Annotated in this window: 57 protein-coding genes (2 of these 57 running past the window's edge); 20 read left to right on the plus strand and 37 right to left on the minus strand. The window is 48.2% G+C overall.

Translation table 11 applies throughout. The features are described 5' to 3' along the window. A protein-coding gene (locus AC0J20_RS05290) for a type II secretion system protein N (protein WP_473020904.1) crosses the window boundary here: on the plus strand, positions 1–293 show its end. Its footprint begins 457 nt before the window's first position; 293 of the gene's 750 nt are visible here — the last part of the coding sequence; its start codon lies beyond the left edge, outside the window; its stop codon occupies positions 291–293. 1 nt (position 294) lies between these two features. Here the strand turns inward: AC0J20_RS05290 and yrfG are convergent, their stop codons facing one another. Further along, complete coding sequence (yrfG, locus tag AC0J20_RS05295) at positions 295–975, minus strand: GMP/IMP nucleotidase (RefSeq protein WP_473020905.1); 681 nt, start codon at positions 973–975, stop codon at positions 295–297. Between the two features lie 54 nt (positions 976–1,029). Here yrfG and nudE point away from each other — a divergent pair, with 54 nt between their 5' ends. The 4 genes from nudE to AC0J20_RS05315 are packed head-to-tail and all read left to right on the plus strand — an operon-like array spanning position 1,030 to position 3,400. Beyond that, positions 1,030–1,596 carry an ADP compounds hydrolase NudE gene (nudE, locus tag AC0J20_RS05300; protein ID WP_473020906.1) on the plus strand — a complete coding sequence of 189 codons (567 nt, stop codon included), beginning with the start codon at positions 1,030–1,032 and terminating at the stop codon, positions 1,594–1,596. Then, positions 1,593–2,429 (plus strand): 3'(2'),5'-bisphosphate nucleotidase CysQ, encoded by an 837-nt coding sequence (cysQ, locus tag AC0J20_RS05305; RefSeq protein WP_473020907.1) that lies wholly within the window; start codon positions 1,593–1,595, stop codon positions 2,427–2,429. The genes nudE and cysQ overlap by 4 nt, the downstream gene beginning before the upstream one ends. Next, the gene (locus AC0J20_RS05310) at positions 2,419–2,979 is read left to right on the plus strand and encodes a YceI family protein (RefSeq protein WP_229529732.1); all 561 of its coding nucleotides are present in this window, start codon (positions 2,419–2,421) and stop codon (positions 2,977–2,979) included. The genes cysQ and AC0J20_RS05310 overlap by 11 nt, the downstream gene beginning before the upstream one ends. 40 nt (positions 2,980–3,019) lie before the next feature. After that, positions 3,020–3,400: a VOC family protein gene (locus AC0J20_RS05315; protein ID WP_473020908.1), complete on the plus strand. Its 381-nt coding sequence runs from the start codon at positions 3,020–3,022 to the stop codon at positions 3,398–3,400. Here AC0J20_RS05315 and AC0J20_RS05320 read toward each other — a convergent pair. From AC0J20_RS05320 to AC0J20_RS05335, 4 genes are read right to left on the minus strand one after another with little or no spacing between them, the layout of a single operon-like run. Next, complete coding sequence (locus AC0J20_RS05320) at positions 3,397–3,648, minus strand: YheU family protein (RefSeq protein WP_229529730.1); 252 nt, start codon at positions 3,646–3,648, stop codon at positions 3,397–3,399. The two genes, AC0J20_RS05315 and AC0J20_RS05320, sit on opposite strands and share 4 nt — an antisense overlap. 58 nt (positions 3,649–3,706) lie before the next feature. After that, positions 3,707–4,687, minus strand: a complete 981-nt coding sequence (locus tag AC0J20_RS05325; RefSeq protein WP_473020909.1) for a hydrolase — start codon at positions 4,685–4,687, stop codon at positions 3,707–3,709. A 24-nt stretch (positions 4,688–4,711) separates the two neighbouring features. After that, positions 4,712–5,170, minus strand: a complete 459-nt coding sequence (locus tag AC0J20_RS05330) for a TIGR02444 family protein (RefSeq protein ID WP_473020910.1) — start codon at positions 5,168–5,170, stop codon at positions 4,712–4,714. Beyond that, positions 5,148–7,052: an ATP-binding cassette domain-containing protein gene (locus AC0J20_RS05335; protein WP_473020911.1), complete on the minus strand. Its 1,905-nt coding sequence runs from the start codon at positions 7,050–7,052 to the stop codon at positions 5,148–5,150. The genes AC0J20_RS05330 and AC0J20_RS05335 overlap by 23 nt, the downstream gene beginning before the upstream one ends. Before the next feature lie 75 nt (positions 7,053–7,127). On the opposite strand from AC0J20_RS05335, the gene AC0J20_RS05340 reads away from it, so the two are divergent. Beyond that, on the plus strand, positions 7,128–7,337 hold the full coding sequence (locus tag AC0J20_RS05340; RefSeq protein WP_229529726.1) for a YheV family putative zinc ribbon protein: 210 nt from the start codon (positions 7,128–7,130) through the stop codon (positions 7,335–7,337). Between the two features lie 19 nt (positions 7,338–7,356). Here the strand turns inward: AC0J20_RS05340 and AC0J20_RS05345 are convergent, their stop codons facing one another. Both AC0J20_RS05345 and AC0J20_RS05350 read right to left on the minus strand, forming a co-directional pair. Then, positions 7,357–7,557 carry a SlyX family protein gene (locus tag AC0J20_RS05345; RefSeq protein ID WP_229529725.1) on the minus strand — a complete coding sequence of 67 codons (201 nt, stop codon included), beginning with the start codon at positions 7,555–7,557 and terminating at the stop codon, positions 7,357–7,359. Positions 7,558–7,588: 31 nt separating this feature from the next. Next, positions 7,589–8,590, minus strand: coding sequence for a WD40 repeat domain-containing protein (locus AC0J20_RS05350; protein WP_377307066.1), 1,002 nt, complete (start codon positions 8,588–8,590; stop codon positions 7,589–7,591). 131 nt (positions 8,591–8,721) lie between these two features. Between AC0J20_RS05350 and AC0J20_RS05355 the strand changes: the two genes are divergently transcribed. From AC0J20_RS05355 to AC0J20_RS05365, 3 genes are all read left to right on the plus strand, one after another. Beyond that, the gene (locus AC0J20_RS05355; protein WP_229529724.1) at positions 8,722–9,489 is read left to right on the plus strand and encodes an FKBP-type peptidyl-prolyl cis-trans isomerase; all 768 of its coding nucleotides are present in this window, start codon (positions 8,722–8,724) and stop codon (positions 9,487–9,489) included. Between the two features lie 349 nt (positions 9,490–9,838). Then, a complete protein-coding gene (gene greB, locus AC0J20_RS05360) occupies positions 9,839–10,330 on the plus strand; it encodes a transcription elongation factor GreB (RefSeq protein WP_473020912.1) in 492 nt (163 codons plus the stop codon). 110 nt (positions 10,331–10,440) lie between these two features. Continuing rightward, a complete protein-coding gene (locus AC0J20_RS05365; RefSeq protein ID WP_473020953.1) occupies positions 10,441–12,762 on the plus strand; it encodes a Tex family protein in 2,322 nt (773 codons plus the stop codon). Positions 12,763–12,823: 61 nt separating this feature from the next. Here the strand turns inward: AC0J20_RS05365 and AC0J20_RS05370 are convergent, their stop codons facing one another. From AC0J20_RS05370 to bioH, 3 genes are all read right to left on the minus strand, one after another. Next, the gene (locus AC0J20_RS05370) at positions 12,824–13,831 is read right to left on the minus strand and encodes a putative metalloprotease CJM1_0395 family protein (protein ID WP_229529721.1); all 1,008 of its coding nucleotides are present in this window, start codon (positions 13,829–13,831) and stop codon (positions 12,824–12,826) included. A 21-nt stretch (positions 13,832–13,852) separates the two neighbouring features. After that, the gene (locus AC0J20_RS05375; RefSeq protein WP_229529720.1) at positions 13,853–14,173 is read right to left on the minus strand and encodes a hypothetical protein; all 321 of its coding nucleotides are present in this window, start codon (positions 14,171–14,173) and stop codon (positions 13,853–13,855) included. Positions 14,174–14,282: 109 nt separating this feature from the next. Then, the gene (gene bioH / locus AC0J20_RS05380; RefSeq protein ID WP_473020913.1) at positions 14,283–15,053 is read right to left on the minus strand and encodes a pimeloyl-ACP methyl ester esterase BioH; all 771 of its coding nucleotides are present in this window, start codon (positions 15,051–15,053) and stop codon (positions 14,283–14,285) included. Positions 15,054–15,112: 59 nt separating this feature from the next. Between bioH and AC0J20_RS05385 the strand changes: the two genes are divergently transcribed. Further along, positions 15,113–15,817 carry a ComF family protein gene (locus AC0J20_RS05385; protein ID WP_473020914.1) on the plus strand — a complete coding sequence of 235 codons (705 nt, stop codon included), beginning with the start codon at positions 15,113–15,115 and terminating at the stop codon, positions 15,815–15,817. Here AC0J20_RS05385 and AC0J20_RS05390 read toward each other — a convergent pair. Beyond that, positions 15,798–18,383 (minus strand): M14 family zinc carboxypeptidase, encoded by a 2,586-nt coding sequence (locus AC0J20_RS05390; RefSeq protein ID WP_473020915.1) that lies wholly within the window; start codon positions 18,381–18,383, stop codon positions 15,798–15,800. The two genes, AC0J20_RS05385 and AC0J20_RS05390, sit on opposite strands and share 20 nt — an antisense overlap. A 146-nt stretch (positions 18,384–18,529) precedes the next feature. Here AC0J20_RS05390 and nfuA point away from each other — a divergent pair, with 146 nt between their 5' ends. Next, complete coding sequence (gene nfuA / locus AC0J20_RS05395; RefSeq protein ID WP_229529716.1) at positions 18,530–19,105, plus strand: Fe-S biogenesis protein NfuA; 576 nt, start codon at positions 18,530–18,532, stop codon at positions 19,103–19,105. A gap of 12 nt (positions 19,106–19,117) precedes the next feature. Continuing rightward, on the plus strand, positions 19,118–19,375 hold the full coding sequence (locus AC0J20_RS05400) for a hypothetical protein (protein WP_473020916.1): 258 nt from the start codon (positions 19,118–19,120) through the stop codon (positions 19,373–19,375). A gap of 15 nt (positions 19,376–19,390) precedes the next feature. On the opposite strand, the gene AC0J20_RS05405 is transcribed toward AC0J20_RS05400, so the two are convergent. The 4 genes from AC0J20_RS05405 to AC0J20_RS05420 form a co-directional block, all read right to left on the minus strand. Next, positions 19,391–21,262, minus strand: a complete 1,872-nt coding sequence (locus AC0J20_RS05405) for a response regulator (protein ID WP_229529714.1) — start codon at positions 21,260–21,262, stop codon at positions 19,391–19,393. A 5-nt stretch (positions 21,263–21,267) separates the two neighbouring features. Then, positions 21,268–22,176: a diguanylate cyclase gene (locus AC0J20_RS05410; protein WP_229529713.1), complete on the minus strand. Its 909-nt coding sequence runs from the start codon at positions 22,174–22,176 to the stop codon at positions 21,268–21,270. A 23-nt stretch (positions 22,177–22,199) separates the two neighbouring features. After that, positions 22,200–28,772: a response regulator gene (locus tag AC0J20_RS05415; RefSeq protein ID WP_473020917.1), complete on the minus strand. Its 6,573-nt coding sequence runs from the start codon at positions 28,770–28,772 to the stop codon at positions 22,200–22,202. A gap of 125 nt (positions 28,773–28,897) precedes the next feature. Further along, positions 28,898–30,196: an MATE family efflux transporter gene (locus AC0J20_RS05420; protein ID WP_473020918.1), complete on the minus strand. Its 1,299-nt coding sequence runs from the start codon at positions 30,194–30,196 to the stop codon at positions 28,898–28,900. 56 nt (positions 30,197–30,252) lie between these two features. Here AC0J20_RS05420 and AC0J20_RS05425 point away from each other — a divergent pair, with 56 nt between their 5' ends. After that, entirely contained in the window at positions 30,253–31,287 is a 1,035-nt protein-coding gene (locus tag AC0J20_RS05425; RefSeq protein WP_473020919.1) for a polysaccharide deacetylase family protein, read from the plus strand. Here the strand turns inward: AC0J20_RS05425 and AC0J20_RS05430 are convergent. The 5 genes from AC0J20_RS05430 to AC0J20_RS05450 are packed head-to-tail and all read right to left on the minus strand — an operon-like array spanning position 31,284 to position 35,098. Next, positions 31,284–31,937 carry an SCO family protein gene (locus AC0J20_RS05430; RefSeq protein WP_229529709.1) on the minus strand — a complete coding sequence of 218 codons (654 nt, stop codon included), beginning with the start codon at positions 31,935–31,937 and terminating at the stop codon, positions 31,284–31,286. The genes AC0J20_RS05425 and AC0J20_RS05430 overlap by 4 nt on opposite strands. After that, positions 31,934–32,848, minus strand: a complete 915-nt coding sequence (cyoE, locus tag AC0J20_RS05435; protein WP_473020920.1) for a heme o synthase — start codon at positions 32,846–32,848, stop codon at positions 31,934–31,936. The genes AC0J20_RS05430 and cyoE overlap by 4 nt, the downstream gene beginning before the upstream one ends. Before the next feature lie 4 nt (positions 32,849–32,852). Continuing rightward, positions 32,853–33,830: a COX15/CtaA family protein gene (locus AC0J20_RS05440; protein WP_473020921.1), complete on the minus strand. Its 978-nt coding sequence runs from the start codon at positions 33,828–33,830 to the stop codon at positions 32,853–32,855. A gap of 10 nt (positions 33,831–33,840) precedes the next feature. Next, positions 33,841–34,407 carry a hypothetical protein gene (locus AC0J20_RS05445; RefSeq protein ID WP_473020922.1) on the minus strand — a complete coding sequence of 189 codons (567 nt, stop codon included), beginning with the start codon at positions 34,405–34,407 and terminating at the stop codon, positions 33,841–33,843. Next, a complete protein-coding gene (locus AC0J20_RS05450; protein WP_473020923.1) occupies positions 34,382–35,098 on the minus strand; it encodes an SURF1 family protein in 717 nt (238 codons plus the stop codon). Before AC0J20_RS05450 ends, AC0J20_RS05445 begins: the two co-directional genes overlap by 26 nt. 28 nt (positions 35,099–35,126) lie before the next feature. On the opposite strand from AC0J20_RS05450, the gene AC0J20_RS05455 reads away from it, so the two are divergent. Next, positions 35,127–35,336, plus strand: a complete 210-nt coding sequence (locus AC0J20_RS05455) for a DUF2909 domain-containing protein (RefSeq protein ID WP_229529704.1) — start codon at positions 35,127–35,129, stop codon at positions 35,334–35,336. Between the two features lie 56 nt (positions 35,337–35,392). Here the strand turns inward: AC0J20_RS05455 and AC0J20_RS05460 are convergent, their stop codons facing one another. The 5 genes from AC0J20_RS05460 to lexA form a co-directional block, all read right to left on the minus strand. After that, positions 35,393–36,274: a cytochrome c oxidase subunit 3 gene (locus tag AC0J20_RS05460; RefSeq protein ID WP_229529703.1), complete on the minus strand. Its 882-nt coding sequence runs from the start codon at positions 36,272–36,274 to the stop codon at positions 35,393–35,395. An 11-nt stretch (positions 36,275–36,285) separates the two neighbouring features. Next, positions 36,286–36,846 carry a cytochrome c oxidase assembly protein gene (locus AC0J20_RS05465; protein WP_229529702.1) on the minus strand — a complete coding sequence of 187 codons (561 nt, stop codon included), beginning with the start codon at positions 36,844–36,846 and terminating at the stop codon, positions 36,286–36,288. Between the two features lie 9 nt (positions 36,847–36,855). Then, on the minus strand, positions 36,856–38,454 hold the full coding sequence (gene ctaD / locus AC0J20_RS05470) for a cytochrome c oxidase subunit I (protein ID WP_229529701.1): 1,599 nt from the start codon (positions 38,452–38,454) through the stop codon (positions 36,856–36,858). A gap of 12 nt (positions 38,455–38,466) precedes the next feature. Continuing rightward, complete coding sequence (gene coxB / locus AC0J20_RS05475; protein ID WP_473020954.1) at positions 38,467–39,588, minus strand: cytochrome c oxidase subunit II; 1,122 nt, start codon at positions 39,586–39,588, stop codon at positions 38,467–38,469. A gap of 395 nt (positions 39,589–39,983) precedes the next feature. Beyond that, a complete protein-coding gene (gene lexA / locus AC0J20_RS05480) occupies positions 39,984–40,607 on the minus strand; it encodes a transcriptional repressor LexA (RefSeq protein ID WP_229529700.1) in 624 nt (207 codons plus the stop codon). Positions 40,608–40,781: 174 nt separating this feature from the next. Between lexA and plsB the strand changes: the two genes are divergently transcribed. Beyond that, entirely contained in the window at positions 40,782–43,220 is a 2,439-nt protein-coding gene (plsB, locus tag AC0J20_RS05485; protein ID WP_473020924.1) for a glycerol-3-phosphate 1-O-acyltransferase PlsB, read from the plus strand. A 2-nt stretch (positions 43,221–43,222) separates the two neighbouring features. Here the strand turns inward: plsB and ubiA are convergent, their stop codons facing one another. Both ubiA and AC0J20_RS05495 read right to left on the minus strand, forming a co-directional pair. After that, on the minus strand, positions 43,223–44,056 hold the full coding sequence (ubiA, locus tag AC0J20_RS05490; protein WP_473020955.1) for a 4-hydroxybenzoate octaprenyltransferase: 834 nt from the start codon (positions 44,054–44,056) through the stop codon (positions 43,223–43,225). 66 nt (positions 44,057–44,122) lie between these two features. Further along, entirely contained in the window at positions 44,123–44,695 is a 573-nt protein-coding gene (locus tag AC0J20_RS05495; RefSeq protein ID WP_473020925.1) for a chorismate--pyruvate lyase family protein, read from the minus strand. Between the two features lie 137 nt (positions 44,696–44,832). Here AC0J20_RS05495 and AC0J20_RS05500 point away from each other — a divergent pair, with 137 nt between their 5' ends. Next, positions 44,833–45,231 (plus strand): flagellar basal body-associated protein FliL, encoded by a 399-nt coding sequence (locus AC0J20_RS05500; RefSeq protein ID WP_229529697.1) that lies wholly within the window; start codon positions 44,833–44,835, stop codon positions 45,229–45,231. Between the two features lie 61 nt (positions 45,232–45,292). On the opposite strand, the gene AC0J20_RS05505 is transcribed toward AC0J20_RS05500, so the two are convergent. The 7 genes from AC0J20_RS05505 to AC0J20_RS05535 all read right to left on the minus strand — a co-directional run bounded on the left by AC0J20_RS05505 (position 45,293) and on the right by AC0J20_RS05535 (position 51,586). Then, positions 45,293–45,775, minus strand: coding sequence for a hypothetical protein (locus AC0J20_RS05505; RefSeq protein ID WP_473020926.1), 483 nt, complete (start codon positions 45,773–45,775; stop codon positions 45,293–45,295). A gap of 121 nt (positions 45,776–45,896) precedes the next feature. Further along, positions 45,897–46,739, minus strand: a complete 843-nt coding sequence (glpG, locus tag AC0J20_RS05510; protein WP_473020927.1) for a rhomboid family intramembrane serine protease GlpG — start codon at positions 46,737–46,739, stop codon at positions 45,897–45,899. Then, positions 46,736–47,050 carry a thiosulfate sulfurtransferase GlpE gene (gene glpE, locus AC0J20_RS05515; RefSeq protein WP_229529694.1) on the minus strand — a complete coding sequence of 105 codons (315 nt, stop codon included), beginning with the start codon at positions 47,048–47,050 and terminating at the stop codon, positions 46,736–46,738. Before glpE ends, glpG begins: the two co-directional genes overlap by 4 nt. A 1-nt stretch (position 47,051) precedes the next feature. Next, positions 47,052–48,080: an L-threonine 3-dehydrogenase gene (gene tdh / locus AC0J20_RS05520; protein WP_473020928.1), complete on the minus strand. Its 1,029-nt coding sequence runs from the start codon at positions 48,078–48,080 to the stop codon at positions 47,052–47,054. Next, positions 48,080–49,267: a glycine C-acetyltransferase gene (kbl, locus tag AC0J20_RS05525; RefSeq protein WP_473020929.1), complete on the minus strand. Its 1,188-nt coding sequence runs from the start codon at positions 49,265–49,267 to the stop codon at positions 48,080–48,082. Before kbl ends, tdh begins: the two co-directional genes overlap by 1 nt. A 157-nt stretch (positions 49,268–49,424) precedes the next feature. Next, positions 49,425–50,525 carry a glycosyltransferase gene (locus AC0J20_RS05530; RefSeq protein WP_473020930.1) on the minus strand — a complete coding sequence of 367 codons (1,101 nt, stop codon included), beginning with the start codon at positions 50,523–50,525 and terminating at the stop codon, positions 49,425–49,427. Next, positions 50,522–51,586 (minus strand): glycosyltransferase family 9 protein, encoded by a 1,065-nt coding sequence (locus tag AC0J20_RS05535; RefSeq protein ID WP_473020931.1) that lies wholly within the window; start codon positions 51,584–51,586, stop codon positions 50,522–50,524. Before AC0J20_RS05535 ends, AC0J20_RS05530 begins: the two co-directional genes overlap by 4 nt. 157 nt (positions 51,587–51,743) lie before the next feature. On the opposite strand from AC0J20_RS05535, the gene waaA reads away from it, so the two are divergent. Next, entirely contained in the window at positions 51,744–53,048 is a 1,305-nt protein-coding gene (waaA, locus tag AC0J20_RS05540; protein WP_473020932.1) for a lipid IV(A) 3-deoxy-D-manno-octulosonic acid transferase, read from the plus strand. Here waaA and AC0J20_RS05545 read toward each other — a convergent pair. Next, positions 53,032–54,225: a helix-turn-helix domain-containing protein gene (locus AC0J20_RS05545; protein WP_473020933.1), complete on the minus strand. Its 1,194-nt coding sequence runs from the start codon at positions 54,223–54,225 to the stop codon at positions 53,032–53,034. The two genes, waaA and AC0J20_RS05545, sit on opposite strands and share 17 nt — an antisense overlap. Positions 54,226–54,367: 142 nt before the next feature. Here AC0J20_RS05545 and AC0J20_RS05550 point away from each other — a divergent pair, with 142 nt between their 5' ends. Then, on the plus strand, positions 54,368–55,042 hold the full coding sequence (locus tag AC0J20_RS05550; protein ID WP_229529687.1) for a DUF2306 domain-containing protein: 675 nt from the start codon (positions 54,368–54,370) through the stop codon (positions 55,040–55,042). Here the strand turns inward: AC0J20_RS05550 and AC0J20_RS05555 are convergent. After that, the gene (locus AC0J20_RS05555; protein ID WP_473020934.1) at positions 55,039–56,124 is read right to left on the minus strand and encodes a glycosyltransferase family 9 protein; all 1,086 of its coding nucleotides are present in this window, start codon (positions 56,122–56,124) and stop codon (positions 55,039–55,041) included. The genes AC0J20_RS05550 and AC0J20_RS05555 overlap by 4 nt on opposite strands. 54 nt (positions 56,125–56,178) lie before the next feature. On the opposite strand from AC0J20_RS05555, the gene AC0J20_RS05560 reads away from it, so the two are divergent. Continuing rightward, a complete protein-coding gene (locus AC0J20_RS05560) occupies positions 56,179–56,943 on the plus strand; it encodes a 3-deoxy-D-manno-octulosonic acid kinase (protein ID WP_473020935.1) in 765 nt (254 codons plus the stop codon). Positions 56,944–57,053: 110 nt separating this feature from the next. Further along, positions 57,054–57,506, plus strand: coding sequence for a hypothetical protein (locus AC0J20_RS05565; protein ID WP_229529684.1), 453 nt, complete (start codon positions 57,054–57,056; stop codon positions 57,504–57,506). Here the strand turns inward: AC0J20_RS05565 and nhaA are convergent. Beyond that, positions 57,484–57,671 carry the 3' portion of a Na+/H+ antiporter NhaA gene (gene nhaA, locus AC0J20_RS05570; RefSeq protein WP_473020936.1) on the minus strand. The gene runs 1,000 nt beyond the window's last position, so 188 of the gene's 1,188 nt are visible here — the last part of the coding sequence; the start codon falls outside the window, past its right edge; its stop codon occupies positions 57,484–57,486. The two genes, AC0J20_RS05565 and nhaA, sit on opposite strands and share 23 nt — an antisense overlap.

The raw sequence follows: 57,671 nt of genomic DNA on the forward strand, positions 1-57,671 counted from the left end.
AGTCTCTCAAAGGCACAGGCAGTTGGTTAAACGCGGGGGTTGCTGGTTTTAATGGTCAGGTTAATCTGGGGAACTTTGAGGCAACCCTGGAATGTGATCAGGGGCCGATTAAAATCACCACCAGACCCGATAATTCGCTGAATCTTGCAGCCGCAACACTGATTCATCACAATGGTAAGTTCAGTGTCGAAGGACAATTTAAGGTATCCGATGCCCTTCCCAGAGAAGTGCACGATGCCGCTAAATTTTTCGGAGCACCGGACGAACAAGGGTTTTATCAGATAAAATTGTAACCTAATTCAAAGTGGCGGCCTGAATATCCGCAATGATGTCCCGGTAGTCGCTGATGGATTCAAAATCCGTGACTTTCACAGCTGGCTTTTGACTATCCGGGTTTGCAACGGCAAGTAAGTGCTTAATACCAAACCTTTTGGCCGTTGCCAGAATCCCCAGGCTGTCATCCACAAATAAGGTTCTGTCGCTGTCGAATCCAATTTCCGACTGTAGTTTTTGCCACAAGCTCAGAGATTCTTTTGTGACACCAAATTGATGGGTGGAATACAAAACATCAATGTGTTTATCCAGCTGAGTTTTTTCAATTTTCAGGGACAGAGAATCCGGATGTGCGTTGGTCACCAAAAAGACTTTTCGTCCGGTATTTTTCAGGGCATCCAGAAAAGGAATTGCATCGGGACGCATTGAGATCAGATGCTCAATTTCCCGTTTTGCCTCCACAATATTCATATCCAGTTTTCTTGCCCACACATCCAGGCAATACCAGTCCAGCGTACCGAATACTTTTTGATATTCATCGCTCAGAAACTGCTGTGCCTGCTCATAGGAAATGCCGCGTTTTTGTGACAATCGCAGGGGCAAATGATGCAACCAAAACTGATTGTCATAGTGCAAATCCAGTAATGTACCGTCCATGTCTAATAAAACGGTGTCGATTTCCTTCCAATGTAACGTAGGCATTTGAATTTATAAGCGTTATAGTATGGTTTTGACATATTGTAACGCGGCACCAGAGTGAGTAAACCAGATTCTGAGAAACAACTACCTGTCATCCATGATCGGGAAATCGTAGCTCGGAGTCGGCTATTCCGGCTCGAACAAGTTCACCTGGAATTCTCCAACGGCGAAAAACGCGTATTTGAACGCATGGCAGGCTCAGGCAGAGGAGCTGTCATGATTGTGCCCATGATAGATGACAAACGCTTCCTGTTGGTCAAAGAATACGCTGCCGGACTCCACGAATATCAACTGGGCTTTCCGAAAGGACTGATCGACCCCGGAGAAACGCCTGTACAGGCCGCAAACAGAGAGCTAAAAGAAGAAGTCGGCTATGGTGCTGATCGGCTCGAATCACTCTCTACGGTTACCATGGCCCCGACCTTTTTCAGTGCCCACATGCATATCATGCTGGGCAGTGGTCTTTATCCTGAAAAACTACCTGGTGATGAACCAGAACCCTTAGAAGTTGTAGAGTGGTCATTTGATGACATGGACGCCTTACTGGCCCGCTCTGATTTTACCGAAGCCCGATGTATCGCAGCCCTGATGCTGGCTCACAGGAGGTTATTGCAAAACAGATGAATCCCTATCAAGAATTACTCAATATCGCTAAAGCCGCGGCACTCGAGGCCGGCGCTGAAATTATGCAAATTTACGACAGCGGTGACTTCACCAGCTACAGTAAATCCGACGACTCGCCGGTGACCACCGCAGACTATAAAGCCAATGAGATCATTACCCGCTACCTGGATCAGCATGCACCGGATATTCCCATTATGTCGGAAGAGAGTAAGCATGAATCGCTGGAAGTACGCAAGCGCTGGCAACGGTACTGGCTCATCGACCCTATCGATGGTACCCAGGAATTTATCGCCCGAAGCGGTGACTTTGCCATTAACATTGCGCTGATCGAAAACAACGAGCCTGCCATTGGCGTAATTTACTGGCCCGTAGGTGAAACCCTGTATTTTGCCAGCAAGGGCCATGGCGCGTTTAAAGAAAGTCCGAAAGAAGACAAGCAGATTTGGGTCCGTCAGTTAGACGATCCTCAAAATGGTGAAGTACTGGTGGCCATCAGCCGCAGACAACCCCGTGACAGGGTTATGTCCCGTATGACCAAAGACAGAATCTACAGCACCATCCCCCTGGGTAGCTGCTCACTGAAGTCCTGTTTTATTGCCGAAGGCAAAGCGGATGTGTTTTTGCGCATCGGCATTACCGGTGAATGGGATACCGGTGCCCCACAATGTATTGTTACCGAAGCAGGCGGCAAAGTATTAGCTGCAGATTTTGAACCATTAACCTACAATCAACGAACAAGTCTTATCAACCCGGATTTTGTGGTACTAGGCGACCAACGGGTAGATTGGGAACAAATAGTCTTGTATCAACTGGTGAGTAAAAATGATGAATAAACTACTGATTACCCTCTTATTTTTTAGCAGCACAAGTTTCGCTGGCTGGCAATTAGACCGCGACAATTCCAACATCAATTTCGTATCCACGAAACAAACTCACATCCAGGAAATTCACCAGATAACCGAATTTGAAGTTGAACTGAAAAGTAACTCAAAACTGGTACTCAACATGGATTTGAGTTCGGTAGAAACCGCCATTCCAATTCGTAATGAGCGAATGAAAGCCATGTTGTTTGATGTCGCCAATTTTCGATATGCTACCTTAACTGTGGCATTACCGCAGGGAATTGATGACTTCACCAGCACTACAGTAGTAAACGCAGAAGGCACCTTAAGCCTGCATGGCAAATCCCAACCTGTGCAGTTGTCGCTGTTGTTAACCCCTACTGACACCAGTATTACAGGCACATTGCTGCAACCGCTGATTATTAATGCTGCGGACTATGACTTAGTGCCCGGCATTGAAGCATTGCGTGAAGTGGCGGGGTTAAAGTCTATTGCCAATGCCATTCCTGTGTCCGGCAATATCGTATTGCACAAGAAATAGAACAGGATAAGCAAGCAGGCCTTCAGGAACCCTGTCAGCAATGGAGCTGAATCAGATAACCTTGCCGGTAAATGACATGGCAAAAGCGGTGGACTTTTACCGGTTATTGGGTTGTCAGCTTATCGTAGATACGCCCCACTACGCACGTTTCGCGGCTCCTGATGGCGACAGCAGCTTTTCCCTGTCCCTGGAAGAAGAAACATTCTCAAATGGCGCAATAATGTATTTTGAGCATGAGCAACTGGACACACTCTATGCTGAACTTTGCCAACGTGGTCTTACCTTTGACCAACCTCCGACAGAGCAGCGTTATTTGTGGAAAGAAGCGGTACTCCATGACCCTTCGGGCAACAAGATCAAGTTGTATTGGGCAGGTAAAAATCGTCTGAATCCGCCCTGGCGGGTAAGTGCTCAGGGTTAGCAGTCTTGCCGGTATTGCGCTTCCATCAGAGACAAACTATCACGACTCACAATATCGAAACTCTCTTCCAGTTCAGAATAAACAATCACAGCTTCCCCGGATTTTAAGCGAGCCAGTACCTGCTCAACTTTAGCCTGCAGTGAAACCTCCTGCTCTCCGTAATCCGTACCTTCCCTTAATACAAAACCTGAAACCAGGTTACGCAGACTTTCTTCCGGTATTTCATTAAGCGGCACTACGACAGACATTACTAACTCCAACTATTTTTTAAAACATATAGGTGCAAGCACTAACTTACTTAAATTCTTAACCTTTTGACAGGCTGCTGAGCAAGACTGCAATGCGCTCATTAACCCAGAATCTGGGCCGCCAAACCGGACCGTGTAAAAAGCCAACGTGCCCTCCTTTTTCGCTCAATTCTATGGTAACCGCTGGCGAGATTTGCTCGGCAGTGGGGACAATATCTGGCGACATAAAGGGATCGTCTTTAGCGTGTAGCACCAGAGTCGGAACGCGAATATTGTGCATATAACGGTAAGCACTACAGCGGGTATAATAGTCCTGTGCATCACTGAAGCCATGCAAGGGTCCGGTGATGCGGTCATCAAACTCATAGAAACTGCGCAATCCCTGTAACTCATCAAGCGGCAAACCCAACAGTTTTGCATAATCGTAACGTACATATTTTTGCCGGAACTTACGACGCATACTGTTGAGTAAATGTTTTTGGTAGATCCGGGAAAACCCCAGTGCAATCGATGCTGAACAACGGGCCAGATCAAAAGGTGGTGAGACAACTACGGCTTGCTGCAACAAAGCGTTGTTATCTGCTTCGCCCAATAATTTCAGTAACATATTACCACCCAACGAGTACCCAATGGCGATCAGAGGTATACCCGGATGACGTTGCTTGAGCGCCTCCAGCACCAGGCGATTGTCATCTGTCTCTCCGCTGTGATAAGAGCGTGCCGTCTGGTTTTGAGAAGGGCCACAGCCGCGAAAATGCACCAACACGTAACGCCAGCCTAGGGATTCCAGCATAGCCATTAAATGTGCCGCATAATGGGATTCTGCGGAACCTTCCAGTCCATGGAATATCACAACCAGCCCATTTTGAGAAGGTTCATTCTTACTCCAGGCCAGCTCCACAAAGTCTCCGTCAGGCGTATCAAACTTTTCCCAGCTTAAGACGGGTTTTGGTTTTCTGACAAAAAACCGCGGCCAGATCGTCTGCACATGGCGATTTCTGGCCCAGAAAGGAGGATTAAACGAAGATTTTACAATCATAGAAACTCAATAATGTGGCACCGCTCAACGGTGGCTAAAGCAGTTCAGGAGGTTATTCATCCAGTCTGCTGCTGTTACCTTTTCTGCGGCCAGATAGTGTGGCAGGCTATGTCTGTCGGCAAGGGTAACCGTTTGTTCGTTCAGCGCCTTAATAATGTCCTGCTGCAGCTGTTTTTCCAGTACCAGTTCACGGGCCAGACACAGTTTGTACTCCGGCGTTGCTTTTGCCAACCCCTGTCGCTGGCGTCGCTGGCTAATCACCTGCTCCCCGGTGACCCTGATCGCATCTTTTATGTTATTAAAACCCTCTGTCTCCAGGGTGCATTGTTGTTGGTACAGCCAGTGGCACAATAACACCAGGTTGACGTTTAGCCCAAAGCGCTCCTGTCCTTCTAAGCACAACGCTTTAACCCCGGGTTGCGCATACAATTCACAGGAATATTGCCAAAAGGTACTGGCATCAAAGCGTTTGTCTAAACTCATGCTCGGCCTCTTCCAATGCTTCCTGTGCTTCCAACCAACTTTGCTCTGCTTCCTCTAAACGACCGGTGAGCTGGGCCTGTTCTGCCAGCAATGTTTTCAGTTGCTCTTTGTTATGCGCTTCATACAAGGAAGTGTCGGCCAGAGTCTCCTGCAACTCTGCAAGACGTGCCTGACACTGCTCCATTTGTTTTTCACCAGCACTGATTTGCTTTTTCAGCGGTTGTACCGTTTTGCGAAACTCCGCTTCCAGTCGCTTAGTTTCTTTACGGGTTACATTACTGCTACCGGATTCAGAGGATTTTGGTTCAGTACCAGGTTTGTTCAACACCCACTTTTCATAATCATGGATATCACCATCAAACCGACTCACCTGCCCGTCATCCACCAGGTAATAGTCATCCGATACTGCCGAAATTAAAAAGCGATCGTGAGAAACAATCACCATAGCACCTTCAAAAGACTGCAGAGCCAGGGTCAAACCCAGCCGGGTTTGCATATCCAGGTGGTTAGTGGGCTCATCCAGCAGCAACAGATTCGGTTTTTGATACACAATCAACGCCAGAGACAATCGGGCTTTTTCACCACCGGACATGGGGGCTACCGGTGATAAAGCATCATCACCGTGAAAACCAAAACTGCCCAGGTAATTGCGCAAAGCCTGTTCTGTTGCCTTAGGGTCCAGCACCTGAAAATGTTGCAGAGCCGACATATCAGGTTGCAGTTTATCCATTTGATGCTGGGAAAAATAACCTACTTTTAAACCGGCGCTGGTGCTGTATTCGCCACTCAGAGGGGCAAGATCGCCCGCCAGTAATTTGATCAAGGTAGACTTACCCGCGCCATTGCGACCCAACAGACCAATACGACTACCAGGCACCAGATTGAGTTGAATGTTCTTAAGAATACTTACATCGCCGTAACCGGCTTCGGTTTTTTCCATGTGAACCAGGGGGGTCGGCAGCTTTTCTGGCTCAAAGAAATCAAACGAGAATGAAGATTCTTGGGTTTCAGGAATAATCTGCACCAGCTTATCCAGCTGTTTTTTGCGGCTTTGTGCCTGCTTGGCTTTAGAAGCCTTGGCACCAAAGCGGTCAATGAACTTTTGCAGGTGCGCGGCTTTTTCCTGTTGCTTGCGGGCAGTGGCTTCCTGCAATCTCAGGCGTTCCGCTTTTTGCTTTTCAAAGGCACTGTAATTACCTGCATAGTGGCGCAGTACTTTACTTTCAAAGCTGGCAATATTGTTTACTACGGCGTCCAGAAAATCCCGATCATGGGAAATTAGCATCAGGCAGCCTTCATAACTGCGCAACCAGGATTCCAGCCAAATCACGGCATCCAAATCCAGGTGGTTGGTAGGTTCATCCAGCAGCAGTAAATCAGAACGCTTGAGCAGCGCCTGTGCCAGATTCAAGCGCATACGCCAACCGCCGGAAAAACGACTTACGGGCAAGGCGTGTTGCTGCTGAGCAAAACCCAAACCATTTAAAATAATGCCTGCCCGGGCTTCCAGCGTGTCTGCGCCGATATCCTGTAACTGACCATGAAGTTCAGCGATTTTTATTCCGTCATTGGCCTGATTGGCAGCATCGAGTTGTGCTTCCAGCTCCCGATAGCGCACTTCACCGTCCAGTACATATTCCAGCGCGGTTCGTTGCACAGATGGGGTTTCCTGAGCAACGTGGGCAATTTGCCACTCCACAGGCACTGACAGTTCACCTTCTTCAATCGGGAATTGTTGCAAAATAGCCTTGAATAACGTGGACTTACCGCAACCATTGCGCCCGATGATGCCAATCTTTTGCCCGGTGTTGAATTGCAGGCTGACATCACGTAATAAGTATTCCCCACCCTGCATTAACGCAAGCTGTTTAAGTAAAATCATAATTTCCGTTTTATTTTTGCTACCCAGGCCGGATAAAATGGTGCTTATTGTAGCCCATTGACCTTTGATAACCTGATGACTAAAAAAATTAAAAAGCGCTTTATCGCAGGCGCCGTTTGTCCACATTGTAAGGCCAGTGACAGTCTGATGCTATACATGGAAAACAATGTAGAAAAAGTTGAATGTGTTTATTGCGATTATCACAAAACCCAGTTGGATGACCAGACAGAAAAAAGCACCCGAAGCAATGAAAACGTAATTGGTATCTTTAAACCCTCTAACTAGTGCGCACAAACCTCTGCGGTTAATAATGTGGCGGGGGTGTCTCTTCATCCAGGGAGGCGATATTACTGGAAGACATCTCTTTCAACTTATTGGTGACATGCTGCATTTTGAACTGCAGCTCATCAATGAGACGTTGTTGCTTTATCAATGCCTGATTCAGTGCTTCTATGGTGTCTTCCTGATAAGCGACTTTAATCTGTAGCTGTTCAATCTCGTTCAATTGTGTTGCCTGTTTGCAAATAAACCGGCGCCTATTGTACGTCCCAAACCTCAGCCCAACCACTACTACTTTCAGAAATCACCTGATTTTCATTGTAGAAGCCAACCCCATACACAATGGCACTGTTGCCCACCGCTTTTTCATTGGGTCTGACCCGCCAACCTTCTATCTGATTGCCACTTTGCACTTCCCACAGAGCCAACAACCGATTTGGGGAGCCCGTCAGTAATCGGCTGCCATCGTCAGAAAACACCACTGAGGAGAAGATCATTTGCCTTTGTATAAACTGCAAACGGGAGACCTCTTCCCCGGTCTGGGCATCCCAGATACGGGCTGTTTTCTGACTGTCGGCGGTAAACAAATAGCGTCCTTTAGGATCGATCAACACTTTGGTCACCCGGCTGGGATGATCAAAACGATGTACCACCTGCCCGGTCCGGGTATCCCATAAATAAGCCACGTAATCATTACCGCCCGTCAGTGCATAATAACCATTGGGAGAAATATCCACGCTGTTAATGCGTTCAGTGTGGCCTAAAAACTCCAATCGTCTGCCGGTAAACGGCTCTAACATCATCACTTTACCGTTACTTCTGCCAACAAGAACAGTTGTTCCTTGATCAGCTATCGCCACGTCGCGAATAGTGGATTCATCGATACGCCAGAAGCCATCCGGTTCGCCGGTGTTCAGACTCCAGATTGCAAAAGCGTCGCGATCAGCGCTTACCACATAAGAGTTGTCATTGGCGATGCGCACCATGGATACCAGATTAATTGTCTCGCCATCACCCTTGTAGGCCCACTGGTATATTTTCTGATTGTATTCCAGGTCCCAAACCAATAAGCCCAAATCGATACTGGAAACCACACTGATTTTAGCGTCCCGGGAAATATCAGCAGCCATGGCGCCATCTTCAGCATGCTGAAACTCTAAGGCCGGCTCTTTGTGATAAGTACCGCAGGAAAGAAGTGCGAAAATACCGGATAAGTACAGGAAAAAACGAACGAGTTGGTTACTTTTTAGTCTGATCATCCTTTTATTTCTTGGTTATGGTTTCGAAATAGTAAAACTCTGTTTAGTATATGCGCTTTGCGTGGAAACTGCCCGCCACAATTTCTGGCTTTTTTCAAACAAATTCCAAAACCAATAAATCGGAGCAATTCATGAGAAACAGATCACTTTTGATAGCACTTGCTAGTGTGATTGGGTTGAGCGCATGTCAACAGGAACAATCTTCTAACAACGCCAATACTGATAAGGCAGCAGCAATGACAATGACTATTGAACAGGTAAATCAGTTACCTGAAGCAGAAAAACAAGCCTACGCCCTGGGTGAGAACATGGGTAAATATGTAACAGCACAGGCAGAGCAATACGCTGAGTTTGGTATGACCTTCAGTGCTGAACATGTAAAACAAGGTTTTATGGCCGCCATCGACGGTAACGCCATTTTAACCGACGAAGAATCCACTAAATTAATCCAGGCCCTGCAAGCCGCTGCACAGCAAAAGCAGACGGAAATGGCCGCAGTGGAAGGTCAAAAAACACTGGAAGAAGGCCAGGCATACCTGGCTGAAAACAAACAGCGTGAAGGCGTAATGGAAACTGAATCAGGTATCCAATACGAAGTCCTGACAGAAGGTGAAGGCGAAAAACCTTCTGCTGAAGATACCGTTAAGGTGCATTACCACGGTACCTTGATTGACGGCACTGTGTTTGATTCCTCGTATGATCGCGGCGAACCTGCGGTATTCCCGCTTAATCGCGTTATCAAAGGCTGGACCGAAGGTGTGCAACTGATGAATGTGGGCTCTAAGTACCGTTTCCACATTCCCAGCGAACTGGCCTACGGCTCGCGCGCTACTGGCAAAATTAAGCCAAACTCTACCTTAGTATTTGATGTGGAATTGCTTTCTATCGAATCTAAGTAATTTTAGACTTTGAATAGCAAAAGCCGGGCAACAGCCCGGCTTTTTTAGTTTTTTATTGTTCGACTTTCCTTGCCGATCCACGTCCTCATCGGAATTTTCGAATGGTATTGCGCCTGGCAATATTAATAAGTCTGCATTAGCAGAATCTGATTTAAAACGTTGCAGGACTGTCGTTGTTGTTCAATCCTGTAGAGAGATAAAAAATGTTATACCTCCGTTTTCAGCGTTTTTGTTAATATAACTTTAGCTCAAAAGCGTTTTTTTTCCTGGAAAAAAAGCACTTTTGTGGGACAAAAAACACAACTTATTGAACTTACGAACAATTTAATTTTACGAACTATTTATCATCATGCGCACACCTTTGATCACCCGCCCCGGATACATCAAGCTCAAAGCCGAACTGGACTACCTGTGGCGAACTGAAAGACCTGAAATTACCGCGAAAGTTACCTGGGCCGCCAGTCTGGGGGACAGAAGCGAAAACGCAGATTACAAAGAAAACAAACGCAAACTACGGGAAATAGATCGCCGGGTACGCTACCTGAGCAAACGCCTGGAAGCATTAAAGATTGTCGACTATGCACCTCAGCAAGAAGGCAAAGTATTCTTTGGCGCCAGGGTGAGTGTAGAAAACAACGATGGTGATGAACGCCAGTTTCAGATTGTTGGCTATGATGAAATATTCGCCCGAAAAGATGTGATATCCATAGACAGTCCCATGGCCAGAGCCTTGCTCAAACACAGTGTTGATGATGAGATTGTGGTTGCGACACCGGAAGGTAAAAAGCACTGGTATATCACTGAAATTGACTACCCGGACAAGCAATCGACAGCCGAATAACAGGAAAACCGACGAATAACATTGTAAAGTTGCGCTCAGGCCTCATATTGCCTGGAATATATCTAACGAATTAATGTCACTCCCTGATGGAAGCAAGCATGGCTAATCAAATAATATTTTCTCAACTCAGTCAGGAACTGAACATCTCTGCAACGCAAATCTCCTCAGCGGTAGAGTTAATGGATGGCGGCGCAACCGTGCCGTTTATCGCCCGATATCGAAAAGAAGCCACACAAGGGCTGGATGACACACAACTGCGTAACCTGTCGCAAAGATTAACCTACTTGCGGGAACTGTGGGAACGCAAAGAAGCCATCATTAAATCCATCAGTGAACAGGACAAACTCACCGATGCCCTGAACGATAAAATCAATGCCTGTGTTTCAAAAGCTGAGCTGGAAGAGCTGTATTTACCCTATAAACCCAAGCGACGTACCAAGGGCCAGATCGCCATCGAAAACGGCCTGGAACCTTTAGCCGACGCACTGTTTAACGATGCCTCGTTAGACCCGGAAGCACAGGCGGAACAATTCCTCAACGACGCAGTAGCCACCACCAAAGACGCCCTGGACGGCGCCAAATTCATTTTGATGGAACGCTTTGCCGAAGATGCCGATTTGCTGCAGAAAATACGCAGACACCTGCAAAAAAATGCCTTTATCAAAAGTGTTTTGGTACCTGGAAAAGAAAAAGAGGCCGCTAAGTTCAGTGATTATTTCGAGCACCGTGAAAAGCTGACCACGACCCCATCGCACCGCGCTTTGGCGATGTTCCGGGGCCGCAATGAAGGCTTTCTCCAGGTTTCTCTGGAACCCGACCCGGAAAAAGAAGAATCCGACAAAACCTCTTATTGCGAATCCATTATTGCTGACCATACCGGCCTGGCCAGTCAGCACCTGTCGCAAAAAGCAGCCGGTAAATGGTTAACCGGCGTAATCCAGTGGACCTGGCGCATCAAAATTCTGATGTACATGGAAAATGAACTGTTCAGCCAATTGCGCGAATCAGCCGAACTGGAAGCGATTAATGTATTTGCCTCCAATCTGAAAGACTTACTGATGGCGGCGCCTGCCGGACCGCGAGTTACCATGGGTCTGGATCCAGGTTTGCGAACTGGGGTAAAAGTAGCAATAGTGGATCAGACCGGCAAAGTGTTGGCTACGCAGGTTATTTACCCGCACGCGCCCCAAAACCATTGGGACAAGTCCTTGCGGACTCTGGCCAATATCTGCCGACAGCACAAGGTAGAACTGATCAGCATTGGCAATGGTACCGGTTCCCGGGAAACGGATAAGTTAGTGGCCGAGCTGATGAAAAGCGAGCCTGATTTAACACTCACCAAACTGATCGTCAGTGAAGCAGGAGCCTCAGTATATTCCGCTTCTGAACTGGCCTCTCTGGAATTACCCGACATGGATGTGTCCTTGCGCGGTGCGGTTTCCATTGCCCGACGTTTACAGGACCCGCTGGCAGAACTGGTGAAAATCGAACCCAAGGCCATTGGTGTTGGCCAGTATCAACACGATGTCAGTCAGAGTCAGTTGGGGCAATCACTGGAAGCGGTTATCGAAGACTGTGTAAATGCCGTTGGTGTAGATTTAAATACGGCCTCACCGGCAATTCTGGCCAATATTTCCGGATTAAATAAAACCCTGGCGCAGAACATTGTGGAATATCGCAATCAAAATGGTGCCTTCAACAGCCGCAAAGAGCTCACTAAAGTGGCGCGCCTGGGACCGAAAGCATTTGAACAATGTGCCGGATTCCTGCGTATTAACAATGGCAGTGAGCCGCTGGACAGTTCAGCGGTGCACCCTGAGGCTTATCCCGTTGTAGAACAAATGCAACAGGAAGCAGGTTGTGACGTGCGACAAATGATCGGAAATGCCGACGTTATCAAAAAGATCATGCCGGAAAGCTTCGTCAATGAGCATTTTGGTTTACCCACCATCAAAGACATTTTGGCAGAGCTGCTGAAACCGGGGCGCGATCCGCGTCCGGAATTTAAAACGGCCCAGTTTAAGGAAGGGGTTGATACCATTAATGATCTCAAGCCCGGTATGATTCTGGAAGGGGTCATCAGCAACGTGGCGAACTTCGGGGCCTTTGTGGACATCGGAGTGCACCAGGACGGTCTGGTACACATTTCCTGCATCACTGATAAATTTATTTCTGACCCGAGGGAAGTGGTAAAAGCCGGTGATATCGTCAAGGTGAAAGTAACTGAAGTGGATGTGGCACGTAAGCGTATTTCGCTGACCATGCGCCTGGACGACAAAGCACCGGTACAAAGCCAGGGCGCAGGTAAGCCTCAGAAACGCCATGAACAGCGCACCAATAAACCGACGCGCGCACCACGTCAGGACAACAAAGCAGGCAACAGCGCTATGGGCAATGCGTTTGCAGAAGCCTTTGCTAAAGCGAAGAAGTAGTCTGTAATATCAGATGCAGTATCAGGTCGGGCAATTTGCCTGGCCATCTGCAATAGAGCCATCAGGCGAATTGCTGAAAGCCTTCGGTACGTGGGGTAGAAGTTTGTTGGTAGAAGTTGGCGATTCTCAACGCGCGCTGAGTAATCTCTTCGTCCCGTTGTGAGTTGATTTCGGTTTCCTCACCATTTTGCTGAGATAAAAAGGCATTCAGGGCATTGTCGACAAATTGTTCTGGCCGCTCAAGAGAACGGGTGGGAGCGCCCACATCACCTGGGTCGACGATTTCATCCAGTTCAGGAATAGTCTCTTCAATTGCCTCTGCGGCACTGTTGTCTTGTCTACCAAAGACCCGATCAATACTTTCCTGCTGGGCGTCTTTTTGCTGCTCTATCTCGTCCTGTGCTATTTCAACACGGGCTTCAGCCGCAATACGTGTCGCTTCACTGGCTACCCGAAAATCCTGTGGTGAAGGTTCAGCGGGTGCCAGCGCAGCCGCTTTAACCTGCTGCATTTTATTCAGCGTATCTTCGGGCTCGGACTCTTTTGAAATATCGATAGAGACTTCACCGCCCACCGCATATTGCTGCCCATCAGGTCCAGTTTCAAATTCGTAGCTGGGTGAACCGGCATACTGACCCCCAACAGCCGCATGGGCCTGTTCGTGTGCCCGAACTTCCTGATCCCGCGTTTTCAGACGCTCCAGTTCCTGCTTATCGGCTGCTTCTTTTTGCTGCTTCTGGCGTTCTTCAGCGTCTTCTTTACCGGCACTTTCCTGCTTAGCATTATCCGGTGTATCACCTGCGGTATTGTTTAAGCCACTGGTGTCTGCATTGGGGTTTTGTTGTACAACCGGACGTTCATAAGTGGGTGCCTGGGCGGGTTGAGCTGATTTTGCCGATTGTTTAAGACGATCTGATTCTGAACCCAAACCGGCTTCTGCCGATGAGTTTTCCGGTTGTGATAATTGCGGTATCACTTCCCGCTGCACATTATCACGGCGCGCAGATTCCGTGTTCACATTGGATGTAGTGAACGGGATAGCTGTTGGCACCGGCGTAACGATATTCATACTCAGCTCAAATATGAATTATCAGGCGATTTCGTTGATGATTCGACCAACGGTCTCGTTGGCAACATCCAACACCTTGGTGGAAGCCTGCGCATTATTCAGGTTGTTCACCAAAGACAGTAAATCACCGGTCATTGAGTCGCCACCCGAGGGCAATAACCTCGACACGCCGCCCAGTTGTTGCGTTGCCACATCAGACAATAAATCACTGGTGGTGCGCAAAGACGCCTGTTTTTGCGCCAAACTAATCGATGTCCCGGCGATATTGTCTGAGGCACGTTGTACCCCCAACACACCAGACAAGATAGCGGAATTGACGCTATTTCTTACATCAAAAGACATACACTACTCCTATTACCTCATGTTTAATTATTATACAAATCAGTAAAGAAATAAATCCTTTGATTAGGCTATGTTTAGATTAGCTGCAGCGCGGTTATAATATTTTTGACTAAAAATCGGCCATAAATTGATTAAAGATTTCCAAAAACTGCCGGGGATGGGAGATAAAAGGCGCATGCGATGCTTTATCGATGATGTGGACGATTGCATCAGGGTCCAGCCTCTGAATTTGTGCCGCGCTGGCTTTGGGCACTAAGCTGTCCTGACTGCCGAATATACGCAAGGTTTTGGGCAACTTCGATGGCAGTAACGGGCGCAAATCTACATTGTGCAGGTAATCTAACCCTTGTGCCAGGGCACCATGATTGGCCATGCCACCAGCGTGTACCTGTTGCCGGATGGTTTTAAGGTCTTGTTTGGCGGTTTCACTACCCATGGCCTGAATAGCTAAAAACCGATCCAGGGTTTTCTCAAAGTTTTGCAACAGTTGCACCTGAAATCCTTCCAGCACTTGCGGTTTAATTCCCGGCCACTGATTTTCCTGCATAAAACTGGGGGTACTACAAATCGCAATCAGGCGCTGCACGTGGCATTCGGGATGAGATGCCAGATACTGTGCAACAAGCCCCCCCATCGACCAACCAGCCAGCGCTGCACCTTTCGGAATATAGGGGATAAGCATCCTGCAGTAATGCTCAAAACTCAGCTCCTGCACCTCTATGTGGTTATTGCTGCCAAACCCCGGCAGATCGATAAATCTCACGGCATAATGCGCGCTTAACTGGGGCAGTAATCCCCTGAAAACACCGCTGTTCACCCCCCATCCATGCAAAAAAACCAGTCGCGGTTGAGGGTGAAAATCCTGTACTTTTAACTGCAAAATAGCGCCTGCTGATAGTGTAATATTGAACCCTGAGCCTATTCAGGGACTGACATTTTATGCTGACCAAAATAATAACGCGAATGCGTGAACACACCAACCATTGCTACTTATGCCAACAACCGGGCAGCGATGCGGTTTGTCAGGTTTGTCGGCAAACAATTGCGGCATTTGGAAGCCCTGAAGAAGACCTTGATTTTCTCAATGTACAACCCAGGTTTTCCCGGTATCTCCCCAAATTAAGCCACCTGGATACCCTGTGTATTGGTCCACATCATGGGGTATTACAAAGACTGATCAGTTTGCTGAAATACCAATATAAAATGGAGATTGCCAACTGCCTGAGTCGGTTGCTGCTCACCAGGATTCAGCGCTGCTATGCCAACCTGCCGCTCCCGGAAGCCTTAATACCTGTGCCACTGCACCCTTTAAAAAGGGGGCGCCGGGGATTCAATCAAACAGAACTCATTGCACAGCATCTGAGTTCGTCGCTGTCTGTACCGGTATTAACGCGGCTCATCCAGAAACGCTTTGTGGGCAAAGCACAGGCCGGGCTGGATGGCAGACAACGCCGTCTGGTATCCACCAGACAGTACCGGGTGGTTCAGGCACAAACGCTACGCCAGCTGAACCACGTTGCCATCCTTGATGATGTGATTACTACGGGAACCACCATGCGCCGACTCTGTGACCGACTCACCGAGGTCAATCCCGGGATTAAGATTGACCTGTGGAGTTTATCGGTCAGCCTTCCACATCAATGAAGTGGCTCAGGTATATCGCATTGCTCAACAATCTGCGGGTACCTAGCCAGTAACCTCTGAAACTGACATTGTCAGAAAACGCGATCACCCGGCCATCACCTTTAGTGTGGGCAATAAGCATCGATGAATCCGCAATCAGACTTTCAATTTCATCGGAGGCATAACCCGCCAACAATGGTGCCTTTTGATAGATAACCGGACTTACAAAGGGCTCCGAGGCTTTGCGCATGATCACGGTACTATTGCGAAAAACCGGCAGAGTCGTCTTATCAAAGCCAAATAATAAGGGGTGGCTCAAGTCTACATTGGTATTAAACACGGCTCCGGCTACGCGCTTTTTCCCCGACAAGGCTTCCTGATCGGCAAACCCCAGCTTGCTGGTATCAAAAGCGGCATCAATGGCGTCATCGTCTTTAAATTTGGCTTTTAACCAGTCTTGCTCTGCGGCCCACTCTGCAGCGCGCTTTTGCGTGATCAACACGCCACCTTGCTCCAGCCAGACTTTGATTTTTTCATTGCTCTTGTCGGTGATGCTTCGGTAGTTGCCATCAACCGCGATAATGTGGCTGTAACGACTCAGGTCAGTGCCTGAAAGACGCTGAATGTCAATGATACTAGGAGCAACGCCGACATATTGATCCAGATAGTGCCACACTTCGCCAGCCTCATATTGAGACACACCGGCACCACCCAGCAACAGAATTTCCGGCTTGTTGACTACGGCAACGTGACGACTGCCCAGATCAACACCTTGTGGTGTCATGCCGGACATCAATCCATGTAACTTCACATTGAGTTGCGCCGCTCTGGCGATCAGCTCCTGTGCAATATTGTCCGGTTGCTGCAATCCCATGGGTAACAACACTGCACCGGGTTGGAAGATAAACTCGCCGTCCTGCGTTACACCGGTGAAGGCTTTAACCGACTGTTTCACCAAAGCCCCTTTTTTCAGCAGAAACTGCAATAATGCCGGCGCATCAGAATCCTGCCAGTTAAACGCCCAGGCCACAGCATCAGCATTATAGTCTGGTGATTTTACCTGCAACTGTGTAACAGGCTGGGCAATAAATGGAATTTTACGCCAGCGACTTTTCTCAATGGGCGTGAAATCGTAGTTGAATGCCAGTGCAATATTCCAGTTAGATACGTCGTAGAAGGTATTGTCTTTAAAGCGCTTTTGCGTTGAGAACAGTGATTTAATCAGGCGGTACTGGGCTTGTCTGCCCGGCACAAAAAAGCTCTCGCCGGCCACAAAGGTGGTATCGTCAATTTTAACGTTTTTCGACAGTGGATAGATATTCACCTGATGCCGTTGCAATACATCCAGGAAATAACTAAACCGGCTGGCATCTTCACCCGGAGTTACCATAAAGCCTGCCACATCATCGTCCAGAGCTTCTTCGGCCGTATCACGTCCGTAGCTATCCTGAAAATCCAACATGGCATGTTTGTTTGCCATGGCGCCCGCAAAAGTGGACAGTGACAAATTAAACTGATTCTGAATTGCCTGTGAAAAGGCCAACGGACCGTTTTCAGACTCCTGCAAATGTCCACGGGCGCTGGCCTGTTCAAACAGTATTCCGACACTTCCGTGAGCATCCGGATAGGTAGACCCTTTGCCGTAGTAAAAGTCGTCAAAGGCCTCCTGAGTAAAATACAGGCGCTTGTCGGAATCCATTTGTTTGGCGTGAAATCCGGCCAGGGCATTGGTCAGTTCAATATTTTTTAGTGGTGTGTGCGGATTGGTCCGGGAGGGAATTCCCGGCTGAAAAAAGTAAGTACTGTTGGTGCCCATCTCATGAAAGTCGGTTAAAACATGGGGCCGCCACTGGTGAAACTGCTCAATGCGGGCCTTTGATTCGGGGTGAGTAAGTAATAACCAATCGCGATTCAAATCGAACCAGTAGTGATTGGTTCTGGCACTCGGCCACCCCTGGCGGTGTTCCCGGTTTTGCGGATCAGACACCAGGTTCAGACTTTTGTGAGAGTTCGCCCAGTGTGCGAATCTGGCCAGCCCATCCGGGTTTAATGACGGGTCAAGAATAACCACACTTTGGTCCAACAGCTGGTCGATTTTCTCACCCTGCGCGGCCGCCAGATAATAGGCCAACAACAGTGCAGCATTGGAACCACTGGGTTCATCACCATGAATGCTGTAACCCATCCATAGTACCAGTGGATAACCACTGAGATCCCTTTTTTCCTCGTGGGATTGCCAGTTTTTCAGGTGGGTGGTTCTCAGGCTCTCAATGTCGGCCAGGTTTTTCGCATTACTGATATGTAAATGAATTAATTTACGCCCTTCATAGGTGCGACCGATTTCCTGCAATTGCACCCGCTCCGACTTTTCAGCCAACAATGTCATATAAGCCAGTAACTGGTCATGCCTGACATGCCACTCTCCTACTGTGTGTCCCAGCACCTCCTGAGGTAAAGGGATAGCCGGATCATAACTGACATCTTTGGGCAGATATTCCGAATCATGGCTGTAGATACGAGACATATCGGCACTTGCGGCACCGGTCACCAGAAGTAAAAAGAAACAGGATAAAAAACGTATTGTCATTGAATATTAAGCCTTTAAGTCATTGCCTTAACCATAAGGGAAACTTTGCCGATAGGCAAAAATTGTCTAAAAGAGTCGATTACTTGAGTGTTTTACTCAAGTATTTTTTGTTAGAATTCTCATCAGTTTATATTTTGGTTCCCGTTATGATAAATATTTCCGAGTCTGCACAAGCTCATTTTCGCAAATTACTGGAAACTCAACCGGAAAACACCAACATCCGGGTATTTGTAATCAACCCAGGTACTGCCTCGGCTGAATGCGGCGTTTCTTATTGCCCGGCGGATGCTGTAGAAGATTCCGACCAACATTTGCCCTTTGACGGTTTTGAAGCCATTGTCGATTTAGAAAGTGCCCCGTACCTGGAAGAAGCCGAAATCGACTTTGTCACTGACCAAATGGGTTCGCAGCTTACCTTAAAAGCGCCCAATGCAAAAGCCCGCAAGGTCGCTGAAAACGCTCCCCTTAAAGAGCGCATTGAGTATATGCTGGTATCAGAAATCAACCCGCAATTGGCCAGTCATGGTGGTCAGGTAATGTTGATGGACATTACTGATGACGGTATTGCCCTATTGCAATTCGGCGGTGGTTGTAATGGTTGCTCCATGGTGGATGTCACCCTGAAAGAAGGCATTGAAAAACAAATGCTGCAACAATTTCCCGAGCTGAAAGGGGTTAAAGATGCCACTGAACACGAATCCGGAGAGCACTCTTACTACTGAGTTATCGGTGGCATGTCGTTAACAGTTGAGCAACGCATTGCACTGCACCAGTACTGGACCCGGTTTATTCAGGGGTTGATGCAATTTGTAGCTGGTAGCCTGTTGCTCTTTGCCGGTTATTTGTGGTGGATTTGGTTACAGGTCCCCGCAGCGCTACTGATGTTGTCTGGCGCGGCTTTTGCCATCTATGGCTATACCGGCATATTGCGTTTTCGATTGATAGCTTCCTTTTCGCTTCGCAGCAAATCAAAAACCAACGACCCTCAATAATCCTGACAAGCGCGATCAGTCAGCCTCAAGTTGCGCTTTTAATGACAGAATAACGGCTGCCAGCTCATTGGCGTGCTCACTGTCCGCGATAGTATCCATTGCCAGACGTTCAATTTCAGCGGTCACCCTGGTGATTGCATCCAGCTGAAAGGAACGTGCGGTTGAACTCAGACTGTGGGCCAACAATGCCACATGGCGCCAGTCCTGACTAAAGAACGCATTTTCCATCACCTCCAGTCGCTCCGGCAGATCGCGTTTGAACTGTTCGATAAAACGCGCTTTTTCACTCTGATGTGAGGACCTGCCAGCTGAAGGCGGTGTCAGCTCCGGTAAATACATAGCCAGCTTTCGACTAAACTCTTCGCGCTGAATAGGTTTGCTGAGATGATCCGTAAATCCTTTACTTATGTATTGCTCCACTTCGTGTTTCATCGCATTAGCTGTTAATGCAATGGTTGGGATGTCAATGTGGGCTTCCTGCAACCGGGTAACCGCTTCTTCCCCGCCCATCTCGGGCATGTGTATGTCAGTTAAGATTAGATCAAACGAATTCGCTGTTGCTTCGTCCAGTAATTGCAAACCATTTTCCACAGCCACTACCTCAAGCCCCAATTTGTGCAGCATCATGGTGATCAACAGACGCAATTCTTTCTGATCTTCTGCCAGCAACACTTTGCCCGTCAGTACCGGTTGCACCGGCTTTTGAGCTTTTTGACAGTGAATGACGTTTGCATAGCAAAGCTCGTCGCTGACCGGCTCAGCATTTTCTCCGGTGCGCAACGCGATACTGGCGCAAAAGTCACTGCCAATACCGCTGACACTGCTGACTACCAGGTCACCACCTAATTTTTGGGCCAGGTATTTGGAAATATTAAGGCCCAATCCGGTGCCGCCAAATCGCCGTGTCACTGACACATCTGCCTGCTCAAAAGCACTAAAAATACGTGTTTGTTGCTCTTTACTGATACCCACGCCGGTATCAATCACGTTGAACTTTAACGCACCATCGCTTTCTGCCACCAGCAACCGAATCACGCCTTCTTCAGTAAACTTAACGGCGTTGTTTAGCAGATTCAGTAACACCTGTTTCAGGCGGGTAGGATCGCTGACAATGTGGGAAGGCAAAGGAAATTGCAGGCCCAACTCAAAGGCAAGATTGTGCTGCTCTATTTTAGGTTTAATGAGGGAAATGAGCTCTTCCAGCAGCAAAGGTAAGCAAAACTCAACACACTCTACCTGGAGTTTTTTGGCTTCGATTTTAGATAAGTCTAAAATATCATTGATTAAATTAAGTAAGTGCTTACCACTGTTAGATATGATATCTATTGCCTGGTCATTATCCATGCCGGACAATTCGTCATTTTGCAACAGCTCGGTATAGCCAATAATTGCCGTAAGCGGCGTGCGAATTTCGTGACTCATGTTCGCTAAAAACCGGCTTTTCGCCTGATCCGCCTCTCTGAGTTTAACCGACAATGCCCGCAGTTCCTTCGTTTGACGAATTAATTTCAGATGCGTAGCAATGCGGGTTTTTACTACTGCGCCGTTAAAAGGTTTGCGGATGTAATCCAGCGCACCGAGGTCCAGGCCGTATTTTTCGTTGTCTACGGTATCCAGACCGGTAATAAAGATAACTGAGGTGTCTTTTAACTGTTCATCCTGCTTAAGCTGTTTCAACGTCTCAAAACCATCCATCTCCGGCATCACGATATCCAGCAAGATTAAATCTGGTTTTAGTTTGCTGGCTTTCCACAAACCCTGTGTACCGCTTTTGGCCACGGCAACCTCAGCTTCCGAGCTAAGTAAATCAGACAAAATTTTAAGATTGGACTTTTCGTCATCTATGATGAGGATTCTGGGTCTTTCCAAAGGCTCAGTGATTGACATAAGCGTTACTCAACCTGTTCCCAGCACACGGCAGTATCTGCCGCTTGCTGTGCCTGATTTAGTTTTTGCCGAACTTTCAACATAACCTCATCCAGAGTAAGTGACATGCTGGCCCGCGCGGTAACTCCTCCCACCGAGACCGTTACACCAGCGACTCTGCCCGTCCCGCCCGGCATTTTTAGGCCGCTAATGGCGCTGAGGCATTTTTCTGCAGCTGTTTGCGCTCCCTGGCGCTCTGTACCCGGCATTAACAATACAAATTCCTGTCCACTGAAACGCGCGACCAGGTCTTTGGCACGGCGTATTTGTTGCGCCAATTGGCTGGCAACTTGTATCAGTAGCTCGTCTCCCGTGGCATAACCGTGCATTTCATTAAACGCCTTAAATCCATCCAGATTTAACAACGCCACTGAAAAATCACCGCCATAACGCACCGCAGCTCGCCATTCAATATTGGACACATCTTCATACTTTCTTCGGTTGCATAAGCCCGTCAACGGATCAATTAAGGCCACCTGCTCTAACAACCTTTGTTGTTTCACTAGCTGCAGATGCAGTTTTACTCTTGCTCTGACCAACTGCTCGTGTATCGGCTTGATAATATAGTCACTGGCACCCAGCGCCAGGCCTTTTTCTTCAAACGTTACATCGGTTAATCCTGTTATAAAAATAACCGGGATCAGTCGGGTGCCGGGCGCGGCTTTTAGCTGTTTCAGGACTTCAAAACCATCCATATCCGGCATTACCACATCCAACAATATGATGTCCGGTAACGCCCTGGCAGCCTTTTCCAGCGCCTGTTTTCCACTTTTGGCCAGCATGATTTGCCCATCACCACCAAGAAACTCGGACAGGATCTTTAGATTCGACTTTTCATCATCGACGATGAGTATTTTTGGCTTATCGGACAACATATATTTTCTGGCTCTACAGTCCGTTAACGTTTATTTTCCCGCAGCCACACTTGTAAAAAGTCAGCCGCTTCCTCAAATTCCATTTCAGCAATCAGTGCATCAATGTTATGCAACATTTGACGTTCTGCTTCAGTACTGCATTGCTGGTGTAGTTGCTTAATTTTAGCCTCGACAGAAAAGTCCGATGCTTTTAATAAGGGTAGCATTGACTCGGGATAAAAACTGCCCTCTTTGTTATTTTCACTGTAAAAGTTCGCGGCATGCAAGTCTACCTGCTGAAGCTTTTCTGCTAACCCCTTGTGCAGCTCCATCACTTCTGCCATCACCCTTTCAAGTTCCAGAATAAAATCGTCCCCTTCCCGAATTCGCGGCTCGATCATAGCCAATCGGTGAGACAGTCTGAATCCCCCAATGTAGGCTATGTTGGATTTCAGGGAGTGGACAATGCGATAAATTTTCTGTCGCTCGGAGGCGGCGAAGTGTGCCATCAGTTGCTCATCGACGCCGTCATAATCCCGGACAAAATCCTGCACCAGATTACAATACAGTTTGCTGCGCCCCTGAATACGCTCTAACGCAGTGTCCAGGTCCAGCGCAGTAATTTCTCTGAACAGCGCCAACGCATACTTTTCATTTTCCGACTGCCCCGTATCCTGGTGCTCCAGGGGCGCGCTCGCTCGCACGGTTTTTATGTCACTACCGGTGATAAACTCACTCATCACTGAGTACAGCTCCACCGGGTTGATAGGTTTTGCGATGTGCGCATTCATGCCTGCCGCCAGACTGCGCTCTTTGTCTCCTGCCATTGCATGGGCGGTCATGGCTAAAATTGGGATGTCCGAATTAAATTGCCGGATCCGTTTTGTGGCTTCCAGACCATCGATTTCCGGCATCTGAATATCCATCAAAATCAGGTCATACTGCTTTTGTTTAACGGCATTGATTGCCTGCTGACCATCCTGAACTAAATCCACCTGAATGCCGGTTTCCTGTAAAAACTCCAAAGCAACCTGTTGATTCAGCTCATTGTCTTCGGCTAATAACACCCTAGCATGACTGAAGTCAGGTATCTGCTCACTGGCGGACAGAGCCGCGTCATCACGACTATTGGCACCCAATGACTGTTGAATGGCGTCGATTAGATCCGTCGGATTCACCGGTTTTTCAATGTATCGGTCGATAATGTTATCAACATCAATTGCTTTCAATGCTTCCTTATCATAGGAGGTGATCATCAGGATATGAGGTATTTTTCCGCTGATATGCTCCCTGATTTTCCTGGATGCTGTGATACCGTCCATACCGGGCATTTTCCAATCCATCAGGATGATGTCGTAGGGTTGCTGCCTTTTCTCTGCTTTGCTGACCAGTTGCAGTGCTTCTTCACCACTGGAAACAGTGTCAGACTTTATGCCCAGGGCATCCAGGGCATCGCTCATGACTGCGCGTGCAACTTCCATATCATCCACCACCAGCGCATGTAAATCCGACACATCCGTGTGACTGGCCGGGGCCAAATCTCCGGCTGCCACCTGCAACTGGATGGTAAACGTAAACTCTGACCCCTGACCCGGTTCACTTTTTACCGCAATAAAGCCGTGCATCAGTTCACAGAGCTGCTTACATATCGCCAGACCAAGCCCCGTTCCCCCATATTGACGGGTAACGCTGTTGTCTGCCTGACTAAAGGATTTAAACAGGCGTCGGGTTTGCTCTTCACTCATGCCAATGCCACTGTCCTTGACACTAAACTCCAGAACCAAAGTCTCACCCTGCTGCGACACCCTGGCGACGTTTAAATGCACATACCCCTGACGGGTAAACTTGATTGCGTTGCTCACCAGATTAATAATAATTTGCTCAATGCGCAGCGGATCACCGATTAAACTGTCCGGGATTCGGCTATCCACCGACAAAACAAACTCCAGGTGCTGTTCGTGCATTTTGTGATTATTGAGATTAACCACCCGCCGAAGCGATTTTTCCAGACTAAAAGGTATGGTTTCCAGGGTGAGTTTTTGCGCTTCAATTTTTGAAAAATCCAGAATGTCGTTGATCAACGTCAGAAGCGACTCAGAAGAACTTTGTATTTTTTCCAGATAATCTCGTTGCTCCGGATTTATCTGTTTTCTGAGCGCTAACTTCGACAGACCGATTACCGCATTCATTGGGGTGCGAATTTCGTGGCTCATATTCGCCAAAAAGTTAGATTTGGCGGCCGTGGCTTCTTCAGCTTTTAATTTTGCATCAGCCAGTTCAATGGTGCGCTCATCAACTTTGCGCTCCAGGTCGCGATTATTGATAAGCAGTTGTTGATTTAGGCTGGCATTGTCAAACAGGATAGCGGTCTGATTGGCCAGTAGTTGCAGTACATCAATTCTGTCAGAGGTGAAAAACCCGGTAAAATCGCTGTGCTCTAAATAGAGCACGCCGCGTAATTTACCCGCTACAATAAGCGGAATAAACAACATGGAGCGCGGCATAAGACGTAAACTGCGATTCGCTGCCGTTAGCTTAGGCTCTGTGGCACTATCATCCACCACATAAGGTAATTTTGTTCTGGCCACGTAGTTGAGCAAGGTTTGTGGTACCTGTTCCAGCGTCAGAGGTTTAGGATACGCTCCCTGAACCTGGAAACTGTCGTCTTCCTGAAACAATATACAGCCCTGCTGTGCGCCGGCATTTTCCACAATAATGGTCATCATTCGGATCAGAAACGCGTTCAAATCGATGGAACCACTCAGGGTTTCTGACGCCTTCAGCACCGACATTAAATCGAGGTTTTTTTCGGACTTTGCTGCAGGAAGCAGCTGTCCGGTGGGGAGTTCCGGCTGATCACTGAGTTGCGGATATTCGCCTGACAGTTGTGCCACTCTGCCATGAGCTTGCCACTGCCGGTAGCAGGACAATGCAGCCTGGAGTTGGCCAAACCCCTGTACCTCATCATCCATAGCCAACCAGTAACTGGCATAAGCTTCTCTGGCCAGGCCTAACCAAAGACACTGTCCTTGCCGCTGCGCCTGTTGAATCGCCTGACGATAATGCCACCAGGCGTCTTTTTCACCTTGACTGGCCCGCCATTCTGCGCAAAACAACTGATACTGAGTCAGAAAATTATCGGGATTCAGGGCTGACCAGGTGGCTAATTGCTTTTCGATACTTTGCAGCTCAGTTTCGGTTGTTCTCTTTGTGGGCTGTCGCAGCAATACCAGTCCCGACAACGCGATATAATCCACCAACCAGGGCACACACAGCAAATCCTCACCGACCTCTCGCCAGCGCGTTGCATAGTTGGCTGCTGCCACCGCATCATTATCCCAATAGGCCTGCAATAGCCGGGTAAAATGCCAGCCAAGGGTAACCATGCGGGTTTGCAGGTTAGCGGTATTACCTATTTTCTCGTCAGTCGACTTTACGTCCGGGCTATCCGGTGATGGAGCTTTCAGGTATCGCAACAATTCCAGCCAGGGTGCCGCTCCCGTGGATACAGCGGGCAGATTTTGCTCCTGTAGCAAAGCCGCGAGCGATTCAAACAACTGCGCTGGTTTATCTAACGCGCTGTCAGTGAATATTGAGTAAACCGCATTACACAGCATACTCTGCGAAATAACACTCCCCTGGCCCTGTTCAAAGCTATCAGCGCCCAACTCCTGCAACGCCTCGCGACAGTGAAGTAGCGGTAAGCTCCAGGGAGCAACAAAGGCATAATTTAAATAGCTGATTTCTGCCTGCCTGCGGTTATTTTCCGTATTTTTTTGTGCCAGCGTTTGTGCCACGTTCACAAAGGCAAATGCTGACTCATACTGCTGATAAACCCTGGCTAAAATAAGTGCATGTTGTGCAAAAAATTGTGCCGCATAGGTCGAATTTCCCCGGAGTAAAGACAGTTTAATGGCAACCGCCAGCACCTGCATCAATGGCACAATTGACAATTCCTTCGCCGCGTTTATCAACAGCGACAATAGCTGGCAATGGTGTAAATGCAGCGATTCATCGCAAAAGGGGCGATGTGCTATGTCAATGATGGCCGAGCTTGGATAGTCTGCTTCACATTGCAAATACGTCTGTTTTATATTGTCTAAATCAACCTCCGGGAATATCGCCCCGACAACCGTCAATCCGGTGTTGAATGCCTGTTGATACTGTGCCTGCAACGTGAGGTTGTGCACCTGCCAGAGTACCGCTTTTAACTTGTCAGCCGAATTCAGACGGAACTGTGTTAACAGGTTAAGCAAATGCGCCACCTGCGTACTGTCCTCTTTTAACAGCAGGTGTGTTATCGCCTCGTCAAACAAACCAAAGCAGCGCGTATATTGTTTGTGCCAGATGTCAGGGTTCAGTGCATTTATACCCTGTAACTGATATCCCAAACGACGCTCGTTATCTGTTACTTGACTGGCTGCCTGCCAGCAATAATCGATAAATTCAGCACCATCTGCCAGGCCCTCGTTAACCGGATTCTCGGGGGCAAGGTCAATCCAGTTTAATACGTTGTCACGCAGCCACGCTTTGGACTTTATCCTGAGGTAGGTTTTGGTCAGCAAATTTCGGAACATTGCTTCGTCATGCTCCGTTTCCAGTTGTCGGGCGGCCATCTGAATTTTGAAATGGGAAAATTGATATTGAACTGTACCATCGTCGCTTTCAGTGTTACGCCAAATACCCTGGGCAATCAGTTCCTCAGTAAAGGCTCCAATTGCCCGGTTACTCAAGTCGCTGATGGCGAGCAGGATGTCCATGTCTATCTGATCCGAGAAAAAAGAAGCGGCTTTAAGAATAAAACACTGCTGCGGTGACCACTGTGACAATCCGGTGATCGCAATATCCGCAACATTCTCAGTAATATGAGACGCGTTGATCTTATCCAGGTCCCAATTCCAGATGTGCTCTTCGTCCTCAAAAATAGCGCCATCGTCGACCAGCTGCTGCAAAAACACTTTAACGAAATAGGGGTTTCCCTGTGTTTTTTGAAATACCCTGTCGGCCAGCTCTTCGAGACTAAAATTGGTCTCCCAGAATGTGTCTTCAACCAGGTTTTTAGCTGCTTCCGCAGTTAAGGGATGTAACGGAACCTGTAGTAATTCAGAATCAGGCTTCTGCAGTTCAGCACAAAAGGGGGTGGCCGAAGCGCAGCTCGTTTCTGGTTCTCTGTACAACAACAGCACCCCAAAACGTCCTTTGCGTGCCGCTCGCAGGACGTCAGTCAGGAGGTCTTCACTGATACTGTCCAGCCATTGTGCATCTTCAAAAATGAGCATCATGCCGTGCATCACCTCAGACAGGCAAAACAACAGCTCCATGACTTTTTTATCAAACTGGCCAGCAACCTCGGTCAGCGGTTCAGCGTCCTGCATCAAAATGACCTGCAAACTGGGAAACAGAGTCAAAAGTGGTTGAAGTGTGTCGTCGGGTAATGTTGACAGTTGTTGGCGCAGCAGGGACAAATGCTCGTCACCGAGCAAGAGGGATTTTTCCAGTAGGTTATTTGTCACCCGATGAATTGCCGACTGTTGCCAGGCGCTGGTGACTTTTTCTGCGGCTGCCAGCCCATAGGCACTGCCCGCGTCGGTGATCCGGGAGATAAACTCCTCCACCAGTGCTGATTTGCCCACGCCCTCTTTGCCACTCACCACAACACAGCGTATCTGCTGGCTTTTTAACAGCGCCCCATACCAGTCATTGAGCCGTTCCAGCTCAGACTCTCTGCCGTACAGGAACTGTGGGAACAACAACGCCGTACTTTTTTCAGAGCGGGCAATGGTAAAAGGCGCAATATCGCCATTTTCCCGCCATTGATTTAAACATTCCTGCAGATCCTGTTGCAATGTCCGGGCATCGCGGTAACGGCTCTCCGGTGCCTTGTTTAGCAATTTGCTGATAATGGTTAATATCATTTCAGGTATTGCAAACACCTTGCCCGGGTCAAACTCAACAGGCCGGGCAATGTGGGCATGGATCATTGTCAGCGGATCAGAATACTGGTAAGGGTATTCCCCCAAAAAAATGCGATAGAAAATTGTGCCCAGAGAGTACAAATCTGACGAAACATCCGGGAGCCTTTCAGTACGCCCGGTGATTTCAGGAGATACCGTCAACAGGTTGGCATGGCTTTTCAACGTCTCCAAAATAGTATTATTCAGGGCCGCTGCATTGAGCAGGTGCCAGCTACTGATTGTTGTCACCCCCCATGTTGTTTCATCCAGGATCAGCGTATCCGGGTCGACGTAACCACAAATCAGGTTATGGTGATGGAGACTGGTCAAAAACTCAGTCAAGGCAAGACTTAATCTTAGCTTGTCTTCAGTATTCCAGGTGTGTTGCTCCAGAAGCTGAGCAAAGGTCACACTACCTGACACTGCGGGGTAAAGCGCGAAAACATCCTCTCCCTCAGTAAATCGTCTGGCCGGTGCGATGGCCTCATCAGGTAAAGCGTGTGACTGGGTGGTTTCGATTTCTATAGGATGATGGGTAACAGACACTGCTCCTTTGGCCTGTTTTAGCCAAAACAGATTTTGTTGCGCATCCCTGACCTGGGTGAGAAACAGATCACCACTTAGCTTTGTAAATTCTTCCAGTTGTTCAAGCTCTGATAGCACAGTGATATCCTCTGGTCCTTGCTGTCCTGTTATGAAGTAAAGAACAGTACTCACATTCTTGCAACGTCGCCGACACCTGTGTGTCTGGCAAAGGCTTAGTTCAGCTCAACACAGGCACCTGACTGTTACGATGGGCGATAAATCCGGTAGTAAAAATGCGTCCCTAACAACAGTCCCCGTGCCAGTAAAAAAATCATGAAACTTTGCCATAGCACGGTGGCGCTCATCGTGTCCAGGTGCAGTAGCTGCCAACAGATGGCCAACACTACGCTGATCACCATAGTAACAAACATTGGCTTTGCCCTGGTCATACCCACGTATAAGCCATCCAACAAAAAACTCCAGTGCGCGATAAGAGGCAACAATACAATATAGACTTTAAATGCCTGAAGGTTCTGAATTACTGTTGTTATATTGGTGAGTAATTGGCTGATTTCATAAAAAAATCCCCAAAAAATGCCGGTGTAAAGCACCGCAAACGCGGTAGAAACCAACAAGCTGATATGCGTCCATTGCCTTGCCTTGTAGCGTTGCTGTTTTCCGATCGCTTCGCCAAACAGTGCTTCGGCAGCATAAGCTACACCATCCAGACCCAGCGCAATCAAAACAAAAAACTGCATGAGCAAAGCATTGGTAGCCGCGGTTAACTCGCCCAACTGCAACCCCATAAAGGTAAATATCGCCAGGAAGAGTTGCAGAAACACATTTCTGAGAAACACATCGCGATTTAACGACAAAAACGCCTTAACTTTATTCTGACAAAGACGGATATGGTGACGCCACTGTGGAAATATTTTCGCTATCCACTTCAGTGACAACACCAGTATCACGCATTCACTGATCACAGTGGCCAGAGCCACACCAGTGACATGCATAGACAAACCGATAGCCAACAGCAAACTCAAAACAATATTCAGCAGATTGGCGATCAACTGAATCCACATCACTTTACTATGCTGTTTACGCCCCAACAGCCATCCCATCAGTACCAGATTTGTCAATGACACGGGAGCGGCAAAAACCCGTATGTAAAAATACGCTTGCGCCACCGACACCACCTGAGGGTTGCTGCCGGAAAAATACTTGCCCAGTTGAAACAGTACCGGGCTTAACAACCAGATTAAAACCCCCAGCAGCAACGCCAGCAAAATGCCGTTATTCAGTATCGAAGCGGCTTCTTCGCTGTTATCACGGCCTGATGCCTGAGCGCTTAATCCGGTAGAGGACATTCTCAAAAAGCCGCATACCCAAATGAGTTGGGTTATGATGATGCCGCCCAGCGCAACGCCTGCCAGAAAGTGAGTACCCGGTAAATGGCCCACTATCGCGGTATCCACCAATCCCACTAACGGCGTGAAAATGTTGCTGATAATCATCGGCACCGCTAATGCGGTGAAATAACGTATTGCGTAATAAAAAGTCAAACTGTTACTCTTATTTTTCTGAGCAGGAATATTAAGGGGCGAAACAACAAATGACCATGAAACATAAAATAGCAATGCTTTTACTCTGTGTATTTCAATGGACCGGCCTGTCCGCCAATGAGAACGCCAGTATATTGCTTTATCATCACGTCAGCCATGATACCCCACCTTCCACTACGATTACCCCGGAAAAGTTCTCACAGCACATGGCCTATCTGCACGAAAACCACAAGGTGATCAGCTTAGACGAGCTGGTGAACAACCTGATAAAACGCCAGCCATTTCCGGACAATGCCGTTGCAATTACCTTTGATGATGGCTTTCGCAATATCAAAGAAAACGCCCACCCGATACTGAAAAAGTACGGCTTCCCCTACACGATTTTTATTAACCCTTCGGAAGTGGGTGTCGGCCCCAGTCATCTGGATTGGGAGGAGCTCAAACAGTTATCCGCAGACGGAGTACTCATAGCCAACCATTACTGGGATCACCGCCACCTGCTGCAAAATGCCAGGCAACCCGGTTGGCTGGCCGAAACCAGGCAACATATTCTGGATACCGAAGCGGCAATAAAACAGCACATAGGCCATAGCCCGGGGTTTCTGGCCTACCCTTTTGGCGAATTTAACGCCGACGTGAAAGGTCTTCTGAAAGAATTAGATATCATTGGCTTTGCACAACACTCCGGTGCAGCAGGATTTGTTTCGGATCTGCAGGAGATCCCGCGCTATCCGGCGGCTGGTATTTACAGTAATCTGGCAACGCTGAAAACCAAACTGAAGTCACTTGCCATGCCGGTAACCTCAATATCCATCAACGACCCGGTATTTTATCAGCCACCTGGCTTAACATATCAGATGCAAATCGATACCTCTGACTTCAATCCCGCGCTGTTTAGTTGTTATTTCAATGGCGATAAAATCGCCACTGAGTGGCAGGGTAATCAGGTCAGCATTTCAGCCGACAAGATACTTAAGCCAGGCCGTTCCAGAGTCAATTGCACTGCGCCCAGTAAAACGCATTCAGGAAGATACTACTGGCATTCGCAGCCCTGGTTTGTGGCCACAGCAGAAGGTAATTGGCTGGATTAATCCCTGGCCTGGTAACGGGCCATAATCAGCGGCATATCTGCCAGAATTTGCTGAGCATCACTGATGGCCAACTGGCCGGGCTTATGGTCCGGCTTGAATCGCCCAATTACGTGTCCATCCGGATTGACAATCACCATAGAGGCACTGTGATCCACCAGGTAATCGGGTTTATCCGTGCTTTCTGCAATAGCGTAAGCCATGCCCATGCTGCGAATAAATGGGAATAGTTGCTTGTGCTCCGCCGTGGCGGCATAAAAATCAGGATTAAAAAATTCAATGTACTGCTTCAACCTGGCCGTATCATCCCTGCCCGGGTCGACAGAGATAAACAAGACCTTGACCGGAGGGTGTTCGCTTAACTTAGTCAGCTGAGGGTAAATGCGCTTGAGTTCAGCCAGGGTGGTGGGACAAATATCGGGACACCAGGTATAGCCCACAAACACCAGAGTCCACTGGTCTTTAAACCAATCCGGCGTAATTGTGGAACCGTCGTGACCGTTCAGTTCGCCGTCATTCAGCATTCTGGGTGCCGGATACATCTGAGCATAGGCAGGTTCAGATACTGAAGGCGGCGCGATGTTCAGCGCTAACCAGACACCAGCGACTAACGCGATTACCGCGATGCTTCCCAAAAAGACAGGTTGTTTCATAATACTAACTTGAAGTAGTGATCCACCAGTAAAACAATGAACAACAGCATCAGATGCAGAATAGAAAACTTGAAGGTGTTCATGGCGGTTTCGTCTTTGGCGGCGTATTTCAGTTTCCAGGCATAAACCAAAAATGCAACGTTGAGCAATGTCGCCCCTACCAGATAGATCAATCCGGTCATGCCCACCAGGTACGGCATCAGACATATCAGTCCCAGCAGCACCGTGTAACCCAACACTGATGTTTTGGTAAACTCAATACCGTGAGTTACCGGTAACATGGGAATTTCGGCTTTGGCATAGTCTTTTTCGCGATGAATGGCCAATGCCCAGAAGTGCGGCGGTGTCCAGGTAAAGACGATCAGCACCAACAACAGCGCGTTACCGTGAATTTCGCCTGTCATGGCGGTCCAACCCAACAGGGGTGGTGCCGCTCCGGCAAGTCCACCAATCACGATGTTTTGTGGGGTAGCACGCTTGAGGTACATGGTATAAATACAGGCATATCCCACCAGACTGGCAAACGTCAGCACCGCTGTCAGCCGATTAACAAACACTTCCAGTATGCCGTACCCGACAAGGCACAGTAACAGGGCAAAGAGCAATGCTCTTTGCGGGGTTACTTTGCCTTTCGGTACAGGGCGATTGTAGGTACGGGCCATCTTGGCATCGATTTTCCGGTCCACAACGTGGTTTATTACCGCTGCGGACGAGGACAACATCCCAATTCCCAACAGACCCGCCACTAACGGCACGATAGGCAACGCCCCCTCTACGGCCAGGCACATCCCAACCAATGCAGTCAGTAATAACAACAAAACCACTTTGGGTTTTGTCATTTCATAATAATCTCGCCAACCTGCGCCCTGCCAGGCATTTGCAGGAGACCCATTTTTCGCAACTTTTTCCATAAACTCAGGTCTTTCTGTAGAGTGTGTAATTCAATAAAATCAGTGTCAGTAGTAATAACGCCGCAACGGCATTGTGGGCCACGGCCACCACTATGGGCAGACTAAACACCACATTAGAGACACCCAGGCCAATCTGCAAGCCCAGTACTGAAATCATCAGCACTGATTGATTTTTAATACGGTCAGAAATAGCGGCAGTGTACAAGCGTACGCCCAGCCAACATAAATAAATGAAAGTCACCAGGGCACCAAAGCGATGTACGATATGCATAGTCATGCGTTCGTCATAAGGGTGCGCTCCAAATTCGTAATTGTCTGCTTCCGGCACACTAAACGCACCGGAAAAGTTCAGTTTTTCGTACCAGGCCCCTTCGCAGACGGGTAATTCAGTACAGGCTAACGCCGCATAGTTCGCCGAGGTCCAGCCCCCCAATGCAATCTGAATCACCAGAATAGCTAAACCCAGCAACGCATATTTACCAAAACGTCGTACCCTGGGATCTCCCCCCGGGATGCGGTAGGGTTTCAGCCTGAGATGCAAAAGAAAGAGTAAGGACAACAGGGTAAAACCGCCTAACAGATGCCCCATTACCACCACCGGCAATAAGTTCATGGTCACTGTCCACATCCCCAGGGCCGCCTGAAAAATTACCAGCAACAGGATTAAAAAAGGGAGTTTGACGGGGGTATGTTGGCGGCGATTTTTAATTGCCAGAATAGCAATCGCCAGAATCAATAAGCCCAGTGTACCGGCAAAATAGCGGTGTACCATCTCTATCCAGGCCTTGCGGGCTTCCAGAGGCCGGTCGGGAAAGGCAGATTCAGCCCTGGCAATCGCATCATCGGTCTTGGGCACAACCATGTGACCGTAACAGCCTGGCCAGTCTGGACAGCCCAGTCCGGAATCTGACAACCGGGTATAAGCCCCAAGCACGATGACCACCAGGGCGAGAAAAATACTAACTTTGACGAGATTTCTCATAAAATTGGCTCTACCCGATTCGGGAAAGTTTCAGTAACTTCCTCAAGTCGGCAAGTATATCGCGGCTATTTAATACCGCTTGTTGTTGTTCGGAGCTAAGAGGGTAACGAAGAATTACGTTTCCTAGCGTATCAGCAATAAAAATACCACTAACGGTTTGCTTTTTAAACACCTTATCCAAATAGTCAGATTGCGTGTTCAGCAGCACAAAGTGTGACTCAGCGGAAAGCGACGCCACCGCGTTTGTATCACTGTCTGGCATAATCAGGACAGTAGGAACAATGCGGTCCTGCTCTTTTCCTGCGGCTATCCACACCTGATTAAGACTGTAAATCGCATTTTTACAGCGGGCATCACAATTGGCGGGTAAGACGTACACTAAGCGCCAGAATGGCTTTTCTCCGCGCAATAACTCCGGCATTTCGATAGCGGGATTGAGCAATTCACCTTTGTTGGTCGCCCCCTTGTTAAACCAGTCGCCTTGCAATGCAAACCAGGCCAGTACAACCGGTACTAAAAAAACTAAAACAAAGATAATTAATGTTTTGCGATTATTCGATTTGTTGTTGTCGCTCATCTTTCCACTTTTTCCTCAATGCCAGGATGAATACCAGAATGCAGGCAATCGCCAGCAATAACCATTGTATAGCGTATGCAATATGTTTTTCCGGAGACAAAGTTACAGGCCGGTAATTGTTCTCCAGAGCAAACTGTTCTGTCGGTTCAACATACCCCATTGCGGGAATGAAATCACGACTGAGCCACTGCCCCATTAACCGAATATCCGGTTGTTGAATCAAAGCGGGCCAGTTGCCCTGAGATTCGCTTTGCTGAATCAGATTGTTCAGGCCAGGCAAATACAGAACAACCCGCAATTGCTGCACCCTTTCAGGCAGATTAATTTGCGGCAATGTCCGGCGAAAATCGGTATCGGCATGCCATCCAAAGTTAACCAATATATCACCTGCTGCGGTTTTCACAGGAGCGATGATTTCATATCCCACTCGGCCTTGCAGTACCCGGTTGTCCCAATAGAACAGGTGCTCACTATCAACAACTCCGGAAAGCATAAGCCGCTTAAAGTTGTTGTTACCAGGTGCTGCCAGCGCGGTCAGCAGGTCGCCATAAACCTGTTGATTTGAAGCGAGATCCTGCTCCATCAACGTTTGTTTTTCCTGTGCCCGTGCAAACTGCCAGGCGCTAAGTTTCAATAAGATGACAAGCGCTATAAAAGTGATTAAGGTAGGGATAAGGGGTAACTTTCTCATTAAATATTTACAGTAAAAGAGGCACTGAATGACCGTTAAAATTATTGTAGCACTGCTCTTACTTTTTATGATTTACAATCTGTTCAGAGCCATGATGATAATGTTAAAAAATGAGCCCGGACAAGGCTCTATGACGAAATTTATCGGTAGAAGAGTGATGACCTCTGCAATTATCATCATCTTGCTGATTATCGCAGTGGCGACGGGGATCATTACGCCTAATCCCCGCCCTTATTAAACAGAGCCTGTTAACCGGTGTTGTGTATACCTGTAACCAGGAGCAGCAAGCCTTATTTAAAGAATATAAACAAACACAAACAGACACACCCAGACCACATCAACAAAGTGCCAATACCAACTTGTGGCCTGGAAAGCGAATTGATTATCGGGTGAGAAATGCCCCTTCAATACCCGACCAAACATGATGATCAGCATCAGGGTTCCCAGAGTTACGTGCAATCCATGGAATCCGGTCAACATAAAAAAGGTGTTGCCGTAAATGCCTGAATCCAGTTTTAACCCCATATCCTGGTAAGCGTGAATATATTCCACTACCTGAAGATACAGAAACGTACAACCCAGTAAGATGGTGATTCCGAGGAACAACTTAAGCTTACCTCTTTCGCCTTTTTCAAGGGCAACATGTGCGATGTGAGCTGTAACTGATGAAACCAACAAGATAATAGTGTTGTAAAGGGGTAATCCGGTCCAGGGCATGGCTTCCGTGGTTGTGCCACCCGGGGTTTCCACCAGCGGCCAAATTGCTTCAAAAGTGGGCCACAAGACTTCGTTGGTCATGGCGTTGTTTGAAGCACCTCCTAACCAGGGAACAGCAATGACTCTGGCGTAAAAGAGCGCGCCAAAAAATGCAAAGAAAAACATCACTTCGGAAAAAATAAACCAGGACATCCCCTGTCGGTATGAACGTCCCAACTGGGCACTGTGCATACCTGACATGGATTCATCGATCTGATTCTTAAACCAGCCGACCAGCATAACCAGCAAAACTACAAATCCCGCCAGCAACATCAAAGCGCCGTTGCCGTCAGTGCCTTTTTTCATTTCAATGACGAAGTTACCCGCGCCAAGCGCCATTAAAAATAGGGCAACAGCGCCCACAAATGGCCAGGGGCTTTGATCAGGAACATAGTATTTTTCGTATTGTTGTTCACTCATTTTAATCTCCTTTAACCACGGTTCATGGCAATTTCTTGCGCATCCGAAGTTACGTCATACAAAGTATATTGCACTGTAAAAAAGTTAATGTTTTTTGGAAGCTCCGGGTCCACATAAAACCGCATTGGCATCACTGTTTCGGCCCCCGATTTAAGGGGCTGTTGCTCGAAACAAAAACACTCTGTTTTGTTCAGGTATATTGCTGCGGTTCCGGGGGAAACAGAGGGGACAGCCTGCCCCACAATATCCCGTTGCGTCGGATTCTTTGCATAGAAGTCTACCTGGTACATTTCACCGGGATGAACCTCAACGCGGCGCGTCTGTGTCTCAAATTGCCAGGGCATACCGGTATTGGTTCGGGTGATAAACTCCACTGTCACCAGGCGGCTTTTATCCACCTCTATATTGGTGTATACCGCCGCCTCATTAGACGTTTTTCCATTGATGCCGGTAACTGCACAAAACACGTCATACAGGGGGACCAATGCGAACCCAAAACCAAACATGCCAAAAACCACAGCCACCAGTTTGATGACAACTTTCTTGTTTTCGGCCTGCCGTGAATGACTCATATATGTAAACTACTTAACCACTGGCGGTGTTTCAAAGGTGTGGTAAGGTGCCGGGCTGGGCACTTCCCATTCTAACCCTTCAGCGCCGTCCCAAACCTGCGCAGATACAGGTTCGCCTTTCTTGCGACACGCCTTAATCAACAAGGCGAGGAAGATCAATTGCGACAGGCCAAACGCAAATCCACCCAGGCTTATCCACTTATTGAAGTCCGCAAACTGCAGTGCATAATCCGGGATCCGTCTTGGCATACCCGCCAGGCCAACAAAGTGCATGGGGAAAAACAACAGATTTACCGAAATCAGTGAACACCAGAAGTGCCACTTGGCCAGGGTAATATCAAACATCTTTCCGGTCCATTTCGGTAGCCAATAGTAGGTTGCCGCCATAATTGAGAATACCGCACCGGTAACCAGAACATAATGGAAGTGAGCTACCACAAAGTAGGTATCGTGATACTGGAAATCCACCGGTGTAATCGCCAACATCAGACCCGACAATCCACCAATGGTGAACAGGACAATAAAGGCCAGTGAAAACATCATGGGTATTTCAAAACTAATGGCTCCCCGCCACATCGTCGCCACCCAGTTAAAGACTTTCACCCCTGTTGGTACCGATATCAGCATGGTGGCAAACATAAAAAACAACTCAGCCCCTACCGGCATCCCGGTGGTAAACATGTGGTGCGCCCAAACGATAAATGACAACAACGCAATGGACGCTGTGGCATACACCATTGATGAGTACCCAAACAGTTTTTTACGGGAGAAGGTAGGAACAATCTGAGAAACAATGCCAAACGCAGGCAATATCATGATGTATACTTCCGGATGCCCGAAGAACCAGAAAATATGCTGGAACATCACTGGATCACCACCACCGGCGGCATCAAAAAAGCTGGTTCCAAAAAACTTGTCGGTCAGTACCATAGTCACCGCACCGGCTAAAACCGGCATTACGGCAATTAGCAAAAAGGCGGTGATCAGCCAGGTCCAGACAAACAAGGGCATTTTCATAAACGTCATGCCCGGCGCGCGCATGTTTAATATGGTTACGATAACGTTAATCGCCCCCATAATTGAGCTGGCCCCCATGATGTGCACTGAAAACACAAATAATGCAGTGGTATCATTACTGTATGTGGTGGACAGCGGAGCGTAGAACGTCCAGCCAAAAGCCGGGCCGCCGCCCTCCATAAATAGCGACATTAATAAGATCAAGAATGCAAAAGGCAGGATCCAGAAACTCCAGTTATTCATCCTGGGTAATGCCATATCAGGTGCGCCTATCATCAGCGGCACCATCCAGTTTGCCAGGCCGGTAAATGCAGGCATTACCGCACCAAACACCATGATTAAACCGTGCACTGTGGTCATCTGGTTGAAAAAGTTGGGATCAACTATCTGCAACCCGGGTTGAAACAATTCTGCCCGAATCACCATCGCCATGGCACCGCCAATCAAAAACATGATAAAGGCGAACCAAAGGTATAATGTTCCGATATCTTTGTGGTTAGTTGTGTACAACCAGCGCTTTATACCGCTGGGTTTATGATCGTGATGATCATGGTGTTCGTCGTGATGGATATCATTAGTCACTGTACTCATCTCAACTCCCCCTTATTGTCCATTTAATACAGCGTTAACATCTTTGGCTTGCACCAATTCACCGGTATCATTCCCCCAGGCATTACGCTCGTAGGTTATTACTGCGGCAAGTTCTTTCATGGAAAGCTGTTTTGCATAAGCCTGCATCGCTGTACCCGATACCCCGTTAACCACGACATCAATATGTTTTTGCATGTCATTTAGCGCAATGTCACTGCCTTTCAGTGCCGGGAATACGCCCGGCAACCCTTCCCCGTTCGGCATATGGCAAGCCGCACAGGTAGTATTGTAGACGTGCTCACCAACAGTCATCAGCTCGTCCATGTCCATGTTCATGGCCAGTAACTTTTGCTCTTCTTCTTTTGCTTTGCGCTGCAACTCTTCCTGCTCTTCTATCCAGGCTGCATACTCAGCCGGTTCTTTCGCAATCACCACCACGGGCATAAAGCCGTGATCTTTCCCGCACAACTCGGCGCACTGTCCGCGATAAATACCCGGCTTTTCTACCCGGGCCCAGGCTTCATTAATAAAACCGGGGTTCGCGTCTTTTTTCACCGCAAAATCCGGAACCCACCAGGAGTGGATCACGTCATCAGAAGTAATGAGGAAACGGACCTTTTGGTTGGTGGGAATCACCAGTGGCCGGTCCACTTCCAGCAAATAATTGATATTTTTTTCCAGCTTATTGGCAATCTGTTCAGGTTGAGTCGCCATCACAGAATAATATTCCACCTCATTGTCCATGTATTTGTAATGCCACTTCCATTGTGATCCGGTCACGATCACAGACACATCTGGTGCAGAGACATCTTCCATAGCAATCAGGGTTTTAGTGGCGGGAATGGCCATACCGATAAGGATGATAAAAGGAACCACCGTCCAGGCGATTTCCACCTTTACACTTTCATGGAAGGTAGCCGGTTTTACGCCCCGGGACTTTCTGTGGAAAATGGTAGCCCACAACATCGCACCAAACACTATGATGGCAATCACCACACAAATCCAAAAAATGGTCATGTGCAGGTCATAAACCTGTTGGCTAATGTCAGTAACGCCACTACGCAGATTTAACTGATATTGTTCAGGCTTAGGATCTGATGCAGCGAAAGAAGCGAAACTCACTAAAAACGCCATTACGCCCCAAAACCCAGTAAATATTTTACCCACCTGTGTGTTCCTCCTTCTTAACCCGTTGTTTTCTTATTGGTCATTTTTACAACAACGGTGCCGCACAAAAGTTACGGCATTGAAACAGATATGTTATTACTATGTTAAAAACTGAATGATATGTAAACAAATTTCGAAGATCAAAAACAATTGAGAGACACTAAATGATGATTTTTTCATCACCTATAGGGTCAAAAATAGACCTAAATTTGGAAAAAGGAAATAAAAAAGCCATTTTCAGGCAAAACTTTTAGGCCGGGGAAACTATACTGAAGCGGTATTACAAACAAAAAAGCCCATTTATCAATGGGCTAGGTCATCACAGAAAGATATTTAAAAACTAATGCCAGATAAAAAGATTATTACATCCAGGCGTTATTTCGGATAATTCCCACCGCAATACCTTCAATATTTAGCGGCTGGGAGTTTAAATCCACTTTAATCGGGGCAAAGTCGGCGTTCTCAGCATGCAGTAAAACCTGGGAACCGGTTTTTTCAAAACGTTTAACCGTGACATCATCTTCCACTCTTGCCACCACCACCTGACCATTACGCGCCTGATTAGTGCGATGCACGGCCAGCAAATCACCGTCCATTATGCCGATGTCTTTCATACTCTCACCATCCACACGCAGCAGATAATGTGCCTCTGGCTGAAACATACCGGCAGCGACCTGATAATGACTTTCGATATGCTCCTGCGCCAGTATGGGTTCACCGGCAGCCACTTTACCAATCAGGGGTAAACCCAACTCAGGTTCAGGCTCGTCAACAGGTCCGGTTAAACGAATGCCACGGGAGGTCCCTGCCAGAATTTCAATGACCCCCTTTCTTTGCAAGGCTTTCAAATGCTCTTCGGCGGCATTGGCTGACTTAAACCCCAGTTCACGTGCAATTTCAGCACGTGTGGGTGGCATACCCGTATCGGCAATGGTCTCTTTGATCAGGTTGAGTACCTGCTCTTGTCGTAATGTAAGTGGACGCATATCGAACCTGTTTTTACGTACAGTTTAACTGGGAGTATATACAGTTGCCGAATAATCTCAACAGAAAATCTGCTATTTCGCTTTTGACCGCGATATTCGCTTACATAGATCACTAAGCCAAACAGAAAAGGTCATGCTATGATCCCCGATAATGTGAATCTAATTTAAATAACCATGGCTTGGTATCAGAATCTGTTTTTTAATTTAGTGAAGTTTCCAACTCGTTGGTTGGTTAAAACCAGCAATATCCCGACAGATATTGAAGGCGAGTTAGGTATTGATAAAAGTCGTCCAATTATCTATCTGTTAAAAACCAACTCGGTAACAGACCGCGTAGCGCTGGAACTCTCCACAAAAATGCTGGGCCTGCCGGCGCCTGACAAACAACTGGAAATTGGCAACGACAAGATAACCAACTGTCTGTTTTTACAGGAGCCGGAAGCGCTGCTGTCAAAAAAGTCCAAACACACAGACATAAATAAAAGCTTTACCCGGTTGTTTGAGCTGCACCGTGATGACGAGTCACTGGATCTGCAAATCGTTCCCGTCTCTATTTTTTGGGGCCGGGCACCAGGCAAAGAAAGTCGTGGCTGGGCTGATCTGCTTACCGACAGAGCGTCGCCAAACTGGTTGAGAAAGTTTTTTATCGTATTGTTTTTAGGACGGGACAACTTCGTCTATTACAGCTCTGCGGTATCCAGCCAGCGTATGGCCACCACCCGAGGCACAGATTCTGAAATAGCACATAAACTCATCCGATTGGCGCGTACCCATTTTTATCGTCGCCAACAAAGCATGAATGGCCCGATGTTGATGGACAGACATCAGCTGTTTAACAGCATATTGGCGGCCCCCTCAGTGAAAAAAGCCATGGCGCAGGAAGCCAAAAACTCACCGGCACAATTACACAAGGCCCGGCAGAATGCCAAAAGTTATATTGAAGAAATCGCCGCCGACTATCGCGAAGGCGTTATCCGACTAGGAGACCGCTTGTTAGGGCGGGTCTGGAACAAAATATACAATGGCATTGAAGTTAAAAACGCCGACAAAGTACGGGAACTGGCGCAAAATGGTCACGAAATCATCTATGTCCCCTGCCATCGCAGCCACATGGATTATCTGCTTTTGACCTATGTAATCTATCACGAAGGACTGGTTACGCCCCATATCGCCGCAGGCATCAATCTCAACTTTTGGCCTGTTGGTGGCCTGTTCAGACGCGGTGGAGCCTTCTTTATCCGACGCTCTTTCGCCGGAAACAAACTCTACACCGCGGTATTTCGTGAATACCTGGAGCAGTTGTTCAACAAAGGCTATTCGGTAAAGTTCTACGCAGAAGGCGGTCGCAGCCGTACCGGGCGATTACTGCCGCCAAAAACCGGAATGCTGGCAATGACCATTCAGGCGATGGTAAAAGGCGTAAAACGGCCGGTCAGCATCGTGCCGGTCTACATCGGTTACGAACACGTCATGGAAGTTAAAAGTTATCTGAAAGAGCTGCGCGGTAAAAACAAGGAAAAAGAGTCCTTTCTCGGGGTGTTTTCCGCCATCAGAAAGCTGAAAAATTACGGGTATGGCTTTTTAAATTTTGGGGAGCCGATCCACCTGGGTCAGTACCTGGATAACAATGCACCGCAATGGCGTGAAGATCAGGGCAGTATTGAAGACAAAAAGCCCAGTTGGTTAAACCCGACTGTCAATGTACTGAGTCACAACATTCTGGAGAGAATTAACCAGGCATCGGCGGTAAGCGGTATGGGCCTGGCCTCTTTATGCTTGCTGGCTGCCGAAAAACGGGCCATGAGCAAAGAAGAGCTTTTGCAGGTTATGGAAAGTTATCTTGGACTGCTCAGACAATGCCCCTACAGCAGTCAGAGCAGCTTCCCGCAGGTGAGCGCCGAAAAGTTGTTAGAAAACACCCTCCGACTGGACAAATTTAATGTTACCGAAGATAGCTTTGGTGAGATTATTTCCATTGAGCGCGATAACGCGATATTGCTCACCTATTATCGCAACAACATTTTGCACATGTTCTGCGTACCCGGTTTAATCGCGGCCATCATTATCGCCCACAATGAATGCCATCGCGATGAAGTAAGCAATATTGTTTCCCGGATTTTCCCGCTGCTGAAAAAAGAACTCTTTATCTACATGAAAGAAGCAGAGGCTGAAGCTTACACCCAAAGTCTGATCGACGGCATGGTGCAACAGGGCATGCTGCAATCCAACGACGGCGTACTTACCCCCGCCGATACCAGCAGTGTGCAATTTTACAGCCTGTGGCTGCTCAAATCGGTGATCCAGGAAACATTGCAACGCTATGCCCTGGTGCTGAACCAATTAGAGCAATTGGGTACCACCGCGCGCGGCGCCCTGGAAAAACGCAGCAGACAGGTGGCGGAGCGTATGTCAACGCTGCATGGTATCAGCGCCCCGGAATTTTACGACAAAAATGTGCTGGCTACATTTATTGCTGCCGCACGCGAGTATGAAATCTGGGAATCCAATGATGAAGGCCTGTTATTGCACTCAGAAAAGAGTAAAGAATTACAGCAACTGCTGTTTACGTTGGTGTCACCGGAATTTGTCAAACGCCTGCAGCAAATCAAATAAGCTCAGATGAACGTCGGGAGAAGGAACTCCCCGACAAGTCCCAGGGTGATCACAAGCCCCACCTTGTTGTTGTGCAAAAACGCCTGAAAGCAGGCGTCACGCTGACGATGCGCAATCATTTTTTGTTGCTGTAAGAACAAAAGTGCAGCGATAAACAGCATACCATAGGCAAAATAGCCCAACTGCAACCATAAAAATACCAGCAACAGACTCACCAGGGTTAAGCCCTGCAACAGACCAATGATTAATTTATCGTACTGACCAAACAGAATGGCGGTGGACTTCACCCCTATTTTCAGGTCGTCTTCTCTGTCTACCATGGCATACATGGTATCGTAAGCCACGGTCCACAACAGATTAGCCAGATAAAGCAGCCAAACCCACCAGGGAACCTGTTGCTGAATCGCCATGAATGCCATCGGAATACCAAAACCAAATGCCGCCCCCAACACAAATTGCGGCAGGTAAGTAAACCGTTTCATGAAGGGATAGCAAAATGCCAGAGCCAGCGCCACGAAGGACAACATTACCGTTTGCCAGTTCAGTGTCAGAACCAACAGGAAAGCCAGCAAAGACAGACAGGCAAACAACAGCACGGCACCCCGGGACGAAATTTCGCCGCTGACGATCGGTCTTTGCTGTGTGCGCTGCACATGGCCATCAATTTTGCGATCAGCAAAATCATTGATCACACAGCCTGCCGACCGCATCAGAAAAGTCCCCAATACAAATACCAGACTGATATGCCAGCCAGGCCAACCCTGTGCCGCCAATAGCAAGCCCCAACAGGTAGGCCACATCAGCAACCAGGTACCGATGGGCTTGTCTGCCCGCATCAGCCGCCAACAGGCACTGGCTTTATTTGACAGGTTGAATGTGCTCAATGTGAACCACCTGACAACTTAGAGATTGGCATAGGCCGGACTCCCTGGCAGAAAAATCTCAGCCACCATAATGTGATAAGTTTTAAAACTAAACAGCGACCGGCGGCCCCACAAATCCAGTTGGTTATCGCGCAACCCCAGTTTCTCCTGAGTCAGGCCCGACACCGGACACTTAACCAGCTGAAAGCTCTGACGTTGAAACCTGGGATCGTTAAAGATGATTTTACCCAAAGGTTTGTTGCCCAATCGCATCAGACCAGACATTTCGTCATTCAGGAAATTCACCGGCAACAAAGAGCGGGCAAATACCCACGTTTCATCATTGCCTTTCAGGAATACTTCACGCACCTGGGTATCCTGTGGCACCGCACCAAACTGACCATAAAGGTACTGCACTTCATCGGGAGAAATCTCCGCCGTTTGCTGATTGAGTACCTCTACCTCGAAGCGCAAACAATTGGCCTGCAGCCTTTCAGTTAACGACCCGGTATTAAGCAACCAGTTGCGCAACAGAGGATCAGTGGGTTGGAAATCATCAGCATTATGCCAGGATTCGTTAATAGTGAGGTTTTTCAGAAGGTTTTCAGCCAAAATTCATGTAGATTAATTAAATTATGCAAAATAATACCAATTAGATGATTTAGACTAAAGCTTCTGCGTAATATAATCTACAATAGCGGTTGGACCGTTATCATCCTGTTTATTATTGGTTTTTTCTGGTACTGAATATGAAAATAAAAATATTGGGACTCACACTTTTAGCAAACATTTTGCTCTTTAGTGGCACGACACAAGCCAATGATACTGCTTACTTTGGTCTGGAGCCGGACATTGTCACTAACTACATCAGCTCCAACAGCCGCAATATCGGTTATGTCAGAGTTACCATCGAGTTAATGCTGGATTCCGCCAAACATCTGGAAGCCGCTGAACACCACGCTCCGCTATTGCGAGCCACCACCATTGACATTTTTGGTCGCCAGACTGAAGAACAGGTAAAGTCTCTGACCGGTCGGGAAGATATTCGCCGCGCCTGCCTGGATGAGTTGCGCAAACTCATGAAAGCAGAAACCGGTTCAGAAATGATTAAAGATGTGATCTTTACCAAATACCTTTATCAAGGTTAAATCATTGCCAATCTTCAGCCTGAGCGCACCTTGTTCAGGCCGAGACCGGTTAAACTGAAGCTCAGTAAACTGCCGCCAGTGTTGGGGATGTTTTGACGTCCAAACCCTCAGCAGACATTTCAGAGCCCGGGAAAACAACAAACTGCGTGGCAGTATATTTGTCCATACCCCCGATCAACTCATCTGCATAGCAATTCTCGCACTCAATTTTGAAATAGAGCTTTTTACCCGCAGGCACTTTTTCCAATCTGATAGAAATTAGTTTTTCTCCATCAGCTTTGTATTTCACACTATCAGCATTAACGACAGATTCGAAATAAGGATCTTCGGCAAACTGCCAATTGACTTGCCAATACGCCGCGTCACTGTCCGGGATAATATTCCTTAGAACCGACACAAAGTCGTCTATGGGGGCCGTTGGAATGGGGTAATCGCCAGTCAAATAATCGTGTTTCGCACTCACAAAGTGAGGAAAACCCATTGCGGAAATGCCTAAAACAGCGCCCCCAGCCTGGAGAAAGTTACGTCGGGTAAGATGATTCATAAACACTCCTGATTGCATTTAGTTATCGCGGGAAATCAAGCGAATTTAGATCATATAGAAATGTGGAAAACATGACACCAATTAATTGTGGAAAAAAATCTGAAATGTTGAAAGCCTCAGCCTACACCTTGGCAAAAACTCTACTGGCCAGCAACGCCAGCAGACAGCCACTAACCAAACCCGTTAAATGAGCGGTGTTCGCCATGTTTATCCAGAGCACGTCTGCAAACCCTATAACCAGCCACAGCAGCATAAAGCCAATCAAGGGTTTCGACAGACTCAATCCTTTATCAGGTCTAAGCCAGCCCATCCACCAGACAAAACCAAATAATCCGTAAACCACTCCACTTAAACCGCCAAAATTCGGGCCAGAGACCCAGAACTGCGCCAGGTTGGAGAGCAATCCGGTAATGAGATAGATTGCCACCAGCAAACCCAGTCCCAGTTTATGTTCAATGTCACTGCCCAGAATCCACCACCACACCAGATTGAAAATAATATGCAGGGCAGAAAAGTGCATCAGTGTTGGTGTGATTAATCGCCACACCTCACCACTTTGCATCACTTCTGACCAGGGCTGAAAATAAAGGTGATCGAAAAGTTCAAACTGGCCAAATACAAACACCAGACCATGAATAGCCAGGGCAATCAGTAAAATTGCGGCGGCAAAGGGCGATTTGAACAGCGAATTTGCTATGTTGCTCAGGGAAAAATGGCTGTTGCCCGCCCCTAATTCGGCAGGCGCGGCAATTTGCCAGGCAAAAGACTGAAACTTTTTGGCGTTGGGATTTTGCACAAATTCCAGCAACATCTGTTTTGCCTCTTCCAGATCGGAATCATCGTGCAGAATCACCTGAAATTGCTGTTCCTGCGCCTGACAGGAACACGCGATATTATTCGCCTGCATATAAGCCACCAGCGTATTCGCCGGTGACTTTTGCGGAAAGGCCGCCAGAACAATCACGCGCTTTCTGATGGCATAGATTGTTTCCAGGCCTCAAAACCACCATCCATGCTATAAACGTCATCAAATCCTTGTGCCACAAAATACTGAGCGGCTTGCTGACTGCTGATGCCGTGGTAGCAACAAATCACCACCGGAGTATCAGTGGATAACTCTGTAATCACTTGCTGCAGATTGTTGTTGGTCAAATGCGCAGAACCCGGAATATGGCTCTGAGCAAAGCTGTCAGGATCGCGTATATCAAACACTTTCGCGCCCTGTTGCATCAGGGTCGCCGTGCCAGCGACATCAATATGTTTAAAAGATTGCATGTTACTCCTGCCAGTTTAACAACACTTTTCCGGATTGACCGGAAGCCATGGCTTCAAAGCCCTTTTGAAAATCATCAATGCCAAACTGATGGGTAATCATGGGCGTCAGGTCCAATCCAGACTGGATCAGACTGGCCATCTTGTACCAGGTTTCAAACATTTCCCGGCCATAAATTCCCTTGATCACCAACCCTTTGAAGATAACCTGGTTCCAGTCGATGGCCATATCCGAGGGCGGAATACCCAACAAGGAAATTTTACCCCCGTGATTCATGCTGTTCAGCATGTCTCTGAAGGCCACCGGGACACCTGACATTTCCAGCCCTACGTCAAACCCTTCGGTCATGCCCAAATCCCGCATCACATCCTTCAGAGATTCTGATGCGACATTTACCGCACGCGTTGCACCCATTTTCCGGGCCAGTTCCAGTCGGTACTCATTGACATCGGTGATCACCACATTGCGCGCACCCACGTGTTTGGCCACGGCCGCCGCCATAATACCAATAGGACCAGCACCGGTGATCAGTACATCCTCACCCACCAAATCAAAAGATAACGCGGTATGTACCGCGTTACCAAAGGGATCAAATATCGCGGCCAGATCATCACTGATATTGTCAGGGATTTTAAAGGCATTGAAAGCCGGGATCACCAGATATTCGGCGAATGAACCGGTGCGATCTACGCCCACACCATAAGTGTTGCGACACAGGTGACGACGCCCGGCCCGGCAGTTGCGGCAATGACCGCAGGTAATATGGCCTTCGCCGGAAACCCGGTCACCCTTTTTAAACCCTGCCACTTCACTGCCCATGTCCACGACTTCGCCAACGTATTCGTGGCCCACAACCATAGGCACGGGAATGGTTTTTTGGGCCCATTCGTCCCAGTGGTAAATATGCATGTCGGTGCCGCAAATGGCTGATTTTCGGATCTTGATCAGCAAATCATTGTGGCCCATTTCGGGTTTATTGGTATCCACCATCCAGATACCTTTTTCAGCATGTAATTTTGATAAGGCTTTCATTAGATCACTCCTAACTCTTTGCCCACACTGATGAAGGCATCAATGGCTTTGTCCAGTTGCGCTTTGCTATGTGCTGACGACATTTGGGTGCGAATGCGGGCCTGACCTTTTGGCACCACAGGGAAAGAGAATCCCACCACATAGATACCTTTTTGCAACATTTTATCTGCCATCTGTGACGCCAGTTTCGCATCCCCGATCATAACCGGAATAATGGCGTGATCAGCACCTGCCAGGGTAAAACCCGCTGCTGACATCTTCTCTCTGAAATAACGGCTGTTTTCCACCAGCTTTTCACGTAAATCACTGCCCTGTTGCAACATTTCAATAACGCGAATTGATGCCGCCACGATGGAGGGTGCTAAGGAGTTGGAAAACAGATAGGGGCGTGAGCGCTGACGCAACCATTCAACGACCTCTTTCCTGGCCGCCGTATATCCACCGGACGCGCCACCTAAGGCTTTACCGAGGGTACCGGTGATAATATCAACCCGCCCCATCACTTCACAATATTCGTGACTGCCGCGACCATTTTCGCCTACGAAGCCAACGGCATGAGAGTCATCCACCATTACCATTGCGCCGTATTTATCTGCCAGGTCACACACGCCTTTCAGATTGGCTATGATGCCGTCCATAGAGAACACCCCATCGGTAGCAATCAGTTTAAAGCGGGCACCTTGTTCTGTGGCTTCCTGCAATTTGGCTTCCAAATCAGCCATATCATTGTTGCCATATCGAAAGCGCTTTGCTTTACACAGGCGCACGCCATCAATAATGCTGGCGTGATTTAAAGCATCGGAAATTATCGCATCTTCAGGACCTAACAGGGTTTCAAATAAACCAGCGTTAGCATCAAAACAGGAAGAATACAAAATGGTATCTTCCATGCCGAGAAACTCAGAGATTTTTTGCTCCAGCACTTTGTGGTTGTCCTGAGTTCCGCAAATAAACCGCACTGACGCCATGCCAAAGCCATGACTATCCAGACCATTTTTTGCCGCCTGTATCAATTCAGGATGATTCGCCAGTCCGAGGTAATTGTTGGCACAAAAGTTCAGTACCTGGGCGCCACTGGTGACACTCACGTCGGCATCTTGTTGCGAAGTAATCACCCGTTCTGATTTGTACAAACCTTCTTCTTTCAAGGTTGCCAGTTCGGTTTTCAAATGTTCTATCATGCTCATTGTAGGCCTGCTGAAAATATCGTTATTAATTTATTGTAGGTATTTTAAAGGATAAAGGTGCAATAGTAACTGGCCCAATGCAAAGCCGATAGTCTGGCTTCTATGCAGTTAAATCAAATTGTAATTAAAAACTGACAGTGCCCCTGTTGCCGAAACGTCAAATCAGACCCAGGTAGTTTTGGTAATTTCGCTTAGCCATGGTGGCGATGGAAAAATCTCGCTCGGCAATGATGCGGCCGTTGTGGCCCATTGTCTTTCGCAATTCAGCGTCGCTGAGGAGTTGTTGCATGGCGTCATTCAAACCTGTCTGGTCGCCCACCTCGGTTAACAGGCCATTTTGTTGGTGTCGCACTATTTCAGGAATGCCTCCGGCACGGGTAGCGACAACAGGTCGCCGACAGGCAGCTGACTGCAACAACGCCACTCCCAAACCTTCGGTTGTGGCGGGGTGAACCACCAGATCAACAGCGGGGATAATGCGCCACATGTCCTTGCGAAATCCGGGGAATTGCACCCGCTCCTGCAACCCCAATCTGGCCACCTGTTGCTGATAGGCTGGCAACCTGGGCCCCTTGCCAAACAGCAATAACCGGGTATGGGGGAACCTGTTGCGCAAGCGGTAAAACGCGTCTATCAAAGCGGCCTGCCCCTTGCGCTCAATCATCTGAGCAAAATTGGCAATCACCAGTTCTTCCGGCTGAATATTAAACTCGCTTCGGAACCAGCTGGCATCGGCTTCAGGGGTAAATAAATTGGTATCTACGGCACTGTGGATGGTGGTTATGCGCTCGCTGGGGTATCCGGTAGCCCTCACCACATTGGCAATTCCCTCGGAAATACACACCACATTGCGGTACTTGCGATATTTCCAGCGGGCAAAAAGGGCATGCTCTTTGTTGTCCACCCGGCGTGAACACACCGCCGCAACGCCGCAGAATTGCGCGGCCAAAGCCGCAAACAGGTCCGCCCCCCGGCGACTGTGAACATGCACGATATGGGGACGATAGTGTCGAATTTTCTGGCTAATACGAGATATTAAACCCAGGTCCAGGTCCCCTCGCATGGGTATGGGGTCCACCAGCGCAACATCTCTGGCGGCCAGCGCAATCTCACTTTCGACAGGACACAGTAAAACGTTATCAACCGGGTAAGACTGCAACCCCTGACAGAGATAAACCACTTGCTGAGCACCGCCATACAGGTGCTTACCCGCCTCGATATGCAGCACCCGAATTCGCTCTGCAGTAGGTGCCTTCATGTTGCTGATTTACCGTTATTGTTAGCCTTGACCCGCAACATTTTCAGGCGCTTTAGTACACTCTTTGCGCTGATATCGGCCATGCAATGAAACTCACCATCACAACTGGGTTTGCGCTTACATGGCGAGCAGGATTTATTGAGATAGATAATTTCAGCCCCTTCAGCGCTCAGATAGGGTGCGGTAGAGCCAAACAGACACACAGTGGGCACGTTGTGCATAATGCCCATATGGGTCACGCCGGTATCCACACCTACCACAAAACGCGCCCGGCGCACCAACTCAGCGGTTTCCGGCAGCGTGGTTTGGCCTGCCACTGACAGCATATTGCCACAGGCGGCTAAATCCTTGGCGTGTTCAGCATCCTCGGGGCCACCGACAATGAGCACAGGAATGCGATATTTTTTACGCACCTTTTCCGCAAGGTCCATCCAGTGACCTTCAAACCAGTGCTTTTGTGGCCGCGTGGTGTAGACACAAAAAACCGCATATTCCGACACACCCCTGTCACTCAATAGCGTGTCGACCGCCTGTCTTGTTTGCTCTGATCGCGCTATCGACATCTGGTATTGGGACATTGAACAGCCCAACTGCTTAGCCAAAGCCCGATATTCAGAGGCAATTATCGGGGTATTTTCCCTGGGCAGGGTCTGATGAAAGAACCAGTGACTACCCTCTTTGCTGCCCAGACCAATTTTTAAAGTACCTCTTGCCTGCCAGGCCCAGATGCCACTTTTAAGTAAGCCCTGCACATCAATAATCAGATCAAATGATTGGGCTTTTAGTTGTCTTCGGAAAGCCTTTATCTCTTTGAACAGTGTGAGCAGACGACCTTGTTTTCTCAGTCTTTTCCAGCGTGCCCGGGGTAATTCCAGGACCTCCTTCAGCAACGGGTGCCCATGCAGCATAGTGGCGCCAACCGGTTCCGCTAACCAGACGATATTGGCGTCAGGCCATCGGGCTTTAAGGCTGTTAAGCAAGCCACTGGCCATCACAATATCGCCAATGGCACTCAGTCGGATCACTAAAATAGTTTTGGGGTTAGCCGTGTCAGGCAACATAATGTTAAAAACTCAACCTAAATCTGATGAGGCGGTTATAATGCGCAAAAAATCCGTCATTTTGCTGCGCTACTCTGACTTCGGATGGAAGCACACAATTAATACAATTATATGAATATTGGGTTTTGCACCCGAAACATCGTGACAAATAATCACTATGCATGAAGCCTCTTACAAACCCACATTGAAAGAATTTATAGCCCGATGGTTGTATTCCGGGTTAATCGCCTTGTTTATTCCGCTGGCTTTTTTGAACCTGTTAATCAAAGCTGGCTATCGCGGTCAGGAATATCGCAAAAGAAAATTTGAACGCTTCGGCTTTTTGCCCAAAATCAAGCAACGGGGTGGCTTGCTCCTGCATTGCGTTTCCGTGGGTGAAGTGGTGGCAGCTTCAGCACTGGTGAAAAAAATCCGGCAGCAACACCCGCAATACCCTGTGACAATTACCACCACCACGCCAACCGGCTCTGCTCAGGTTAAAAAGACCTTCGGTGACTCTGTGTGCCATGTCTATTTGCCCTACGATTTGCACATGGCCATGTATGGCTTATTGCGCCGTGTCGCCCCCCAAAAGGTACTGATCACTGAAGTGGAGCTCTGGCCTAATCTGATCCATGCCTGCTGGAAGGCCAAGATACCGGTATACATCATTAATGCCCGCCTGACCGATAAATCCGCCCGGAGCTATGCCAAACTCAAAACCCTGTTCCGACCTATGCTGTGTAAAATCACCGCCGTTTGCGCTCAGGGTCAGCGGGATTTTGACAACTATATGGCCCTGGGTTGTCCTCAGGAAAAGTTGCACCTCACCAACAATATCAAGTTTGATCAAACGCTTTCCGAGGATGATCAGGCCAAGGCCGTTGTCCTGGCGGAGAAACTGCAGTTACAGGGGCGTACTGTGTTACTGGGCGCCAGTACCCACGATCCGGAAGAAAAAGCCCTGCTGCAAAGCTATCAGACGTTGAAATCCGCGTTTCCTAAGTTGCTGCTGATCCTTACACCCAGACACCCTCAGCGCTTTAGTCGCGTCGAAAAGCTCATTGCCGGCCAGCCACTTAAGCAGCAACGATTGTCCGATGACCGGCCGGTAACAGCAGACACAGACGTGTTACTCATAGATGCTATGGGCATATTAAAAAGCGTCTATCACCTTGCCGATATCGCCTTTGTCGGTGGTAGCCTGGCAGACAAAGGCGGCCACAATGCGCTGGAAGCGGCATTGTTTAGCAAACCCGTTATCATGGGGCCCCATTTATACAACAACCCTGTCATATGTGAGACATTAGTCAACGCTCAGGCTATGGTGTCGGTGCCAAACGAACAGCAACTCTGCGAACAAATCCAGCTTTGGCTGGCTCACCCTGAACAGGCCAGTGCAGCAGGCAAAGCCGGAGCTGCAGTCATCGCGCACAATGCAGGAGCTATCGACCAAACTTTGGCGATTATTGGTTTTGCTTAGGTGTTTGAGACTTACTACGGTACTGACCTGGTGTCAGCCCTGTCTGGCTTTTAAACGCATTGTAAAAGGCCGAACGGGTATTGAACCCAGCGGCTAAGGCGACATCCAGCACACTCTGGTTGCTTTCCGTCAGCAGTCGCTGTGCAAAATGAATTCGACGCCGGTTGATAAACTGATAAAAATTACAATTAAACACCTGAGACAAGGTTTGGGAGACATAAACTGCCGGAATGTGACTTTTAGCAGCCAGTTCCGGTAAGGTTAAATCGGGATCCAGATAAACTTGCTCATCCATACATGCCTCCAGCTTTTCTGAAAAAAGTTGCAAATCCGCGGCCGCCAACCCGGAGTTTTGATAGGCTTTAGGCTGCTCCGGCTCAGTGTGTGGCTCAGTATCGGCAAGCAATACCGCTTCCAGTTGCTGACGCTGTGCGGTAAACAAGGCAAAACCGGGCTGTTGTTGTGTACCCCACAAGGTCAATACCAACATAAATATCAAGCAGGCTACTGCACCCATAACCATGTTCAGGGTCTGCAACTGCGCAAATACCCCCAGATAACCGCTGGCGGTTAATAACCACAGTAACAACATCAGCAAACCATGCCAGTTGATCCAGTTTAATTCCCGTCCTTCGATATTGGAAAACACCAGAGGCAACTGCCTTCGGTAATGAACCAGTCGACGTATCATTTTAATCAGATAGGTCAGCGAAAAGAGCAGCCAGATCACAAACAGGACAAATACCGCAACCAACAGAGCATCTTCCCACCAATGCAGGTAGTTGTCGCCATTACCAAAAACCAGAACACGCCTTTGCGTTGGCAGCAGCAGAATGCAGACACTGACAATTAACGACAAACCCGGCAACAAACTGTTGTGCAGCAGTTGTTTTTTAGAAAGGCGAAAGTCTGTACTGGTGAGATAGGCAATCAGCAACCAATACAATGCAGGTAACCCAAAAAAGGCAGGGAGCAACAGGGCAATTGCCACACTCACATTAGCTTCCTGGTATTCCACCAATTGCGCAGCCAGCGCGATTAAGCCCACCGACAGAATAAGTCCGGAAAAAAGCCACTTCAGCTTGTTATCCGAATTGTTGCGCCATACAAGCAGGCCGCCCAACAGGGCTATGCCCTGGCTGAACGCGAAAAGGTGAAATGACAACATATCTTGCATAGAAAAAGAGCCCTCTGCACGCCACTAAGTGACCAGCATTCAGTAATAAAAAGCTGTCCTTCCCGGTGGAGCAGGACGACCAGATAACCGGTTACTGACAAACTGCCTGCCATACTTTTTTATGCTGACACAGGAAGCCATTATGACCACAATTAAACAACATCTGAACTGGAGTATTCTGGGTTTGTACCTGTTGGGACTCATCAGCATCCTGTCAGGTACATTACAACTGGAAGCCTTAAACACCGGACTGATCAGCGGCGACGCGTCTCATGATCCGGAAGTTCCCCACTACTACCAGATACCCTTGCCCATCATTCTACACATAATTGCCGGTGTGGCGTTTAACTTACTTAGTCCCTTACAATTTTCCGCCAATATTCGTGCAAAAGCGCCATGGTTTCACAAGTCCGCAGGCATTTTGTTAGTGTTCAGTGCCCTGACCGCCGGGACAACGGCGCTGATTATGAACCAGGTGTATCCAGCCTTTGGTGGTTATCTTAAGTATTTTGGTGTCATGACTTTCGCTCTTGCCAGCTGTATCTGTGTTGTCTTTGGTATTGTGAAAATCAGGCAAGGCAAAATCGCTGAACACCGCGCCTGGATGATCCGTACCACAGCAGTAGCACTTGGCCCTGCCACACAACGCCTGTTCTTTATTCCGGCCTTTCTGGTGCTTGGGCAAATAGATCAGCTGGTCATTGGTATCGGTATCTGGGTCGGCTTTGCGCTAAATTTGCTTATCGCTGAGCTGTTTATTATCAGAAATGTGAAGGAGGCCAAACCTTTAGCAAAACTGGCAGATCAAACCATTTAAAGGCGGTTATCAGGCGTTCCAGGTACCCGGTCAATTTGAGCAATCACCTGCTCCGGCTTAATCAGAGCCATTAAATCCTGGCCTTTTGCCCGTGCTCCCCAGCGCAATTCGCGCCAGGACTTACCTTTTTGCTGTTGGATTACCGTTTCATAAACAGAAACCACATGTTCAATGTCATTGTAGGGTCCGGTGCGTACCGGATTGCTATGAGCATATAAGCCAACCACTGGCGTAGACACTGTGGTTGCCATGTGCGCAGGCCCGGTATCCGGCGCAATGACCAGCTCAGCACCTTTGAGTATTGCCAATAACTGTTTCAGGCTGGTTTTCCCGGTAAGGTTGAGCTGGATATCGCCACATACCTCAATCGCTTCCGCTAACGCCTTTTCACTCCCGGCAGGTCCACCACAGAGGATCACGGCATAGCCCCGACTTTTAAGGTGACAGGCAATTTCCTGGTAACCGGCTACCGTCCAGTTCCGCTCGGCTTTGCTGGCGGACGGACAGATTACTGCGTAGCGTTGAATACCATTTAACAAGGCTTGCGCAGACCTGCCAGCCTCGTCAGGAATGGGAATATGCCAACGGGGTATTCCTCCGTCTGCAATACCAGCAGCATCGGCAAAGGCCATAAAGCCATCTAACACATGAGGGTGCTTTTGGCTGGCGATGCGATGAGTGATAAAGAAATGGTGTAACTCTTTGGCCCGTTCAGTATCGAACCCGATTTTCTTTTTTGCTCTGATCATCAGACTGGCCAGGTTTGCGCGCAAGGCCACCTGCATCAAGAGCAAGACGTCAAAGCGCGCCCCTTTCAGGTCGCGACGCAATTGCTGATAGGCTGACCACCCCTGACGCTTGTCGAACACCACAAACCGAATGCCTGGCATATCCTGCACAAGCTGATATTCCACTTTGCCGATAATCCAGGTGATTTCTATATCGGGGCGCATGCGCTGAATGCGTTCAACCATCGCTACGGCATGGCATACATCACCAATAGCAGACAACCTTAAAATACAAAGCTTACCGTTTTCTTGCACAAAAAATTCCAATCCGAACGTCGGATCTGTCACTGTCATTTATAATCTGGCACTATTGTTCCTTACTTGTTTACCTGTCGCAAGCGAAGTCAAATGCCAAAACAAATCCCGTTGCCGCACTTATTGCAACAACAACACCCTGATGTGCAATTATTTCAGCAATCGGGATGCCGTATACTGCGCCACCAGCATTGTCACCTCAATGCCTCCAGACAGGTATTCAAAGCCGAGTTTTGGTACAAAAACAATGCCGTAACCGGCTCCGCGGCAGGCAGGGGTACAACACTTTTTGTCCGGCACGATGAGCAGCACATGATCCTGCGTCAATACTTACGCGGCGGACTACCTGGCAAGCTGTTATCCAATCAGTTTGTGTTCAATGGTTACCAGAAAACCCGTGCCTGGCGGGAGTTTTTTCTGCTGTTGGAGATGCACAAACTGGGGCTGCCTGTGCCCGAACCTGTGATGGCCGGCATTGATCGAAGCGGGCTCATTTACCGCAATTACATCCTGATCAAACGCATTCCCGACGCAGTTGATTTGCATCAGAAGTTGACACAACAAGCCCTGTCCGATGAACTTTGGGTTCATTTGGGTGGTTTAATCAGCAGCTTTCACGAACAACAAATCTATCATCACGATCTCAATATTCGCAATATCATGCTGGATAAACAAAATCAGGGCTGGCTGATAGACTTCGACAAATGCGCCAGATTAACGGGTGACAATTGGAAAGCAAAAAACCTGCAACGCCTGCACCGTTCATTGGAAAAAGAACAAGCTCAGAATGAGCGCTTCTTTTGGAACGAGAAAGACTGGGACTGTTTTATTCAAGGCTATGAAGCAAAAAGTCGCTAAGCGGAATGAAAATGCGAGTTTTCAGGTCTAATAGCTATAAGTAGCAACAGGTAATCCTCTGCATTGACCGGCAGGGTATCATCGGCTCCCGTCAGAAAAGAGAATTGACAATGTCTGCAAAAACGCGCGCAATCCTGTCCGCCCTGGTGGCCTTCATATTTTACAGCTTGTGGTCATGGTGGGTGAACAGCATGGCCAGTGACGATAGCGCGCTGGTGCTGCGCAGTGCACTTTTACAGGGTAGCTACAGCGCCCTGATGACGGTTACCTTCACGGCATTACTCAACTGGACATTGAGTAAAATGAAATGTCATAAGCGCCCCCAAATTGCCGTACTGCCACCACTGGCTTTGCAATCCGTGATGGTGGTTGTACTCAACCTGATAAACAACACCCCGGATGTGGCAGCGACAGTGGCACCCAGTATCCTGATGACCGGGATATACGGCTTTATTTACGCTCATTCATTGCTGAAGACACCTGAATACATCTGCAAATATAAGCTGGAAGGCGATGAGCAATTCCAGAGCGACTCTTCAGCTACGCCACCTTCTGCGCCTTAGGCTTAAGACTGAAATTTAACACGATAAAGCCCACAACCCCGGACATTAAGGAGCCCAGAATAATACCGAGTCGCTCGTCAAATAACGGGATAGCACCGGTTTCTTCAAACGCCAGAGAACCGATAAATAAGCTCATGGTAAAACCCACCCCGCACAACAGTGAAA

The organism is Planctobacterium sp. R6, from assembly GCF_055755215.1.

What these genes read in the sequence shown, in the direction of transcription:
- AC0J20_RS05535 (WP_473020931.1), bottom strand. Translation starts at nt 51,586, where the DNA reads ATGTTGCCTGACACGGCTAACCCCAAAACTATTTTAGTGATCCGACTG.
- AC0J20_RS05560 (WP_473020935.1), top strand. Translation starts at nt 56,179, where the DNA reads ATGCCAAAACAAATCCCGTTGCCGCACTTATTGCAACAACAACACCCT.
- AC0J20_RS05530 (WP_473020930.1), bottom strand. Translation starts at nt 50,525, where the DNA reads ATGAAGGCACCTACTGCAGAGCGAATTCGGGTGCTGCATATCGAGGCG.
- cyoE (WP_473020920.1), bottom strand. Translation starts at nt 32,848, where the DNA reads ATGGAAAAAGTTGCGAAAAATGGGTCTCCTGCAAATGCCTGGCAGGGC.
- AC0J20_RS05460 (WP_229529703.1), bottom strand. Translation starts at nt 36,274, where the DNA reads ATGAGTGAACAACAATACGAAAAATACTATGTTCCTGATCAAAGCCCC.
- AC0J20_RS05400 (WP_473020916.1), top strand. Translation starts at nt 19,118, where the DNA reads ATGTCGTTAACAGTTGAGCAACGCATTGCACTGCACCAGTACTGGACC.
- AC0J20_RS05505 (WP_473020926.1), bottom strand. Translation starts at nt 45,775, where the DNA reads ATGAATCATCTTACCCGACGTAACTTTCTCCAGGCTGGGGGCGCTGTT.
- AC0J20_RS05390 (WP_473020915.1), bottom strand. Translation starts at nt 18,383, where the DNA reads ATGACAATACGTTTTTTATCCTGTTTCTTTTTACTTCTGGTGACCGGT.
- yrfG (WP_473020905.1), bottom strand. Translation starts at nt 975, where the DNA reads ATGCCTACGTTACATTGGAAGGAAATCGACACCGTTTTATTAGACATG.
- glpE (WP_229529694.1), bottom strand. Translation starts at nt 47,050, where the DNA reads ATGCAATCTTTTAAACATATTGATGTCGCTGGCACGGCGACCCTGATG.
- AC0J20_RS05405 (WP_229529714.1), bottom strand. Translation starts at nt 21,262, where the DNA reads ATGTCAATCACTGAGCCTTTGGAAAGACCCAGAATCCTCATCATAGAT.
- AC0J20_RS05440 (WP_473020921.1), bottom strand. Translation starts at nt 33,830, where the DNA reads ATGAGAAATCTCGTCAAAGTTAGTATTTTTCTCGCCCTGGTGGTCATC.
- AC0J20_RS05425 (WP_473020919.1), top strand. Translation starts at nt 30,253, where the DNA reads ATGAAACATAAAATAGCAATGCTTTTACTCTGTGTATTTCAATGGACC.
- kbl (WP_473020929.1), bottom strand. Translation starts at nt 49,267, where the DNA reads ATGAGCATGATAGAACATTTGAAAACCGAACTGGCAACCTTGAAAGAA.
- AC0J20_RS05335 (WP_473020911.1), bottom strand. Translation starts at nt 7,052, where the DNA reads ATGATTTTACTTAAACAGCTTGCGTTAATGCAGGGTGGGGAATACTTA.
- AC0J20_RS05565 (WP_229529684.1), top strand. Translation starts at nt 57,054, where the DNA reads ATGTCTGCAAAAACGCGCGCAATCCTGTCCGCCCTGGTGGCCTTCATA.
- plsB (WP_473020924.1), top strand. Translation starts at nt 40,782, where the DNA reads ATGGCTTGGTATCAGAATCTGTTTTTTAATTTAGTGAAGTTTCCAACT.
- cysQ (WP_473020907.1), top strand. Translation starts at nt 1,593, where the DNA reads ATGAATCCCTATCAAGAATTACTCAATATCGCTAAAGCCGCGGCACTC.
- AC0J20_RS05315 (WP_473020908.1), top strand. Translation starts at nt 3,020, where the DNA reads ATGGAGCTGAATCAGATAACCTTGCCGGTAAATGACATGGCAAAAGCG.
- AC0J20_RS05500 (WP_229529697.1), top strand. Translation starts at nt 44,833, where the DNA reads ATGAAAATAAAAATATTGGGACTCACACTTTTAGCAAACATTTTGCTC.
- tdh (WP_473020928.1), bottom strand. Translation starts at nt 48,080, where the DNA reads ATGAAAGCCTTATCAAAATTACATGCTGAAAAAGGTATCTGGATGGTG.
- ubiA (WP_473020955.1), bottom strand. Translation starts at nt 44,056, where the DNA reads ATGCGGGCAGACAAGCCCATCGGTACCTGGTTGCTGATGTGGCCTACC.
- AC0J20_RS05455 (WP_229529704.1), top strand. Translation starts at nt 35,127, where the DNA reads ATGACCGTTAAAATTATTGTAGCACTGCTCTTACTTTTTATGATTTAC.
- ctaD (WP_229529701.1), bottom strand. Translation starts at nt 38,454, where the DNA reads ATGAGTACAGTGACTAATGATATCCATCACGACGAACACCATGATCAT.
- nfuA (WP_229529716.1), top strand. Translation starts at nt 18,530, where the DNA reads ATGATAAATATTTCCGAGTCTGCACAAGCTCATTTTCGCAAATTACTG.
- AC0J20_RS05555 (WP_473020934.1), bottom strand. Translation starts at nt 56,124, where the DNA reads ATGACAGTGACAGATCCGACGTTCGGATTGGAATTTTTTGTGCAAGAA.
- AC0J20_RS05545 (WP_473020933.1), bottom strand. Translation starts at nt 54,225, where the DNA reads ATGCAAGATATGTTGTCATTTCACCTTTTCGCGTTCAGCCAGGGCATA.
- AC0J20_RS05320 (WP_229529730.1), bottom strand. Translation starts at nt 3,648, where the DNA reads ATGTCTGTCGTAGTGCCGCTTAATGAAATACCGGAAGAAAGTCTGCGT.
- AC0J20_RS05445 (WP_473020922.1), bottom strand. Translation starts at nt 34,407, where the DNA reads ATGAGCGACAACAACAAATCGAATAATCGCAAAACATTAATTATCTTT.
- AC0J20_RS05375 (WP_229529720.1), bottom strand. Translation starts at nt 14,173, where the DNA reads ATGTCTTTTGATGTAAGAAATAGCGTCAATTCCGCTATCTTGTCTGGT.
- AC0J20_RS05350 (WP_377307066.1), bottom strand. Translation starts at nt 8,590, where the DNA reads ATGATCAGACTAAAAAGTAACCAACTCGTTCGTTTTTTCCTGTACTTA.
- AC0J20_RS05450 (WP_473020923.1), bottom strand. Translation starts at nt 35,098, where the DNA reads ATGAGAAAGTTACCCCTTATCCCTACCTTAATCACTTTTATAGCGCTT.
- AC0J20_RS05355 (WP_229529724.1), top strand. Translation starts at nt 8,722, where the DNA reads ATGAGAAACAGATCACTTTTGATAGCACTTGCTAGTGTGATTGGGTTG.
- AC0J20_RS05410 (WP_229529713.1), bottom strand. Translation starts at nt 22,176, where the DNA reads ATGTTGTCCGATAAGCCAAAAATACTCATCGTCGATGATGAAAAGTCG.
- AC0J20_RS05340 (WP_229529726.1), top strand. Translation starts at nt 7,128, where the DNA reads ATGACTAAAAAAATTAAAAAGCGCTTTATCGCAGGCGCCGTTTGTCCA.
- AC0J20_RS05465 (WP_229529702.1), bottom strand. Translation starts at nt 36,846, where the DNA reads ATGAGTCATTCACGGCAGGCCGAAAACAAGAAAGTTGTCATCAAACTG.
- AC0J20_RS05325 (WP_473020909.1), bottom strand. Translation starts at nt 4,687, where the DNA reads ATGATTGTAAAATCTTCGTTTAATCCTCCTTTCTGGGCCAGAAATCGC.
- coxB (WP_473020954.1), bottom strand. Translation starts at nt 39,588, where the DNA reads ATGGCGTTTTTAGTGAGTTTCGCTTCTTTCGCTGCATCAGATCCTAAG.
- greB (WP_473020912.1), top strand. Translation starts at nt 9,839, where the DNA reads ATGCGCACACCTTTGATCACCCGCCCCGGATACATCAAGCTCAAAGCC.
- AC0J20_RS05370 (WP_229529721.1), bottom strand. Translation starts at nt 13,831, where the DNA reads ATGAATATCGTTACGCCGGTGCCAACAGCTATCCCGTTCACTACATCC.
- waaA (WP_473020932.1), top strand. Translation starts at nt 51,744, where the DNA reads ATGCATGAAGCCTCTTACAAACCCACATTGAAAGAATTTATAGCCCGA.
- AC0J20_RS05430 (WP_229529709.1), bottom strand. Translation starts at nt 31,937, where the DNA reads ATGAAACAACCTGTCTTTTTGGGAAGCATCGCGGTAATCGCGTTAGTC.
- lexA (WP_229529700.1), bottom strand. Translation starts at nt 40,607, where the DNA reads ATGCGTCCACTTACATTACGACAAGAGCAGGTACTCAACCTGATCAAA.
- AC0J20_RS05550 (WP_229529687.1), top strand. Translation starts at nt 54,368, where the DNA reads ATGACCACAATTAAACAACATCTGAACTGGAGTATTCTGGGTTTGTAC.
- AC0J20_RS05330 (WP_473020910.1), bottom strand. Translation starts at nt 5,170, where the DNA reads ATGAGTTTAGACAAACGCTTTGATGCCAGTACCTTTTGGCAATATTCC.
- AC0J20_RS05310 (WP_229529732.1), top strand. Translation starts at nt 2,419, where the DNA reads ATGATGAATAAACTACTGATTACCCTCTTATTTTTTAGCAGCACAAGT.
- AC0J20_RS05385 (WP_473020914.1), top strand. Translation starts at nt 15,113, where the DNA reads ATGCTGACCAAAATAATAACGCGAATGCGTGAACACACCAACCATTGC.